Below are 56,343 nucleotides of genomic sequence, written 5' to 3' on the forward strand. Positions count from 1 at the left end.
CCTGTAGTTGAAACGCCTGTAGTTGAAACGCCTCTAGTTGAAACGCCTCTAGTTGAAACGCCTGTAGTTGAAACGCCTGTAGTTGAAACGCCTGTAGTTGAAACATCTGTAGTTGAGACGCCTGTTGTTGAAACGCCTGTAGTTGAGACACCTGTAGTTGAAGCTCCTGTAGTTGAGACGCCTGTTGTTGAAGCTCCTGTAGTTGAAACACCTGTAGTTGAGACGCCTGCAGTTGAAGCTAAATCGAAAGAACAGGCTCCAACGCTTTCTTTTGGTCACGCAACAGCGCCAATGACTACACCAATATCAATTGAACTTGATACGTCAAGAGAATTACCAAAAGCAATGCCAGATGATTTACGTCCAGCAGTTGCAGTAAGTACTCAAGCGTGTGGTTCAATTGCCCCAGTAGGTCATGCACGTTCTGAAATGACAGTGTGTTAGACATAATAAAATTACCTCATAGTTTGCTATGAGGTATATTTAAATTCTCATAAAAAAAGCTTCAAATTAATTTGAAGCTTTTTTTTAACTACATTATTTCAATAATTAATTGTTTTCAGATAAGAACTTCTGTAGTTGATCTTTTAAGTTAGGCGGCACACCTTGGATCGTTAATGTATCAGAGTGTTCATTGTAATGGATGCGTTCGCCTAAATGTTTACGCTCAAAACTAATGCTCACACCTGCTCCCATTCCTGAGAACTTAACCATGCTAGTTACTGTCTTTTTATCTACAGGAAAGCTCTCTTCTAATTCATAGCTTTGCTCTTTATAAAAAGTATCAAAATCTACACCATCACCTTTACTGATTGTTTCTGATAAAGTATCAACTTGCGCGTCAGACCCTGTCGTAACACAGTCACTACAATAATCAAAAACCTGCTTACGTAAATCAGTTTTCTCTTGTTTATCGTACTCTTGTTCACTTAAGTAGTCTTCTACAGCTTCAAGCATGACGGCACTTTGTTGCTTAGCGTCAATACCTTCTTCACAACCTAGAAAATCTAAAAAGAAATCCGCTACTTTTCTACCTGCACGACCTTTAATAAATGAAATATACCGATTCGACTCTGGATCTGCAGACCATTGTTGTAAGTCAATTCTGGCAGCTAATTGCATTTTACTAATGTCTAAATGTCTTGAAGCTGCTAAATCTAATTCAGATGTGATTGAATAATGGTCTTTAATATTGACCATAGCAATTAACATATAATCAGTTGCAACATATTGATAATGACAAAAAATTAAATAGCCAGTTTCATTAAAAGCATATTTATTTAATTCTTCCTTTAATATTTCCGTTGCTTGCTCCGTCATATTCCAAAAATGTAAATCACCCATGCGGTAACTTTGCATAGCAGTTGCTACCGTACCATTTTTCTCACCGCTAAAGCCACAAAACCCTTTTCCAGGCTTACCGTTATAGGCGTGATGAAGTTGCTCAATAAAAATATTGACCTTATCATTCACTATCATTTCATCATTTCTTAAATGAATTTCAATTTTTTCGTCTTTTTTGTCGACATAATGAACGACTAGCTTTTGAACTTCAGTTGTCATCTTTGTTTTTTGCGCCTCAAATGTTAATATTCAGGGAATTTTTTTTATAGTAGAATTTTTAATGCCAATTCAATCAAAATACACCAATAAAGAAGTAGAAGTTATCATTGATCAACTAATCGATGTACTTTCTTCTCATAATGCACCTGTCGATCTTAGCTTAATGTGCTTAGGTAATGCTATCACGCATATCGTAAAAGAGCATGTTCCTGAGCCACAGCGTGCAGAATTAACAAAAAACTTTGCTAATGTACTAACTCAGTCTATAAAATAATAATTATATAGTTTAATTTCTCTATATTAGCTAATTATCGGTAAATAAATGAATCTATCTGCACAAAGTCCATTTTCATCTAAAGCAAGTCAATTATTAAGCTGGGGCCATTGGTTTACATTTGCCAATATTTGCTTAGCTTTAGTGATTAGCCTCGCCTATTTGTTTGCCGATACAAGCCCAGATACAACCATGGGCTCAATATATATGATACTAACTTGGTTAGGCCATGTGGGCTTTATAACCTTCTTAGGGTTTGTTTTAACCATTTTTCCCTTAAGTTTAGTTTTCCCTTATCCTAGACATATACGAGGCATGGCAGCCATACTTGCAACCTTTGGCGCATCTTTAATGGCCTTTGATGCTTATGTATTTTATAACTTAGGTTATCATTTAAGTACCTCAGCTTTACCACAGATTATTTCTTTGGTGTGGAACACAATATCGGCCTCCCCTATTATCGCAACTTTTTCAGCGGGCACTTTAGTTTTAACTGTACTTAGCTTTGAATTAATCATCAGTAATTATACTTGGAAACACTTAAATAACTTAAAGAAGCTCACTTTTGGTAAAATTTTTACCGGTATATTATTAACAAGTTTTGCTTTAAGTCATACAATACATATTTGGGCAGATGCTAATTTTAAATTTGATATAACAAAGCAAGATAATGTTTTACCTTTATCTTATCCCACTACGGCAAAAAGCTTGTTAGCTAAAAATAATTTGCTTGATTTAGAGCTCTATAAACAAGTTAAAACTAAGCAACTTGCAACAACCAATGCTGCATATTTACTACCAACAAATGTAAAACAATGCCCAGAAAAGTTATTGCCACTTACTGATATTTTAATATTTAAAAACGATGCGCAGCTAGCGCGCTTTTTGCAAACTCAAACCAAACCACTTTCAAAAGTTAATTTATTCTTGCAGCCAACATCACATGCGGATTCGGTATTTAACTTAATCTATGGCTTGCCTGCATTTTATAAAAAACCGATTCTATCTCAAGAGACAGTGCCCGCCTGGCTGACAAAGCAAGGAATTAATGTATCAGGATTTGAAGACTATGAGTTCATCCCTAAAGATGTAAATGCCGCTATGCGGATCATTGCAGCTAATTCAGATACAAATGTCCGAAATGAAGCGAAACATATTATTGCTTTTGCATTAGCTTCAGAACAAAAAATTCCTGTTACTGTTAGTTCTGTTTATATCAATGATGCATCACTTGCAGATAATGCTGATTTATTACAGCCAATGGATTTACTTGCGACGGTTTTAGGTCAATACTGGTCATGCGAAACCTTAATAAAACAAACGCTCATAGGTAGAAATATTTATCAAAATCATGACGATTCAGGCATAAATTATACTCAAGGGGTATTTGTTGCTTATAAAAAAGATAAAATAACCTTGATTGAAGCCGACGGATCGTATAAAAATATATCTGCAGCACAAGGTTTTTTACTAGATAATAACTTTGACGTACCATTTTTAGTTGAAAGCATAAAAGAGTTGAAACGCTTTATAGGTAATTAATACAAATAGGAGTGCTTATGAAACAAGTAAAGTTAAGATATAGACATTTTAGTTTTTCTTTTATTGTTTTATTTGCCTCCCACGCTCTTATTGCAGACACAACCTCTACTAATTTTTATCAGTGTGAGACAGCAAAAGGCGTTGTTTTTAGTCAATTCCCTTGCTCTAAAGAAGCCAAACTTAAAACAATCTCTACATTTACACCAAGAGAAATACGCGATACAAGCATAGATGTAAAAACCTTAAATAAACTGCAATACCAGCAACATATCGACCTAGTAGAGTCAAAACTTTCTGCAAGCCAAAATAAAGTGCGCATTTTAAAAAGAACACAAGCAAAAAAACAAATTATTGAGGAACAAAAACTAGAGCGCATGATGTCTGAACAAGACAAAATAAACACAAAAAGGCAAGTTGCCAAAGAATTAAAAAATATAAATCACAAATATAATAAACTTGTAAAAGCAGAGGAGCTTAAATTAAGCCGTTTGACTAAACAGCTAAAAACCTTAAAAAAATAACAAATAAATTCAGTGACACTCCAATTTATATTGCCTTAATATTCTTACAATTTAGAATATAAGCACTTAGCCATCATTTTAAGCATCATTTTTTAATGTATTTATTTATCAACAAGTCAAAAACGTTAATATTTATTTTTTTATTATGTAATAGTTTCAACCTTCACGCATTGTCTTTTACGGAGCAAAAACTAGAATTAACTTATCCAATCAATACCGATATTTCTAAGTTATGCAAAGTAGCCAGCTCAACAAAAGACTATTTAGAAAAAGGTAATGCTTACGACCCCAAAGTCATTCATAGTAATGTTTTAGCTGATATAGGTATTACTGCAGAAAAGATCAAAGCATCATTATCCTTTTTATGTAAAATTCATAAAGAAGATATAAAAGCAAACCGCCCTTCTAGATTATTAAATACAAACTTTATTAATAACAACTTTAAATTTATTAATTGGCAACCCGATACATTACATGCAAAAAAATTATCTAAAAATAAAAAACTCCTAATAAATTTACCTGAAGATCAAATATTGATGACTAAATACTATATTCATCAAGCCAAAGCCCAGTTAAAAAAATCAAGCTCATACCCATATGCTTTATATCAGTTACCGTTTGATGAAAGTCATTTAACTTTAGAGCAAGCTACAAAAATAGATGGACTTACGCGTCTAAAATATACTAAACAAGACATTTTAAAAGGTGTCTTAGATAAACCTAAGCAAGCTGAACCTTTAATTTTTTTATCTCGAAAAGATCTAGAGTCATCTTTAATGCAAGGCACTGTTGTGGCAGATTTAAATGGTGATAAAAAAGTATTTAATGTGCATAGAAATAACGGTATTGGATACGATAGAAAAGTAAAACCCTACGAGCAAAACCGATACTGGTACTTTAAACAAGTCCAAGGCATTTTGGGATATGGTAAGGATGCCAATAATAAAGTAACCGTTATTCCAGAAGTAACCTTTGCAGGTGATATCTATAAATTAGGTTTAGGCCATTTATTACTTACTCAATTTGATTATAAAGGCCACAGTGAATATAAAATGGCTATTTTAGCGGATACAGGTGGTGCATTTGAAGATAACCTATATCAATTAGATTATTTATCAGGTAGTTATGGTGGTTTTAAAGAATATGCTGATGCTAATCGTCATTTACCTGATTATATTTCAGTATGGTTTATGTTATTAAAATAAGTTTATTCAGTGATTTAACACTAAAATGAAGATAATAAACTCGTTATCAAAACCCTTTTAGCGTTAATTCAAGGTTTACCAGATAAACAACAATTTACATCAGTATAATACTAGTAGTTTGTTTTATTAATCGTTAGTATCATTCATATAATTAATTTAATTTAACTTGGATAATCATTTAGTGAATATTAATAAGATAGATCTTAATTTATTAGTATATCTTGATACTTTATTGCGTGAGTGTAATGTTACTCGAGCAGCCAATCAGTTAAGTATTACACAGCCGGCAATGAGCAACGGATTAAAGCGATTAAGAAACTTACTTAATGATCCCATTTTAGTCCGAACAAGCGATGGTATGGTGCCAACTGAACGTGCTAAAGAGCTACAACCTGTGATCAGAGGTGTATTACTTACACTTGAAGAAACGCTTCAGCCTAATCGTGATTTCGAACCAAGCAAAAGTAAACGCGTATTTCGTATTATGGCAAGTGATTATGCGGCAAGTACCCTAGCGCCTAAATTACTTAACAAACTTCAATTACATGCACCTGATACCACATTAGATATAGTAACGCCTAGTGATGTTACTTTTCATGATGTAGAAAATGGTAAAGTTGATATGGCGATCAATCGCTTTGACAATTTACCGCAATCTTTTCATCAAAAAAGAATATGGAAAGACAGTTTTTCATGTTTAGTAAATGCCAATAATCCTGTTATTGAAAACTTCAGCTTAGACTCTTATTTAAAAGCCAGACATATCTGGGTAAGTAAAACAGGGTTTGGTGTCGGTGTAGGTATGGATCCTGCTGATGTGCAAAAACTAGGCTGGGTTGATGAAGCTTTAGCTAAATTTGGTAAACAACGTAATATTGCCTCATTCACCCGTAATTATCATGTAGCAATCCATCTAGCAAAAGAGCAAAACCTCATCGCTACTTTGCCATCAAAGGTTGCTAACATTTATAAAAATAACTCTGATGTTATGATTTTAGACGCGCCATTCCCTATCGCTCCATTTGAGCTTGATATGATTTGGAGCCCATTATTACATAGAGATGCCAGCCATATTTGGCTAAGACAACAGATTTCAGAAGTCGCACAAGAATTACAAAAATAAGAAATAAACAATGAAGGGGCCGGAGTTAATAAAACTTATACTATTAACTCTGTTTCAACTCTTTCATTCCTTTAGAAATAATACGCAATAAAATCAGTACGCTAATTATTTATATAATTTATCAATTAAAGATAAACATCCTCTGTTTGATTAATTGACTCCGACCCCTTTTTATATGTTTTTTCGTAATAAAAAAGGCCAGCATATGTTGGCCTTTGTAACTTCTGGATAAAGCTATTAATAAGTTACTAGTTAATGAATTTTGCGAGTGTTGCTACTTGGTCTAACATACGGTTTGAGAAACCCCATTCGTTATCATACCAAGCCATAACTTTAACTAATTTACCATCAACTTTTGTTTGTGTAGCATCAAATATTGAAGATGCAGGATTATGATTAAAATCAATTGAAACAAGTGGTAATTCGTTATATTCAAGTACGCCTTTCATTGCGCCTTGTGATGCTGCTTTAACAGTTTCATTTACTTCTTCAAGTGTCGTTTCACGAGATACGATTAAAGTTAAATCAACTACTGAAACGTTAATTGTAGGAACACGAACTGCCATACCATCTAATTTACCAGCAAGTTCAGGTAACACTAGACCTACAGCTTTTGCAGCGCCAGTCTTAGTTGGGATCATAGACTGTGTTGCACTACGCGCACGGTATAAATCTGGGTGATATACATCTGATAAACTTTGATCGTTTGTATATGCATGGATAGTAGTCATGCTACCTTGCTCGATACCAATTTTATCATTTAATGCTTTAGCAACAGGTGCTAAACAGTTAGTTGTACAAGATGCATTTGAGATAATAATGCTATCAGATGTTAATACATCACTATTTACACCATGAACAACAGTTGCATCTAGATCTGAACCTGGTGCAGAGATGATCACACGCTTTGCGCCTGCTTCAATATGTTTTGCTGCGGCATCACGGCTAGTGAATAAACCAGTACACTCTAATACGATATCAACTTCAAGCTCTTTCCAAGGAAGACTTGCTGGATCACGTTCTTGCGTTAAAGTGATTTTATCTTCACCAACAACTAAAGTCGTACCATCAAGTTCAACTTTTTGATTAAAACGGCCATGTACTGAATCAAACTGTGTTAAATGTGCATTTACGTTAGCAGGTGCTAAATCGTTGATTGCAACAATTTTAATTTCTTCACTTCGATCTGATTCGTAAAGTGCACGTAGTACATTGCGGCCAATTCGACCATAACCATTAATTGCGATTTTAATCATTTTTTATTCCCCTTAAAAACTATAGTTGACTTGCTTGGCGCGCTAATTCTTCAATCGCAGCCCAGTTTTTATCTTTAATTAATTGTTTATCTAACATCCAAGTGCCACCAACACATACAACATTATCTAATGCTAAGAAATCTGGTGCGCTTGCTAAGTTAATGCCACCTGTAGGGCAGAACTTTACTTGTGGTAGCGGTCCTGCAATAGATTTCAGCATAGGTACGCCGCCAGCTGCTACTGCTGGAAAAAACTTAAGATATTTAAATCCGTGAGAAGCTAAGTTCATCACTTCACTCGGTGTTGCGGCACCAGCTAAGAATGGAATATCTGTTTCTTTAGCTAATTCTAATAATTCAGCATTTACACCAGGGCTCACCATGAAATCAGCACCCGCTTCTACTGATGCATTAAATGTTTCTTTATTGATAACAGTACCAGTACCAACAAAAGCATCAGGAACAGCTTGTTTCATTAGTTTTACGGCTTCTGCAGCTACTGAAGTTCTTAATGTGATCTCTAATGTTTTAAGACCGCCATTGTAAAGCGCTTGTGCTAATGGCACTGCGTCTTCTAAATTTTCAATTACAACTACCGGAACTACGGGTGCTGCAGTTAATATCTTTTCAATAGTCATTCTTGTTATTTTCCTGTTTGTGGGTAAATAGAGCCAAATGCACTGGCACCTAAATCTGCACTACTTACTGTTTGGCGAATGCCTTCAAATAATTCTCTACCAGTTCCAAATGTTAACATTTGCTCAGATATTTCAATTTCTCTTGCAGCTAATTCTTCATCAGAAACATGTAATATCAATTCACCTTTAGGTGCATTTAATGAGATCATGTCACCTTCGCGGATTTTAGCAATCATGCCACCTTCTATCGCCTCTGGAGCTAAATGAATCGCAGCTGGCACTTTACCTGAAGCACCTGACATACGACCATCTGTTACAATGGCAACTTTAAAACCTTTATCTTGTTGAGATGCCATAATTGGCGTTAATTTATGCAGTTCAGGCATACCTTTCGCTTTAGGGCCTTGCTCTTTTATAACCGCAATGAAATCTGTTTCTAACTCACCATTTGCAAATGCTTGTTGTAAACCAACTTGAGAATTAAATACTTTTGCAGGTGCAGTAACCACTTGATGCTCAGCTGCTACTGCAGATACTTTAATTACGGAGTCGCCTAAGTTACCTTTTAATAACTGTAATCCACCTTGTGGGCTAAACGCATCTGTATAAGGTCTAAGAACTTCTTCATCTAATGATTTTTCTGCACAATCTACCCAATTGACTTTCACTGGTCCCGTTGAGTCTGTCATGATCACGTTTGCATTATTTGCTATACGAGGCTCTTTGGCATAGTCATTCAAAGTATCACCAACAATGGTTTTAACATCTTCATGTAACATGCCTGCGCTTAATAATTCTCTAATTAAAAAGCCCATACCGCCTGCTGCTTGGAAATGATTTACATCCGCATGACCATTTGGATAAATACGTGTTAATAAAGGCACAACTTCTGACAAATCTGCCATATCTTTCCAAGTCAGTTCAATACCAGCCGCTTTTGCAATCGCAACTAAATGAATTGCATGATTAGTAGAGCCGCCTGTCGCTAATAAACCAACTAAACCATTAATAATTGTTTTTTCACTTACCACATCTGCTAAGCAGTTTGCGTTTTTAGTTTCAATAAGTTGTTGCAACATAGTCTCTGTTGCATTGGCAGTTAAACCATCTCTTAACTCTGTATATGGATTGATAAATGAGCTACCTGGTAAATGCAGACCCATAATTTCCATTAGCATTTGATTACTGTTAGCTGTACCAAAGAAAGTACATGTACCCGCACTATGGTATGACGCACTTTCAGCTTCTAATAATTCTTCACGACCAATTTTACCTTGAGCAAACTGCTGACGAACACGTGCTTTTTCTTTATTTGCTAGACCTGAAGCCATTGGCCCTGCTGGCATAAAGGTCACTGGTAAATGTCCAAACGATAATGCACCAATTAATAAACCAGGTACGATTTTGTCACATACACCTAAACAAAATACGCCATCAAATACATCGTGTGATAATGAAATTGCAGTAGACATCGCGATCACATCACGAGAAAAAAGAGATAACTCCATGCCATCACGGCCTTGAGTTACGCCATCACACATTGCAGGCACACCACCAGCAACTTGTACTGTTGCATTATATTTTTGGGCAACTGTTTTAATTAAATCTGGATAATCTTTATAAGGCACATGCGCTGAAAGCATGTCATTGTAGGAATTGATTATTGCTAAATTTGGTTGTTCGTCTGCTTTTAATAAATCTTTTTCGCTTGGGCTACAAGCTGCCATTACGTGCGCTAGGTTGCCACATCCAAGGCCTGTTCTTACTCTTGTTTGAGTTTTTGCATGCGCCATACGTTCAAGGTATGCAGCTCTAGAATCTTTACTTGCGTTAATTACGCGATCTGTAACTTCTTTAATTCGACGGTGAAGCATATATTTACTCTTTAAAAATTCGGTTCTCTTCTCTTTGGTTATTAAAGTTTCGAGAAAAATAGTGAGAAATTTAAGAGAAAAGGCTCAGTATCAAATCATACGACTCCACGTACAAAACTGATACTGAGCACAGTAATTACCCGTTCAAAGGTACGGTATAAATTATGTCTCTCACAATCACAATCTGACACCGGTGTCATTATTAACTCACGTTTATGACACCGGTGTCAACCGTATCATTTAAATTTAGTTGAATTTTTTCAATTTAGCTAATAATTTAATTTTAGATTTAATATAAACATCATGATTTATTTAAATGTCATTTATATTAAAATGGCGCTATAACATATGATAAATAAAGGAAAAAGATGGAACAAACATTAGACATAGCTTGGTTGGATCTTATCTTTTTTATGTTGATTTTAATTTTTCCTTTTTTAATAAATAAAAAATTAAATTTAAGATTAGAAAAAGAAATACTCGTTTCAGTTTTTAGAATGACACTACAGTTGATATTGGTTGGTCTTTATCTTGAGTTTTTATTTGATTTAAATAGTTTAATGTTTAATATAGTTTGGCTGATCATAATGATATTAGTGGGTGCTAGTGCAATTATTAGCGGCGCTAATCTACCAAAACAACATTTGTTTCTACCTGTTTTGATAGGGTTAGTTATATCTTCACTGCCCTTATTATTTATTCTGTTATATTTTTTAATTCAGCCATCACCGATTTTCCACGCTCAATACTTGATTCCACTAGCCGGCATGCTACTAGGAAATAGTTTGAGTGGTAATATCGTTGCTTTAAAAAGTTTATTTACTGCATTTAATGATAATAAGCGCGAATACGAAACAGCTTTATCTTTAGGCGCACAGCCTGCGCAAGCAGCGCACCCTTTTGTGCAATCAGCCATAAAAAATGCATTAGCGCCTATAATAGCGTCAATGACAACAACCGGGATTGTGACTTTACCTGGCATGATGACAGGACAAATATTAGGTGGCATAGAGCCAATAACCGCTGTGAAATATCAGCTTATTATATTAGTGTCTATTTTTGTGATGTTATGTGTATCAGTCAATACTAGTCTTTATTTCACCATAAAATCCGTGATCACCCCTTCTGGATTAATACGAATAAAAAGCCGTGAATAATTTTATTCACGGCTTTACTTTTTATATCATGATTCTCAAAGTTTTAATAACGTAAATCAATTCCTAAAGAGTAAGTTGATTCACCTTGATATGCCCAAGCTGGGTAACCACCTCGCAGCTCTGGTTTTACACTATCTGTGCCAGGTGCGGCCATGCCAATTTGGATACTGTCTTCTTTTAGTAGGTTAGTGCCAGCAAATCTCACTGTCATATTATCGTTAACGGCATAAGTTGCGGTTAAATCTAAAGTGCCATAATCTTGATGCATTCTATTGCCATAAAAACCAGACTCTCTGATCATATATTCTGAGCGCCAGTTATATGCTAATCGCGTAGAGAAATCTTCATTCTCGTAAAAACCTACTAGATTAAGTGTATGCTCTGAACTATCAGTAAAAACACCAATTTCATCTGCGAAATTATCTGGATCAGCATCTGAGTCCGCATAGGTATAGTTTACAATCGTACCAAAACCATTATCTAAAGCATGTTGTAATTGCAGTTCAAAACCTAAAATTTCTCCGCCATCACCATCAACCTTGTTATTTATAGTCCAACTATCACATCCACAAACAGGATCAACTATGCCTATCTCTTGCTCTCTTAATGTTTCTGTTGTGGTAAAGTTACTCACATCTTTAACAAAAGTAGCAAAAGATATTAAGTTAGAGTCTCCGTAGTAATATTCAATTGAAATATCAGCTTGGCTTGCTTTAAAAGGCTTTAAGTCTGGCATACCAGTTGTAATTGCCTGGTTACTTAATTGCGTATCATTGTAACCTGACATTGATTGGTTACTGAACATATCTTCATAATTTGCACGTGAGATTACTTGTGCTGCAGATGCACGTACAATCACATTTTCTGATACATCAAAAGCGATATTCATACTTGGTAATACATCAGAGTAGTTAGCTTCTTCAGTACCAATTGTTTCACTTAAGTTGTTATTCCCTACTACATTGTCCGGATCGACATACCCTGGCTTTGGTAAATAATAATCAGATGAGGCATCTGTTGAGATATAACGTAAACCAAAGTTACCTCTTATGCCTTCTGCTTCAAAATTCGCCATGATATAAGCTGCAAAATTTTTCTCCTCCACAGTACCATAGGCTGAACGGTCTTCTTTCCATCCTGTAGATTGTGCTAAAGCATCTGCTTGCATTGCATCGACATCAGGGTATGGAATATATATATCCTGCATACCTGAATCTACTGTGCCATTCCAAAAATGAGTAGGATCACTTGCTGATGTCAGCCATTCTCCATTGTCATCAAAAGCATATAAGGCTTTTTCAGATCTTTGTTCTACTTTATGGTCGGTAAATCTCACACCTGTTTTAATTGATGTAATCGCACCTAAATCAGTATAAAACTTAAAATCAGATTGAAAGTATAACTCTTCATCTGTATTGGGTTGTCGCTCTGTCGCCCAACCAGCTGGCGCAACATCGCTTGTAAAGTCATCGACTGTCCAGCCAGGATTAGCTAAATCAAATTTGGTATAATCACCAGAGGCATCAATAGTACCGTAAATATCCTCTGGTGTGCCAATGTAACCACCATGATTGGTTGTTAGATCAGTACCACCATCCGCTTGTGTTTTTCCTAATCGTGATACCCAAACAAAACTATCACCTTCATATTCAAACTCAAGATCAATTGTTTGAGAATTCATAGAACCGTTACGGGCAAAAGTTTGCATATAAGGTGCTGTTGCAGGTGCATTTTCTGCATTAGATTCACGAATTACACAAGTACCATCTGCATTGGTTTTTTGGCAGTTATCAGTATTTGAAAATATGAATAAGCTATTATTATGATTATCAGCTTTTAAATCTAAGTTCATGTAATGCAGAGTAAATGATGTATTATCCGTTGGGGTATATTGTGCAGTTACATCAAACGCAGTACGCTCTCGAGCCTGTTCAAAATAGTTAATTGATTCAGCACCGTTCCATTCATATGAAGACTCATTACCACTTCTAGCATATAGTGAGTCCTCCCAGGCTAAGGCAACTAAAACAGCAAAGTCTTCATCTTCATTCTTAAAATTATATAAGCCAGATACACCCGGGCCCGCTTCTTCGGTGGCAGTTGAATAATCACCTTCAACTGAAAAGAAAGTCGTTCCAGAATCCATATCAAACGGTTTGCGTGTTTTCACATTAACCGTGCCACCCACACCACCTTCAACCAAATCAGCTTGCGATGATTTATGAACTTCAATTGCTGAAATCATCTGTGGTGGTAATAATGAATAATTGAATGTACGGTCAATTGCTTGCTGATCATACCAGCCCGTTGAAGATACATTTTGACCATTTAAAGTCGTTAGAGTTAACTGATTTGACGCACCACGAATTGATACTTGCTGACCTTGACCGAATTGGCGATTTACTGCAACACCAGGAATACGTCCTAATGCTTCACCAACATCACTATCAGGAAACTTACCAATGTCTTCTGCACTTACAGCATCAACAACACCATCAGCAAAACGTTTACTATTGACTGACTCAGCTAAAGAGCGACGGATCCCTCTAACCTCTATGACTTCTAAATCTTCTTTTACTTGTGTTTGTTCAGCATAACTTACATTACTTATACCAGCGCTAAGTGTTATTGCGATGTTAATCGTCAATAAATTTAATTTAAAGTTTTTAGTTAGCACAATTTATCCTTGTATTTCTTATAAATGATTACATAAAGATAGACATAAAAAACAAATAACAACGCTGTCATTTGAAATAGTGACCACAACCGGTCATTCACCTAAAAATCATACACTTATAATTATTTCAAAGTAGAAGGGTTTTGTTATTGTTGTAATCAAACTGATAACATGAACATTTAATAATGAAGAAAATTGAATTAACAAGGATAGTAAATTTTTACATTACTATCCTTTATTTGTTAATAATATTCGGTTTGAGTGCTAAATAATAGAATAATGTTAATCCGTTTTAAATTGTGAAACTAAGTTCGATAATCTTATTTTTTGATTTTCTAACTCCGAAAGTATTAACTTTGAATTTTGAGAAAGATCAGCTACTTGTGTCGACATATCAGCAATAGATGTGACATTAACATTCAATTCACCTATGACACTTGATTGCTCATTAGTCGCTGTAGCAACAGAGGTATTCATGTTAGTGATCTCATTGATTTCAGACACTACTGAGCTTAACTCATCACTGGCAATGTTAGTTTTATCTAAACCATCTTTTACTAAATCACTATTTTTAGACATAGCAATCACGGTTTCTTTTGCTTGTTGTTGAAGTTTTTCAATCACTTCATTAATTTCAGCGGTAGAATTTTTTGTACGACCTGCAAGAGAACGTACCTCATCAGCGACAACTGCAAAACCTCGGCCCTGCTCTCCCGCTCTTGCAGCTTCAATTGCTGCATTTAAGGCTAATAAATTTGTCTGTTCTGAAATACTACTAATAGTATCAACAACAGAACTGATCGTTTGTGTTTGTTCTGCAAGCGCTTTTATTTTTTCTTGTGTTGCATTATTACTCATATCAAGTTGCTGCATCACGTTATTAGTTTCTAGCACTTGCCGATTAGTGTTCTCTATTTGCTGCTGGGTATGCTCTGTTTTTGTTGATGTTGTACTAGCTAGTGCACTTACTTCCTGAATACTTTGATGCATTTGTGTGGTAGCTGCAGCAACAGAGTCTGACTCATGCTGCTGAGATTTAGCGCATTCATCAACTGAATCAGCCATCGCATTTAAATTAACAAATGAAGACGCCATTACTTGCTCAGTTTGTTTAATATCAACCATGATATTACGTACTTTTTCTATAATGGCATTAAACCCACCTGCTAATAAACCTAATTCATCTGAACGACTATCATCCAGTTTTTGTGTTAAATCGCCGCCATGATTTGCCATTTCAAGTAATCTGTCGCCAATATCAATAATGGGCTTAGTGATTCTATTTGCTAACATCACCATTAATAAAATAAATACAACAGCTAATACTGTATTCATAATAGCTGTTTTTGTTAACGCAACCCGAACCAGTGACATGGGTTCTGATACTGGCAACATGGCGATTATTTTCCAATTTAGTTCGCTGATCCCAACACTGGCAACATAATAATCAATGCCATCTTTTTCTACTTTATCAAATACATACCCATCATCATTTTGCAATAATTTACCAGATATATTTTCAAAGCCATCAAACTGCTTTAATTGTTTGGTTTTTAGTGATGATAATTGTGGATGAATAATTACTTTACCTTGTTTGTCAGTTACAAATACATAACCTGATTCACCCACTTTATTTGATAAAATATCAGCACTAATTTGATCAACACTGTAACCAAGCCCTGCAACTGCTAGTTTTTTCCCCTGAGCTTGCACTTTATAATTAACAAATGCTGTTAATTTAGCTGTACTTTCTTCATAATCAAATACGATTTCATAAGGCTTATCACTATTTAGAAAATCATAAAACCAAGCATCATTTTCTGTACTAATTTGTTTTAAAATACCATTATTATTAAAATAATTTTTAGATACATCTGATACCCAAAAAACCACAAAAGCATCATTTTCACTTTTCATATAAGATAAATAATCTATTACTTTATCTTGCTGTGCTTGAGGCTCACCTGCTAGTGCCCAATCTATTAAGAATTTATTTTGTGTAATGGATTTCGATAAAATTAAAGGAGTGCTCAGCTGATGCATTATTCTTGCTTCAACTTTAGCAAGTTGGTTTGGTAATAAGTCAGACTCTATACTGTTTTCTGATACTTTAGTAAAAGTGCTATGACCTAACAGGATGCTAGTAAAGGTTAATGTAAGTAAAGATAGTGCGATAATGGTAATAAGCGCTTGCCGTATTGTTATTTTTTTTAGCCATTTTTCCATAGTATCAATTCAACCTATTAGCCTGAACTACACCTAGCAAAATCACACTATGGAGTAGTTTAGTCATATAAAAACAAAAAGTTAAATTGATTATAGGTCAATAAAATAAATAAAAAAACCTAACACCTAAACTTACTTGACAGAAGTGACAAATTAGACGCCAGACCAGTTTGTTCTCGCCCAGCAGCTGCGATTTGTGAGCCACTTGTCGCGTTTTGAGTTGATAAGTCACTAATAGTGTTTATATTAGCAGCCATTTCGCTCGCTACCGCCACTTGCTCTTCAGTCGCTGTTGCTATTTGTGTACTCATATCTGTTATTGAGGTCGCAGCATTTTTAATATCATTAAGTTTATTTGCCATTTTTGTGGTTTGCTCAACAGCTAAAGCAACTTCATTTGAACACTTTGAAATAGAACTTGAAACACTGCCTGCATCTTGTTGAAATTGACCTACTATGTTTTCGATCTCAGAAGTTGATTCTTGTGTACGTTGCGCTAAAGTACGTACTTCATCTGCAACTACAGCAAACCCTCTGCCTTGCTCCCCCGCTCTTGCTGCCTCAATAGCAGCATTTAGCGCTAAAAGATTGGTTTGTTCAGCAACACTTTTAATAACTTCAACTACTGAGTTAATATTACTGCTGCTTTTTTGTAGTTGTGAAATTAGCGCATTAGCTTGTGCCATTTCATTAGAGAGCTTTTCCATTTCTTGACGTGTATGAGTAATATCAACAACACTCTCATCAACCGACTTATCAACATTAACAACCAAGTTCGCCGTTTGTGAAGTATTACTGGCGACCTCTTGTACTGATGCGGACATTTCTTCAATTGCGGTTGCAACTAATTGTGTTTCACCCTGCTGTCTTTCTAAGTTATGCATATTTTGTTCTGTTGTTGTTGATGTCTCTTCAGAACTTGCTGCTAATAAAGTGCTACTTTGCTCTATATCTTTAACTGCATTTTGGAATTTTTCTAACATTTTATTGATATTAACTGCTGCCGAACCTAATTCATCAGAACTTGTTATATTAATTTTAAGTGTTAAATCATTATTTTTTTCAACTTCAGTTATTGTTTTTGAAATTGACATAACTTGAACTGTAATAATGCGACCAATCAATATCGCTAGAACAACAATCAACAAAAGTAATATGGCTATGGCGCATGATGTAATTAATAAAGAGGTAAAAGTTGATTGTGATAGCTTATTTGTCACTTCAATTAAATTATTCGCGATTGCATCTTCAATATGCTTTAATTGATTAATGCGTCCTGTTGCTTTTTTGAACCACTCTTGACTATCAACTGCAAAGTTACCTTCACTTATTTTTTCTAAAACTAACGATCTCTTTTGCGCTACATATTTCACAGAGCCATGATTTAAGGCATTTTTGTAAATATTTAATATATGTTTATCTGCTATCTTCTCAAAAGTTGAAAAATATGAATCTTGCTTTGCTTTTAACGATAAGAATTTAGTCAAACTCTGGTTATTAAATTTATCATGTGTAAAAACATTACTCATGATGGCACGTTCAATACCCGCTCTTTCTTTTCCTTCTAGGAAAATATAATAAGCATTTAACTGATTTGCGACATAGCCATTAGTCGATTTTTTCGCTATAGAAGCAGTTATGCCAATTAGTTTTTCGTGGATTTGTGTGTAATATTTTATCGCCTGTGCTGGCGCGATTGAAAATCTATCTACCTGTGAACGTATATGAGATAATTGAGTCAGCTCATTTTCAATTTGGCTTTGTGTATTTAGTATTTCTGAATCGTTAATATGATCATTATTTATTTTTAAATATTGGTCACGTTCATATTTTATCTGATCAGTTAGCCGTCTTTGATTACTTAATACATCTGAAAATCGTTTTCCTTTTGAACCTAAAAAACCCGCTGTAGCCCCTCTTTCTTTTTGCATTTCATGCACTAGCGCACTATTAAATGTACTTAAAACGGTAAGGTTGTTTATTTGTTGTGCGCTAGTATTGGTTTTAAAGTCAGAACTAACTCTTAATATTCCTAATGTTAATAACCCTATAATTGCAGGAACAATTAAAATAAGTATTTTGGCTTTAAAATGTAAACTTCTAAGATATTGCATTAATCTTCCTTAAATAATACACAAAACTCTATTGAGCATTATTTACTTTAGGAGCAAAATCGGGATTATAAAGCGCGTTTACATTTTAGCAGCCTAATTTAAGTATAATTAAAGAAGATGTTGATCTACATCAAATTTAACAGCTACAAAGCTGATAGAGGGGTTAAAATTTCTTCAGGTATTGGCTGTAAGCGTTTGTCCTTGTCTAAACATACCATTTCGATATCACCTATCACGGCTGGCTTTTTAGCGCCCGGTCGCCATACTTCTTGACGCCATAATGTTTTGTATTTACCTTCAAATTCAAAACTGGTTCTAATATCACATACTTCAGCAAACTCAACACCATCTTGAAAGATCATATTTGCTTTATATACAGCAAATCCAAGCCCTTTTTCATTCCACAGTTTTGCTAACTTATCACTATCTATTACATGTTCTCTTGCTCGCTCAAAATACTTTAAAAAGTTTGGGTGATATACCACACCTGAGTGATCTGTATCTTCATAATAAATTTGTACTGGGTGATGAAAGATTTCGCTCATTTGAATAATAACTCTTGTAATTTTAGAGGTTAAATGGGGTTAACTATGTTTTTCTAATGACTTTTTAAGACGCAACATACCTTCATCTATTGATATTAAAGGGCTGTAGCCTAAGTCATTTTTAATTGAATTTATATTAAAGTAATGACTTGTTGATAACTGTCTAGCAACAAAACGCGTCATGATAGGTTCATTTTTTTTACCAAGTAATAAATAGGTTTTTTCAAGCACTGTACCAACACAATAGGCAACTGAAGAAGGTACACGTTTGGTCACATGGGGTAAACTGACACATGATAATATTTTATTGAGCATGCTCGCCATTGTAATAGGCTGATCATTGCTAACAAAATAAGCCTTACCTAAACATACTTTATTGTCATCTAACATATTTACAGCTGCTAAAATATGGGCGTAAGCGGCATTATCGACATAAACCGTATCTACTAACTTATCTTGTTTCCCTACTAGCTTTAATCGTCCTGCTGTAGCACGCTCAATGACTCTTGGCACCAAATGTGGATCGTTAGGTCCCCAAATCAGATGTGGTCTAATGGCGATTGTTTTTAGTTGCTCACTATTCGCTTTAATAATCAATTGCTCGGCAATCGCTTTAGATTCACCGTAATAGTTTAAAAACTTTTTTGCATACGGATAGCTTTCATCAATACCTGCTTCATCCTCTCCAGAAAAAGTGACACTGGGCGTACTGGTATACACTAAATTTTGAATATTTAATTGTGAACAGGCATCAATAATATTTTTTACCCCCTCAACATTAGGATTAAAGTAATCTGACTTACTGCCCCAAACACCTGCTTTTGAAGCAACATGAAAAACTAAATCACAGCCTTTCATCGCATCAAGCAATTGTGCTTTAGATGCGATATCGCCTTTGATCATAGTAACGCCCAATTTCTGTAAATTAGGGTAATCTGAGCGTGCAAAGCCTGTCACTTTTATGCCTGCAGAGCATAAAAACCTACAAATTACTTCACCTAAAAACCCACCAGCTCCCGTCACAAAAATGTGAGAAACTTTGCCTTTTAATGCGTTTAGCGCTGTTACTAATTTTTCATCTTGCGGATATATGTGCTCATTTATCATTATTTAGTTCTTTTTATTTTGTGCCCATACAGCCAGTTTTTCTCTGAATATTTTCGCATTATGGCGAATATCTACTGGGAAATCTGGATGTATTAAAAAGTTAGATATATTCTGGGTTTGGTCAAATTTAGCACCTATTTCTTTTAACTCATCAAATAAAACGCTTTTAGATATTTTATATCCTTTATTCAGCTCTATACATAAAACAGGTTTTATGACGCTATTATTTGAAACTCCAACTAAGGCTGTGCGTTTTACGGCTTTATGAGTATTAAATATTCGCTCACACGGTATAGAAAATAAAACTTCTGCATCTGTTTCGACTCTATGCGCTTTACGACCACACATCCAAAGTAAACCTTGATTATCTAAATAGCCTAAATCACCCATTCTGTGGCGAACAATTTTGTCATCTTGAATTTTAGCTGATTTAGTTGCGCATTCACGCTCATAATATGCCGAACTTACCATAGGGCCTTTTACAACAATTTCACCTATCTGATTTGCTTGTAGTAATAAATCAGTATTAACTACTGTGCCCCAATCTTGAATATTGTCTTCTGTAATTTTAATTATATCTACGACAACACCTTCTACGGGTTTACCAACACAAATACCACCGCCATTGTCGGTAACCTTTGTAGTTTTGAGTAAAGCTTCACTGCCAATTTTAGTTAAGGGCAAAGATTCTGTCGCGCCATAGGAATTAAGCACTTCAACATTGTTATTAAGCATTTTACTAAACGTTTTAATTGACGCTAAAGTTGCAGGTGCACCCGCTGATATAACCCGTTTTAGGCTTGTTAATTTATGATTATTTTGCTCGCCAGCCTGACCTAATAAGTCAATCAATGCGGGATTGGCAAATAAATTACTACATTGATATTTTTCAATCGCAGAAAATATATATTTTGGATTTGCGCTAATTGGTTTACTTGCATCCATGTCTGGCACAATTGATGCCATGCCTAAAGCAGGACCAAACAATGAAAATAATGGAAAAGTTGCTAAATCTCGCTCACCCGGTTTTATTTTATAATCATTTTTAAGCGCGGTGATCTGAGCTTCAAACATTTTATGACTATAAACCACACCTTTTGGCACTCCTGTACTGCCGCTAGTAAATAAAATAGCTGACATATCATCATCAGCCAAAGTCACCATTGGATATTCGTTATTAGATGGATACTTTATAACTAAGCGATTTAACGTCATTTGACCTGCTAGTCCAGATAACAGTTCATTTCCACCTACAGTTAAAACATATTTAACTGTACTTTTACCCCAAGAGAATAATTTCCGGGCGATATGTGCTTTGGGTATGCCAATAAATGCATCAGGTTTTGATTCAATAAAACATTGTTTAAGGTTTTTTACGCCCATGCCTGGATCTACCAGTATCGGAACAATTCCCGCTTTAAATAATGCAAAAGTAAGTGCAAAAAAATCTATGCTAGGCGTGACCATCAAAACGGCTTTCATACCTTGTTTTATGCCATAACCATTTAAAGCATGTGCAATAGCGTCACTTTTTTCATTTAAGGTTTTAAAGTCTATCTCATCATAGGTTAGCTTTGATAAATGACTTTTTTGAACAGCAACAGCTAAATTTGAAGGTGTTTGAATTGCGGCACTTTTTAAGTGCCGACAAAGGTTTGCTTTGTTTAAATCTGGCTCTTTAAACATATTCATTAATTTTATTTTTCGTTTATAAAGTTTGTCACTAGCGGCACGACTTCACTACTGGCATCTTCTAGAATATAATGGCCACAGTCTGTAAACTCATGTACTTTTGCATTAGGTAACTCTTGCTTCCATTGTGCTAAGAAGTGTTTATCAAAAACAAAGTCTTGTGAGCCCCAACAAATCATACTTGGTAACGCTTTAAAGTTATCTAGAGCAGCAGTGATTTGTGAAACCAATTCGTAATTTCTATCACCAGGTTTTAAAGGAATATCTTGAACAAACCTTAAAGTCGAAATTCGGTTTTTCCAAGAATTAAAAGGCGCAACATAGGCCTCTCTGATCTCTTTTGCCATAGGCTGACGTTTTACGCCAACGTATGATGCGATAGATGAAAACGCATTAAAACCACGTACAAGCGCAGTGCCTAATAAGGTATTTCGGCAGATCCACAATGCCCACGGGAAAGGTTTAGCTTCAGGTAAATGAAATGCACCTGTATTTAAGATCACTAATTTTTTAATCCGTTCAGGATATCGCGCCGCATAACCCATGCCTATCATGCCACCCCAATCATGTACAACTAAGGTGATATTGGCATTAACATCTAAATGTTCAAGTAGCGCTTCTAAATCATCGATACGTTGTTTTAGGGTGTAATCGTAATCTTTATCACCTGGTTTATCAGATAAACCACAACCAATATGATCAGGCACGATACATTGATGGCTTGCGCTTAACGATGATACTAAATTACGATAATAAAAAGACCAACTTGGATTACCATGAACCATAACTACTGGCTCGCCCTGACCTTCATTTACATAATGGTACTTTTGGCCATTACGATCTAAATAATTTGTTTTAAAAGGAGAAAGTGATTCCATTACCATTTCAGACCTAACATCATACAATTTAATCCACTACCTATACCTAAAAAGCTGACATTATCGCCTTTTTTCAAAAAGCCATCATCGTGTGCCATTGCAGCAGTAACAGGTAAAGAAACAGTTCCCATATTACCGAGCAACTTAAAAGTCGGAAATTCTTTTTCTGGGGGAATATTTAAAGCGGTTAATACTTGCTTTTGGTTTGCTGCACCTACCTGATGACAAATCACCTTATCAACTTGTTCTATCATCCAATCTCGTTGCTGTAAAAAATGCGACCAAGTATCTTTCGCTAAAGAAACACCTTCTTTTAATAAGGTAACAGCATCAGTGCGCATAAATTCGCGGTATAATTGTGGCCCGACTTCTTTTAAGCCCCATTGACATAAATTATTATGCTCTGGCGCTGATAAGTGACTCGCACCTAATAACTGATGGTTTCGATCTGTTTTTAAATCAAATGAACCATCTGTAATAAGCACAGCCACAGCACCTGAACCACCGGTTAAAGTCGCTAATGATTGTGCGTAATTTTGCATTGTAGGCTCTGACAACATATCTTCTATTGTGACATCAACGATGTGGCGAGCAGATTCACACGATACAACTAAACCAGCTTTAATTTGGCCCAGTTCAATGCGATTTGCAATATCTAAAATACCAGATAAAACACCTAAACACGCATTGCTAATATCATAAATAGCAGTGTCTTTAGAGACACCTAATTTTGCCGCAATACGACATGCTGTAGCAGGCTCATGTTGGTCGCGACACACACCGGTGTAAACAACTGCGCCTAAATCGTCAACAGATATGTCAGTTTCAGCGATTGCTTTTTCTGCAGCTGTAATTGCACCATCTGATAACTGATGCCCTTTTGGCCACCAACGACGCTCTTCTATACCGGTTAATGCAGCAAGTTGCCCCATAGGAATACGATATTTTTGATATAAAGGAGCTAAACGAGATTCAAGTACAGAGCTTGATACCACATGTGGTGCTAGCTCATAGGCTAAACTATTAATAAAGACGCGGGTATATTTCATGAAACGGTATATTTTTCTCTTATTCTTTATAAAAAGCGCGGTATATTATAAACCAAAAAACTGCTTTTATTTTTTTAGACCGCCATTTGACCAAGAAAAGCGTCATGATTCAACTAAAACCTTTTTTATTGTACACAAAATACCCTCTTTGATTGTTTGATAGGCTATTCTAAAATATATAGATAAAAATCTAGATTTATACATGAAACTTCTTTTGTGTTTGCTGTTGTTGCTATTATCAATGACTACTTTTTCTGATGAAAGCATCAGAGTAATTACCGAGCACCTACCACCCTATCAAATTGTTGAAAACCACACACTAGTAGGCGGAACTTCTTTAGAGATAATGTATCATGTATTACAGCGTGCGGGTTATCCAAAATCTATTGAAGTATTACCTTGGGCAAGGGCTTATCATATCGCTTTAAATGAAAAGAATGTTGTGATTTTTTCTATGACACGTAGTTCTGACAGAGAAAGCTTATTTCAATGGATTGGCTCACTCAGGCAATTAAACTATTATTTTTATTCTTTAAAAACCAATACGCATATTCAATTAACTGCCACTAACGAAGCTTTAAAATATAAAGCCGTTGCAGTTAGAAATAGCTTTGAAGCCCAAACACTTATAAAACAGGGGTTCATTCCTGATAAAAATTTAATTTTAACATCAAATTACTTGAATGCTTGGAATATATTATTAAAAGGGCGTGCTGATATTACTTTTGCTAATGCTTTAATAGGAGACGGTGTATATAAAATAATTTCGATGTCCACTAACCCTTTTGTAAAACAAGATTTTGTGGCTGAAAAAACAGAACTTTTTGTAGCCGCAAGCAAAAATACTTCTAAAGCAATTATCTTAAAATTACAAACAGCACTTGAATCAATCAAACAAGACGGTACTTTTGACCATGTATTATCAAATAAAACACAATCGTTTTAATTTATCGTGCACCTTTTGATTTCAAATATTTAATCATTTTTGTTTGATTATGTGTTGTGGCTAACCTTAATGGCGTTGAATCTTTATTTGTGACTGGGTTAACTTTAGCACCATGTTTGATAAGCACTTTTGCGACATCAACATGACCTTTAAACGCAGCCCAATGTAATGGCGTTGCACCTTGTTTATTTTTACTATTTACATCTATGCCTTGCTTTATGAGTGCTTTAACTTGTTTTAAATCACCAATTTTAGCAGCATTATGTAATGGCGGCTCATCCCAAGGTTTTGGACCGCAAGAACAAATAGAAATTATCGATAAAAACAAGCATATTTTAAATAGTGCTTTTTTAAATCTAAATTGATTTATCACTGACTTCTCCTTTTTCTATTTATTTAAAAGGTTAGTCATATTCTTATTTAATACCAATTATCAAATTAAAACGGGCTAAACATTTATGTTTAACCCGTTTTTCTATCGTTAACTTGATATAGTAATTTTATACCAATCTTTGATATAAACCTGAGCTACGAGATACAGTCTTTTTCATGGCATCAAGTAGCATAGGACGCTGCACTATCATATCTAACTTGTTTTTTGCACGTGTAATGCCTGTATATACTAACTGTCTATTAATACCCGCACTGGCATCTTGTAATGGCGGTAATACCAAAGCTGTATGTGAAAACTCAGAGCCTTGCGATTTATGTATGGTCATTACATATACTTTTTCATGCGCGGGTAACCTTGCTGGGAAAAAGTCACGGATTTGACCATCATCGCTGATAAACATGGCTTTTAAAACGTGTTTATCATCTAACATCAAAATACCTATATCACCGTTAAATAAGCCAAGTTGATAATCATTTTGGCTGATCATAATAGGTAAACCAACATAGTGGCGACTTTGACTCATAGTGATATTGATCAAACGTCTTTTTGATAAGGTTTGTTCTATTTTGTCATTGAGTTCATTAACACCGTATGGGCCTTTTCTAACCGCTGCTAATAATTGATATTGGGAAAAAGCATGATGCACCTGCCCCACAGATGCGCCATTTTTTATCAAAGTTAAATATTCACTATAAGCGTCAGCGGCTCGGTTGATCATCGCTTGTCTATATTGCGGCTCATAAAAAGTGATATCGTCAAATAAGCCTTGAGTTTTTTGATAATCTATTTTTGCTAATAAGTTAGGGTTATTTTCATTAACTGCTTTAGCTAATTGTCCCACACCACTGTTTTCATTAAACCTGTGACTTTTTTGCAAGAAAGCTAAGCTATCGGTTAAAGCAAAACGCCCTTGGCTATTTGGTTGTTGGTCGCCTAAGCCCAAAGATAACAATCTGCTTTGTGAATAATTAGGTGTCACACCTAAAGCTAAATCTTGGCATAAATCAGATAAAATATTGCCCGTATCAACAGATGTTAATTGGTCTTTATCACCTAGTAAAATCAGCCTAGCATGTTTAGGCAGTGCCTCTATCAATTTAACCATTAATGCTAAATCGACCATTGATGCTTCATCAACAATTAATAAATCAAGGTGTAATAAATTATCTTTATGATGTCTAAACTTATTAGATTGTGGGATCACACCTAATAATCTATGTATTGTTTGTGCTTTTTCTGGGATCAGCGCTTTTAATCCATCAGATATATCCGTAATTTTATTTTTTGCACCTGAAATTGATTCAGTTAAACGCGCGGCGGCTTTGCCTGTTGGTGCAACTAACTTAATTGTTAATGGTGCACTTTGATATAAAGATTGTAATACAGCTAATAATTTAGTGACCGTTGTTGTTTTACCAGTACCGGGTCCACCGGTAATAATACAAAAGGCACTTTGCAAAGCCACTGAACAGGCTACTTTTTGCCAATCAACTTGTGCATTTTGTGATGGGAAAAATGTATCTAATAAAGTTTGAAGTTTATCGTTATCAAGATTAATTTTTTTTTCTGTCAAGGCTAACAATCTATTAGCTAATATTGTTTCGTATTCATCATAACGAGCAAAATAAAGTTTATCGCCAATTAATCTTAAAGGTTCATTATCGCCAACACTCATATGGTTTTGAATAGTCAATGCCAAAGTATTGAGATCATTAAAAGGTGTCAGCGATTCACTTTCAATAGCAGATAACGGCTGTGGTGCATCAGATATAAGCCTGTTCTTTAAGCCAAAAGGATTTGTCCAATTAACTGTATTTAAATCTAAACAAGTATGTTGTCTACTATTGGCTATGCTTAGCAATAAAATGAGATAAAACATTTCGCTTACTTGACAATCTTCATCTAAATTTACTTGTTCGTTTGTGAGCAGTTTTGCTAATTCAATATCTAATTGAGATATTTTTTCGTTCTCTATTAATCGTTTTAGCATGTTGTATGACCTTCAAACTGTAATTTATCGCTATTTAAATTAAACATGGCATCTAATTCTAAAATGATATCTGTTGTAATTTTTTTATAGAAAATGCCCTTTCCTGATGGCATGCCACGTAAAAATACATAATAGATACCGCCTAAATGTGTATTAATATCGTAATTAGGCAACCTTTGCTTTAACAATCTGTGTAACGCCACGCTATATAATAAATACTGCAAATGATAATGATGAGATGCCATCACTTGTTGCATATTTTCATCACTGTAATCATCTGCGTTTTCACCTAAATGATTTGATTTATAATCTAAAATGAAATACCGACCATTATGTTCAAATATTAAATCTATAAAACCTTTTAACATGCCCTGAATTTTACCAAAGCTTATTGGGTGATATTCTTGCTCACTTACCGCTAACAATGCTTTATTTACGCCTTGCGCTGTTAATTTACCTAAAGGTAAATAAAACTCCATTTCAATTAAACATTGCTCAGGCGTTAATGAGCCTAAAGCAAGCCCTTGTGTCGATTCATTTTGTTCCAGTGAACATTCAAGCACCTGTTCTACCCAATTAACAGTCACATCATGCCAAGTATCATCATCAATACCATATTTGGTTAATTGTTCAGTAACCACATTTGAAAGGTTTTTATCGCTATCTGTTGGGTGCTCATTTGGTGATTGAAAATCTATTTCTTCAAAAATTCCATGTAAACAGCTACCTGGTTTTGCGCCTTTTGGAAAACTAAATACATCAAGCGCGGGTTCTTCTTCAATGGTATTCCAATCAAGCTCATGACTTTCATCTTCAAATCCTGGGGTAATATCATCTTCTATATGATTATCGCTTTGATGAGATTGATTGTAAGTTAAACCACTAAAACTGGTAATGCGCCAATCGCGCTCTATGTAGCCGTTAAAGACTTTTACAGCTTGCTCGCAAGTATCTGTTTGAATTTCAGGCTCAGCATTATTCGCATAATTAACTCCGACCCCTTTTTCATCTTCATCAAGTTCTATAAAGTTCATCGACATATCAGAATTATTTTCAACAAATTGCGCAAGTACTTGATGCCAATCATCAGCGGTTTCTATTTGGCTATTGGCAAATAATAAATAGCCTAATGCGGTATGTTGAATGCCAGATTTTGAACGGCTTTTACCTTCAGCTAAGTTATATAAACCTAAACAGCAGTAATGAACCGCACGCGTTAATGCAACATACAATAAACGTAAGTCTTCTGCTAAGCGCTCTTTTTCTGCGACAACTAAGTTGTCTTCATTTGATTCTAAATCATAAATCAGATTATTTTTATCATCGTGAAATACCGCTTCACTCGCTGCGCGATAACTAGCTGCAAATGGTATATAAACTAACGGATATTCTAAACCTTTAGATGCATGCATAGTGACAATTTTAACTAATGTGGCATCACTTTCTAATCTCAGCTGTGTGCTGTCAGTATCATGTTGGCTCACTTTTTCGTTAAACCAACGGATCAGACGCATGTTGCCCTCAAGCTCTAGCTGCTTTTGCTGCAAGAGTTCTGATAAATGCCTAAAGTCGGTTAACCAACGCTCCACAGGATAGCCTAGAGCTTGCCATAAACCCGCTAAGTTATTCGTTTTAAGTAATAACTCCAGCATGGCCATAGCACCTTTGTTTTGCCAAGTTTCTAGCAATAATGCAAATAGCTCTAAAAAATCTTGCCAGCTCTTAGCTGTACTATGTGTATTTGCATCATCATTAATGTGAGCTGCTTGTTGGTTTTGCGTTAACTCAAAAATTTGCTGATAGTTAAGACCAAAAAGCGGACCTGCTAATACACCACGATATAAAGCTTCATCATATCCACCATGTAACGCAGTTAAAAAATTCAACAAATGTTCACTCAGTTGTGAACTAAAGATACTGTCTCTTGCTAAATAAACACTAGAGATGTCACGCTTTGACAGTGCCGTTTTAATGGCATGCGCTTCTCTGCGGTCTCTCACTAACACACTGATATCAGCAGCTTCAATAGGTTTATCACCAATGCGCGCTTTGCCTTGTGCCGATAAATTTAAAAGATGAGATATTTTATCTGCAAAAGCACTCGCCAATGCTTTTTGACCATTGGCTTTGCTTGTTACTTTTTCATCAGATTTGAAAATGCTAAATTCAAATGGGCTAAAATCTTCATCTTCGATGATCAAAGATTTATCTGCTGATTTTCCTTGTGCTGCCACTTCAACAAATGGAATGCTTTTATTATAAATAAAGCTATTGGCATTATTACTAAATAAAGTATTGATATTGTCTACAATGGAAGTCGCTGAACGGTAATTCTTTTTAAGGGTAAATTGTCGAGGCTCATCAACCGCATTTTTAGCGCCTATATAGGTAAATATATCAGCGCCTCTAAAACCATAAATTGCTTGTTTCGGATCGCCTATCATTGTCAATGCCGAAGTATCGTTACCGTCATTTAAGGTACTAGGCTGAGAAAATATGGTATTAAAAATACCGTATTGGATTGGATCGGTATCTTGAAACTCATCTATCATAGCCACGGGGTAACAGCCTGCTATTTTTTTAGCTAACGCCTCACCTGATTGTGAAGTCAGTGCTTTATGTAAATAAATGAGTAAATCATCTGGACTTATAATGCCTTGGTCTTGTTTTTTGGTTATAAGTGCCTGCTTTATCCAATTAGCCGCCTTAGTCGCGATTGCAATGGGTAAGCCCTGCTTAATTTGTTTTTCTAGCTCAGCGAGCTTTGTAAATAAAGGCAATAATGCATGATCAAAAACTGCTGCTCCTTTTTTATAAATTTTAGGATCTGACAATCGTTCTTGCGTCCAAAGTTCAAAACCTTGTTTTTTACTGCCTATTGCGAGATTTGTTTGATCGGACATACAAAAGTCACATAAAACATTTAAACTATTTTCTTTAACCGCTATATTGGTTTTTTTTATACCCGAAGCAAGAATATCAGTGGCAAAACTACTGGCTAAAAATGCCTTTTTAAAGTCTATCAATTGGCTGCCGTATTGCTCTTTTAGTTGCCATAACTGCTCAAGCTGATATTGCGGAATGATTTGTGCTGATTGCTTGCTTAAAATGCTATACACTTTTTTATAAAGCGATTCTGGTACGGGATAAATATCAAGCACAGCTTGAGTTTTTTCCATATTAAGTGGATATACAAAACCACGCCAAAAGTCTTTTAATGCTTCATTTAATAGCTCAGTTTGATCTAATACAAAGTCTAAATTAAATGCCACACCAGATTCAAAAGCATGTTGCTTTAACATACGCTGACAAAAACCATGAATCGTAAATATTGCAGCATCATCCATAGACTTTGCACCTGCATCTAATAATACAAACGCTTGTTTTCGCTGCGCTTCATCCATAGGTTCAATAATGGCATTAACAGCTTCATCATCACATTCTTCACCTAACAATGCATCACGAGCGACAATTAAACGATTTCGAACCCTATCTTTGATTTCTGAAGTTGCCGCTTCAGTAAATGTTACAACTAAGATTTGCTCTAAAGTAAGGGGCTCAGATTTAATACCCTCAATTTGTAAACCTAATAAATAACGCAGGTATAGTGCTGTTATTGTATAAGTTTTACCTGTACCAGCACTGGCTTCAATCAGGTTATGACCATCTAATGGCATCGTTATTGGATTTAATTCTTGCATTGCCATTAGTTTATTTCCTCTAATTGTTGGATCAGGGGTATTAATAAATCATCACTCAATTGTATAAATTCCTGCTGTACGTCATCTAAGTTTTTAAAGTTTAAACGAATATAAGGGTCTTCTGATTCACCTCTGCCGATATATTGACCACCAGAAAACTTTAACTTTGCTTTACCTATATCTTGTGTTTTTGCATATTCCAATGCACTTTGAGGAAAAAATGCCACTGGCTGTGTTAAAGATTTTGCATATAATGTAAACCAGCTTTTTAATAATTCATTAGCAGCATCAATACTCAAATGTGTAAATTGATATTGCTCATCTAAACCAATTATCAAGGTATCTAACTTATGGCCACTGGCATGGGCAGTTAAATGATAAAGCCAAGCTTTGATCAAATCTTTTGCTTTTACTGATGCTGGGCGATAAAACAGCTGTTTTGCAATTTGAGTATCTGAATTTACTTGGCTGACATTTTGAAGCCAACCAACTATAGTGCTTTGATTGGTACTGTGAATATCGCTGTGTGCTGTAGGCTGATACTCAGTTTCTAAAGTGCTAATAATCACATTAATATCTAAAGGATCATCACTTAATGTACAGTCATGACTTTGAATATTCAGCAACATTTGCGAAATACGCCCTTCAATTTTATCTAAGGTTAATTCACCTACATTGGCTAAAGGTAAATTACCCCTTTGTAAAATTTGATTTTGACTGGTATTTTCACCTTTAAGCGCTTTTGTTAAAAACTCATCTAAATAAAAATAACGTTCTAAATGATCTAAGCTAAAGGGTTCTTCATCTTTATTTATATCATCACCTTGAGGCAGCTTTAAAGCGAGGCTAGATTGATAAAAACGTTTTTGTGGTTGGCATAATGCGCTGATAAATGACTCTAATTCTATTTCACTCTCTGGCACAATATCTAAAGGTTTTGCATCACTGGCAAGTTGATAATCGTTTATCATCCAAGTGGGGTTATAACTTTGCTCGCTATTATGCTCATCCGCAGTTTTCAAATAATAGGCCTTATTAAAAGGCTGTAAATGATGTTGTTGTATTAGGTTATTTGGAAAGTCGCTATTTACTTGTTCACTATCAACCTCTAATTGATAAAAGCCTCGGTTGATATATTCAAGTAATTCACTAACTAACGTAGAGGGTACACGCTCGGTATTATCAAAACATGAACGACCAATATAGCTGATATATAAATGCTCCCTTGCGCTTAATAAAGCTTCTAAAAATAGATAACGATCATCTAATTTACGGGATCTGTCGCCTTTTTGACGACGGCTTTGCGGTAATAAATCAAACCCCATAGGTTGTAAACTGCGAGGATAATCCGCATCATTGAGACCTAACATGCAAACAACTTTAAAAGGCACTGAACGCATAGGCATTAAAGTACAGAAATTAATTTTGCCAATTAAAAACCTTTGCCCCACACCTTTTTCTTTTAAGCCTTGTTTAACAAGATAACACATGACTTTTTGAGAGATATCACCTTGATAATCTTTATTCTCAAAGTGGCTTTTGATGCTGGTCATCAGGTTTTCTAATACCATTAAATCCCAACTTTGATCTGATTGGGTGTCGTAAAACTCAACTATCATTTGCTCTAAAATAAGCGTTTTATCAAATAAGCTGCCATCTATCATAAGGAGATTTTTATACTTTATTAACTTATCAAAGAAGGTGAGCAATTTTCCTAAGGTATTGGCAGCCATGCCTTCAACATGATCAGCAGCATAAATATCATTAAATGGCGTACTTTCATCTCGTTGTACAACACCTAATAGCAGTTTATTTAACCCTTGAACCCAAGTATTAAGCTCGATTGCACCTTGTTCAAACTCTGTTTTGTGATCGCCATTTAAGCCCCACTTGACACCAACCTTATCTAGCCAGTTACGTATTTGATCTAATTCACTTTCTTCAATCTTAAAATTATCTGCAATATGGCTTACTTGCAATAAATCTAAAATATCAGATACGCCAAAACGACTAAAAGGTAAATTTACTAATTGGTTAAAGCTGCTCAGTATTGGCTTTTCTTGCTCTATTGCTAAATCAGCTAGTCCATAAGGTATAAAGCGCTCATTAATAGCAGAGCCAAATACAGCTTCAATATAAGGGCTGTAACTAGCCACATCAGGCATCATCACTATGATATCTTTTGGTGATAGTGTTTTATCTTGTTCAAATAAATTTAATAGGTGGTCGTGTAATACTTCGACTTCACGAAGGGGTGTATGACAATCATTTAAATGTATGCTGTTATCTGTGCTATCTACATTTAGTTTGCCCTCGTCAGAGATAAACCAGTTTTTATCACTCGATAATGATTCGCCTTTAAAAGCCAGTTGATATATTTCTTGTTGGATCTGACTTAATAAGCTCGGACTAAAATCCTCTATAAAATAATCGTGCCAATTAGCTTCTAACTGCAAAAGTTGCTCTAAATAATCACGGCCTAATTTACCCCAAGATGACAGTAAAGGATTACCTACAAAGTAATAATCTTTACCTTGTGCTGCTAACGCAGGTTTCACACTATATTTCACTTCGATTTTTGCTAATGTTTTTTCATCAACTAAATCTCCCCAATAATGTTCACTTGGATTAAAGAAATATAAAAACACATCAATTTTAGCAGCCAGTGCGGCAAATACTTCAAGCTGTGCATTAGGTAGTGCAGAGATACCAAATATTGTTAATCGCTCTGGTAATAAAATTTTTAATTGCGCTTGGCTGGTATTTTCGAGCGCAGCCAATAAGGCTTCATGCATATTGCCACGGTGATAAGCACTTTGCTCTAAAGTTTCAATCGTATGGTTTACTAATCTACGCCAAAGTTCTGGTTGCCAAAGTACATTGCTTGTATCAACATCATCTAAAACATCTTCACCTTGTTGCCAAGTTTCTAACCAATTTGGGCGGTACATTAAATATTGATCGTAAACATCGGCTATTTTTTCGCACAACATAAATAACTTTTGCTGCTCAAAAGTTAATGTTTCATTATGAACTTGGCTTTCCAACTGGGCATCATTGGCTAAATAGCTTTTGAGAGATTCAAATAACGGCTCATTCAAATAGCTAGGTAAAATATCAAAGATTTTCCACGCCATATTATTTTTATTAAATGCGGACTCTGCAGGTACATCTGGCAGTAACTTTTGATACAAACGCCATATAAAACTTGATGGCAATGGAAAATCAACTTGTGCAACTATGCCTAACTCTTGTGCTAATCCTATTTTGATCCATTGAGACATACCAGGAGATTGCACTAGAATCGCTTCTTGAGAAAAAGGACTCGATAAAGGGTTTTCTTTAATCAAAGAATTAAGCTGAAATTGCAGGGCTTCTAATCGATTCGATTGAATTATGTGCAGCATGAAGTTGATGTTCCGTAAGCATTTTTATCTTATAAGCAGTGTAAGGCATATTTAATTCAAAGCTAATGTTTTTTGTTAAATATTGTCACTCAAGACCTGATAAAGGATAAATAAAATATTCTTAGATTTACCCTTTATAAATGGAACTCATAAATTATTTTATTCTTTACCTTTTTTCATTTTATTTAAAGCCATTACTTTCTTTTTGACACTTAATAATTGTTGAAAGTTTTCATTATCTCTTGGTACTTTTTCTAGCTGTAATAACAATTTACTAGCGCGAGTTAAATAGTTAATTTGTGTTTCATTTTCTTGGTAGGCTTTTATTAATGCTTCTATCAATGTGAGCTTAATACTTACGTGGTTGGGATAAATATTCAAAATAGCGGATAGATCTGTGATTGCGTCTTGGTAGTTATGATTATTGTAATAATTTACGCCTAATTGCTTCGCATCTTCAGTTACTTGCTTACCGTGCTTACTAAGTGGTTCTATTACAAATTGGTCTACTTGGAGCATTACGCAAGCCTGCTCTTCAAACCTTTCTACTATAGATAAAAGTAACAAATTTGACTTTTCTTCCATGTTTAGATGCGAGTAAGCTTTTGCTAATTCTAATTCAATTTCACCCGTCAAATTATCACCTAAGCTTTTACACAATGACTGAGCCACTTCTAGCTGTTTAGATGCGTTTAATTTATCTTTATTAGTATATGATAAACATGCTGACGCCAAAGACGTTAGTATATTGTTTTCAGTACTCTTAAAATCCCTATCAATATTTGATAACTCTCTCATCGCACTTTTTGTATGATTGTCTAAAGTAATCGTATCTTTGGGGTCTGAGTAATCAAAAACGGCTCTTACATATTCAAGCCCTTTATCTGGTGTATGATGTACGGAGTTTTTAGATAAACTTAATGATTTTTTAAAAGCATTTATTGCCTTGTCATAATCTGTATTTTGTTCACAAATATAGGCATACTCCTGCATTAAACTCAAAGATCGTGGCGAAGTTTCTATTGCTTTCTCTAAAGTGATTTTGGCCAATTCAAAATCACCTTGTGCCTTATAGTTTTTTGCCAACCATTCAAAACCGGGAATATATAAAGGGTTATCAGCTAATAATTTTTTAAATACATTCGTTGCTTTATCGAAGCATCGATATTGCATATAAACTTTACCTAAACCAATTGCTGCCCAAAAACAATTTTCAACATTGATATATTGCACACAAATTTCTTCTGTCGCAGCAAATTCCCCTAGTTCAAATAATTGTTTTGATTTTATCGCTAAACAATCATGTAAATATCGATTTTTTTCTTTAATTTTTGCATCACATAAAGTTAAGACTAACTCAGCGGATTGATGATCTAACGCTAAATATATTTGAGCCAGCTCTGCTTTTTTATCCATGGTTTGTAGTAATCTTCTGAGCAACTCTTTCGTTGTAAATGGCTTAGTTAAATAAGTATCAGGCTTATGCTCCATGGCACATAAAACCATTTCTTGGCTCGATTCAGCAGTGATCATCAAAACTGTACAAGTGCGTTTAATTAAACCATTAACCCTAAGCTCTTCAAGGGTTTGTTGACCATTCTTTTTGCCTTCACCTAAGTCATAACCTAAATAAATAATGTCATAATCATGTTCTTTACAGTTTTTAATCGCATCATAGCTATTTCTAACACTATCAACTTGACCTATGCCTAATGAAGCCGTCGCATTTTTAATTAAATCACGGAATACTTTGTAGCTTTCAATAATTAAAGCTTTTTTTGTTGCAAAACTTGTTTCTAACATCTTTGATTATTTACCATAGAATTCAAGCCATATAATAGATATTAAGTAATCTACTATGCTGTACTTTATTGTGTTTTAAAATCAGTTTTAGCCTAAACGCCATTATATTAAGAAGCAAGTTTTACCCATTTTATCTTTTAAATCCACTAACATTATTTACCTAAATATATTGTTAAGTCTAAAGATTATGTTTAGTGTGAGGTAACATAAATTTATTTCATTATAATATGGCAATTTTATATATCACTGGCGCCGGTGTAAGCGCACAAAGTGGCATCCCCACTTTTAGAGGCGAAGATGGCTTTTGGACCATAGGCAGTGAAAACTATACACCACAGCAAATGGCCACTCGTGCCATGTATCAGCATAATCCGCAAGAGTTTTTGAAATGGTATTATCATAGATTTGTTACATACAGACATCATGGTCCTAATGAAGTACATCACTGGTTAAGTGATAAGCAACTCATTACTCAAAATATTGATGGGCTAGATAGTAAAGCAGGTAATACTCATTATATTTCAATTCATGGTCGAATTAATGAAATGACACTATTTCATGAGCAAGGAGAACCCGTAAATCGTATTATCGCACCTTGGGATCAAGTAGATGAAACACAACTCACCAAATCATTATTAGACTTATTTAAAATAGGTAAACACGGTCCTAAATTGAATGAGTCTTTAAAACCTTATGTAATATTATTTGATGAATTTTATACTAAACTATATCAAATAAATAAAGCACAACAGCAAATGTTACAAGCTGAAAAAATCGTGTTTATCGGCACATCTTTTAGTGTCAATATCACGCAAATAGCCATTGAGACAGCAAGGCAGTACGATATTCCGATTGAAGTTGTTGACCCTGAACCTTGCCATATTTTACATTCAAATGTGACTTATCACAAAATGACAGCGAGTGAATATATCACTCATTAGCCTTATTTCTGTTTCGATATGCTTTTTTTGCTTTTCGCCCTTTTTTATATAAAATCGGGCGTAAAATACGTCTTAATCGCGGAAATAAGTAAGAAACTGTAGTTAAGTAACCACTAGATTTAGGTAGAGATACCTCTACAGCCTCACCGCTTGCTACGTTTATAATAGCGTCAGTTACTTGTTGAGCTGTACTCATAGGTTGTGAAAAAACGATATCCTCCACTTTATCAATTTCATCCATAATAAAACCTGTATCAATTGGACCTGGAGATACGAGTCCTATATTAATATTTGTTTCCTGAACTTCATCAGATAACGCATAAGTAAATGCACGTAGCCCAGCTTTTGTTGCGGAGTATGTCGCAGCCCCTTGTAATGGCGTACGCCCAGCAAGTGATCCAACATTAACTATAGCGCCACTATTCTTTTGTTTCATATAAGGCAAAACCAAACTAGATAAATATATAGGTGCAGTTAAGTTCACTTCAACCATGTTTGCCAAATCATCTGGCTTATTGGCAATAACGTTACCCCTAGCATGAAAACCAGCATTATTGATTAGTACATCTATAGAACCAAATTTGTTAATTACCTCATTAATCGCTTTATCACACTTATTAGAGTCAGTCACATTCATTGGAATTACTAAAACTTGTGTTGCTTTCTCTAATTCTGAAGCAATTTTATTTAACGCTTCTATATTTCTTGCAATCAAAACAAGGTTGGCACCTAATTTTGCAAAACTTCTGGCTGTTTGTGCACCCACACCTGCCGACGCACCGGTTATTAAAACTGTTTTATTACGAAATTGATTCATTGGTTAATTCTGTATGTAGGTCTTAAAGTTTAAACTAACATGAAGGTAATACTTAAATCATCTTAAAATCACAACAAAAAGAATTAGTTTCATCAACTGGGTTATTTCATTTACTATGGTGGCGATTATATTATCTGCTGTTGGCTATAAATATCATCAGTTAAAACAAGGCGGCGCTGTCATAGCCACACAATTAGGCGCTGAACTTGTGCCGCCAAATACATACCACCCTTTAGAAAAACAACTTATAAATATTGTAGAAGAAATCGCAATTGCAGCCCATACAACCGTACCACACGTTTATTTGCTTAAGCATCACTCTAATATTAATGCATTTGCAGCAGGTAACAATAGCAAAGATGCCATAATAGGTATCACGCGAGGCGCTTTAGAGAAATTAACACGAGATGAATTACAAGCTGTGGTTGCACATGAGTTTAGCCATATCGTAAATGGCGATATCCGGTTAAATAACAGGTTAACAGCCTGTATCTTTGGAATTAGTTTTATCGGTTTGATTGGTGAAGGTTTAATTAATCATGCTTTACATAACTCAAAAGGGCTTACTAGTAAAAATAATCCATTTGGTTTTACTGTTTTAATTGGTTTATTTTTAGTGATTTATGGTTTAATTGGCACCCTATTAGCCGATATGATTAAAGCTACCATTTGCAGACAACGTGAGTATTTAGCAGATGCAACTGCAACACAATTTAATCGTAACCCTCATGCCTTAGCCAGTGCTTTACAAGTAATAGCAGGATTAAAAACCAATAAAATAAAGCGACACTATCAACATCAATATAGTCATTTGTTTTTTACGTCAACCTCTCTACTTGGTTTAATTGGTTTTCCACTCACCCACCTTTATTAAGCAGAATAAAAAAATTAAACCCTAGATTTAATAATAAAATAGCTAAAAGAGAAAGGAGTAATTTTTATAATTATCAGGCTATGATGTTATCTGCTTCACGTGCACAATATGAACAAACTAAAGAGCAAATAATTGAAAGTAAAAATGTCACAATCAAGCCACTTATAAATGATGTGTCTAACGAGTTAATTGATATTGCACACGACCCAAAGCAAGTTATTGTATTGACTAATTTATTAATTTTAAGTGATGACTTTGAGCAAAGCACCAAACAACTCAAGTTGATTTCGAAAAGTGAATTAATTGATTTAAATACTTTGGATAAATGTGAAAATTGATTAGCGAGTGTCAGTCTAACAAATAAGTTTAAGTTGATTGAAATCGCAATCAGTGCCCTTCACTGTTTAAATAAAAATATGCAAAAGCAAACAACAGCGCTTTTACTTCAAGTTATAAATCTAGGAGATAAAAATCAAATTTCAGCTTGGGCTTTTTATGAATTATTAACTTATCAATTAGTAAAACCGAATAAAGTAAACTTTTTGAAATCACAAAAACAGTTATTAACCAGTTGGCGATATTTAATCAGTATTATGGCGCATTTTGGATCAGATAGCCTTGAACAGGCACAACTTGCTTATTCAAATACAGCATCAGCTTTTAAGGTAAAGCAACAATCCATTTTAAGTCTAAACGCATTAAATTTAAGTGAGGCTAAAATGCATTTAGATTACCTAGCTAAATTGCCAATCAAAAATAAAAATGCGTTATTACACGCTTTAGAGTTTTGTATAAAACATGATAAAACAATAACTGAAAACGAGACGATTCTTTTATATGTATTAAGTACACGGCTCGAACTTCCCAGCCTTATTATTGAATAATACTTCACCTTTTAATATCTCATTCACTATACTTACAGATGTATTATATTGTTAGGTGGATTCAATTTTGGAAGCTATCGTTGGCATAATTGCTTTATGCATTTTTACAGTTATCATGTATTTTTCAATGAAGATTTGGTCTCGATTTTTTAAAAAGCAACTACATCATTAATTGCTATAATTAACATTATTTTGAGGCCTAATTAGCGCACACCATGCATCGCGCGTTTTAATATAGGTGATAACAATAATAATAAAACACCTGAACCAATACCTACCCACATTAAAAATTCAAATAATTGGGTATAGGTTTTTGCGGCTTCAAAAACATTAACCTCAGCCCCATTAGTGTCTATCGCAGCAAGTTTGCCTAATCGCATCGCAACGACTTCAGACAGTGCCGTAGCCAAAAACCACACTCCCATAGATAATCCCACTACTCTATGTATTGCCAGTTTAGTCACAGCAGATAAACCAACTGGTGATAAACACAATTCTCCTGTTGTATGTATAAGATAAGCTAATACTAACCACCATAAGCTAATTTGACCTGCTTCATTTGGAAATTGAGCTCCTAATACTAAAACACCAAATCCAAGTCCTGCTTGAATGATCCCTAAAGCAAATTTAACAGGAATATTTGGGTTCAAATTATATTTATCAAGCTTCACCCACAAGGCCGCGAATGGCAGTGCTAATAAAATGATAAATCCAGCATTTAATGAGCCAAACTGACCTGCAGCAATTTCAATTCCTCCTAAGTTACGGTCGACAACGCGATCAGCAAATAAAGTCATAGAACCTGCAGCTTGTTCAAATAAAGCCCAAAACACAATAGTTGAACCTATTAATACCATAAGCACTATCATTTGCTGCATTTCTTCTTTAGTACCTTTTAGCACTGCGTAAGCAACGAGCCCTACACCAGAAACCAATAACAATAATTGCTGCGCCGCAAATACCATAGGTTCATGTTGTATTACCAACCAAAATACACTCAGACTCAAGATAGATACAATATAAATTAAATGCTCAGTAGTTATAAAACCAAAAAGCTTTTTATATAACACATCTGGATATTCAGGCTCTGCCAAGCCTTTTAAATATTTGCCACCTTTTATAAAAGTAAGTAAACCTATCAACATGCCAATTCCTGCTGCACCAAAGCCATAACCCCAACCATAAGCTTCACCTAAATACACACAAATAATTGTTGCAGCAAATGAACCTAAATTTATGCCCATATAAAAAATCGTAAAACCCGACTCTCTTCGAGGATCATCTTGTTCATATAATTGGCCAACTATGGTTGATATATTTGGTTTTAAAAAACCGACACCTACAACAATAAACGCTAAAGCAAGATAAAAAACATTGAGTGCTGCAAAGTCTTGTATTTTAATTGTTTGTGTTAAAATGGTACCTGCTAACATGATTGAGCCATCATTTAAGGTAATATCAGATTGTAATACAGTTCCTGCAGCATACTGCACAGCTTGATGCCCCTCTACAGCCATTAGCAAATGCCCTAAACATAATAATATCCCTCCAAACAATACCGCTTTGCGCATTCCTAAGTAACGATCAGCTAACATGCCGCCAATCACAGGTAATGCATAAACTAATCCTGCATATGCTCCTAAAATCTCTAAACCTTCACCATCCGAAAATAAATGATATTTAGTTACATATAAAAGCAATAGATACTTCATGCCATAAAATGAAAATCTTTCCCACAACTCAGTGGCAAAACAAACATATAGCCCCTTTGGGTGACCAAATAATTCATCTTCAGAGCTATTTGAAGTCGTTTCTGTTTCTGCCATAAATACTCCATGTACTTATATTTTAACAAATATAAATCTAGTATAGATATAACTATCCTCATTACACCAAGTAAGCTGATGTATAAATTGTAAATTATATAAAAACTACCTATCCACAAATTTGTTGCTATATTTTGTAATGACAGGCAGTGAACTTGGAAGTTAACATGTTAGTGTTAAAAAATTATTTATTAAAAAACTTTGAACAACTTTTCATCTTGATCATATTAGTAAGTGTTTCATCTATAGTTTATTTTTTCCCGCATAAACTCGCATTTTTAAGTTTTTTCTTTATCCCTGTACTGATGGGTGCCTCTTATTTAGGCACAAAACAAGCGATCCTAGGCGCTGTTTTTTCTATCATTATGGTGTCTGTGTATGCCTTTTATTTCCCAGCTAAGTTTTATGTAGATAATGACAGCTTATCTTTACTTGCCAGCATTTCTGTATGGGGCGGTTTCTTAATTTTAAGCGGTTCTGTTGTTGGTTACTTAAACCAACAATTAAAACAAAAGCTACTCGAAGCCAGTAAAATGAGTAGTGAGCTTGACGACAACGCAGAGCTTTTAAACAAAACAACAACTGAATTAATAGAATTTGCTAATAAATTTGACCAAAAAGTTGCTGAACGTACTTCTACTTTAGAAAAATCAAAACAAGAAATTGAAACACACAAACATAAAATTGAAGATGCACTTTATTCAACCATGGATGCCGCAGTTGTAAAGTTAATGATTGAAAAACGTTTAAGAACAGAAAAAAGACGGATCAGCATTTTGTTTTGTGATTTAGTGAGTTTTACACTTTACTCAGAACAAAGACGTGCTGAAGTTGTAATAACCGACCTAAATAACTATCTAGCCTCAATGGAGTCAGTATTATTGCTTTATAAAGCACATATAGATAAATATGTAGGTGATGGCATAATGGCGGAATTTGGTGCACCAATCGATTATGAGTGTCATGCATTGATGTCAGTTATGTCAGCTTTAAAAATGCAAGAGCAACTCAAACATGATGACTTTCCTTGGCAGATGCGTATTGGTATTGCAACAGGAGAACCTATTATTGGTTTAATTGGGCATAAACGACAGTCATATACTGCATTAGGAGATGTTGTTAATTTGGCATCTAGAATAGAAAGTTTATGTAAACCAGGTGAAGTTACTATAGACCTTGATACCTATGAGGAAGTTAAACAATACTTTGAGATTGAGTCTATTTATATTTCAGAAAAACGCTTAGAAATGTCTAGTGATTTAGCTGATAAAATTAATAGAGAACTCGTAATTTGGCATAAAAGAGAAACAGCCCCGCAAGCATGTATTCTAGCGATACTTTATGAAGAAGGCGGAGATTTTGATAAAGCAAAAAAATTCTATAAAAATGCGATGGATCTCGACCCTGAAAATTCTGAAATTAAAATAAAATTTGCTGAATTATCATTGGAGTCTGATGTTGTAAAAGACGTGCCAATTAAAGGTCGAAAAAAACCAAGTCACTTATATCGTGTTATCTCAATAAAAAACCCTTTATACGATACTGAGATTATTCCTAAATTGCTATTAGATATGTATATTTCTGAGGTTGAACGCCTAGTTAAATATCCTGAAGATATTTTATTACCCGTTGAATGCCTAGATGGCTCTATCGGTTACTCACGTGTAGTGGGATTTTTAGCTTACATCATAGCTGATAAATTAAACTTACCTGATAAAGAAAAAAAGGATATTTTAGAAGCGGGTTATTTATCCGATATCGGAAAGTCAATTATCCCTCACCATTTGCTAAATCGACGAGGAGGTTTAAATAAAGTTGAATTTTCTGAAGTTATTAAACACCCAATAGAAGGATTAAGAAAACTCAAAAGTATGGGTTATCAAAATCATACTATGTTAAACCTTATCGCTTGCCATCATGAATACTTTGATGGCAGTGGTTATCCAAATAGTTTAACGGGTGCAGATATTCCTCTTGGGGCGAGGATCATTGCGATTTCAGAGGCATATACCTCTTTAACTTCTTGGAGGCCTTATCGTGAAAAATGGGAATGCAATGCTGCGTTTTCTGAATTACAAAAACATGCCGACAATGGCAAGTTTGACCCTGAATTGATGCAAATATTTGGACATATATTATTTGAGAATAAATCAGATATTGAAATCACCCATTTAACCGAAAAAGTCATTCACTAACAATTTATTTTATATTTAGCATAAAAAAGAAAAAGCCAATATCTTAGTACTGACTTTCAATGATAGTTAATCTCTTTATAGCATTTAAGTTACTTAACTGGACTTAAAGATCAGCATAACCAAATTTTTGTTTTAATGCCTTTAATTCAAAACGGTATGATCTATCACTTTTCCATCCAAAGTCTTTCATACACTGTTTAGCTAAATCATCTTTTTTCATGTCAGTTCTAACCTGATGAACAGAATTGCTGTTAGATTGATTACCCCTATTACTTTGCATATTACAGTTTTGTTGTGAATTTACATTCCCAGATACGGATGCTGTCGCAGTTTTAACGATATCATTATTATTAGAGCATTGATTAGACGTCCCGCCTGTTTTATAAATGGCGTACTCTTCACACCTTTTTGTATTTGATTTAAATTTAGCAATCACTTTTTGTTTTTCAGTTAAATAGTCTTTTCTATATCTTACACAGTATTTAAATTGGTCTCTGTCGTGTTCTAAACAATAGTCTTGTGCGTTTTTCATCGGACTAGTGCTTTTACAAGCTGTAATGCTAAATAGTAAACTTAAAGTAATTAATTTAACTGAATAAATTATTAAGTATTTTTTCATCAACTTTAACCTTTTAATCGTTTATTAATACAATCGTGTTTTGGCTGTACTTTAAATTTAGACTAATTTGTTAATTAATAAACCTTTTCTCTCTTCATCTTCTTTTTTTACAAGCAATGAGGCCTGTAATAGTAAATTATTAGTTTTTTGTTCTGAAGTATCTTTTGCATAATCGGTATCTAATATACGAGATCGAGAGGCGCTGCTATTAATACTAGAGGTTTCATATGTTGATATTTGACTATTTAATCCATTTGTATCTGCACCTAATGCGGTAGCACTGGCACTCACTACTTCTAAAGCTTCATTTATCGCTAATTGTGTATTAGTAGGATCACTTACATCTAAACCAGAAATAAAACTCGACTCTCCCAATGCCTGTTCAGCCACAAGGTTAATCTCTTGTGTTAATTGGTCTAATTCACCTTGAATTGCACTATTAGAATATAATGGGTTCCCTGATTGAATAGACAATTCATTAGCTCGAAATAATGTACTGGTGATGGAGGAGAGTTGTGCTTCAGTAACATTATTTAAATTAACTTGATCTTGTGAGTTCACTGTTCGTTGATTTAACTCATTGATCTGAGATGTTAATCTGTTTGATATTTGTAAGCCTGCAGCATCATCTTTAGCCGAATTGATCTTATAACCAGATGATAGTTTTTCATTTTTTCTAGCTTCTTTTTGGCTAATAAGTCAATTTGACTGGTCGCTAATGTAGGTTTGTTGATTGAGAAAGTCATAACTAAGCCTTACATTCAAAAATTTACTTTATTCTTATAGTGTAAACCAAATTGTAAATTTCAGACTCAACTTTATAAAATACTATTTCAATTAAAAGTAAAATTTATTCCTCTAAATTCAGGTAAATAAAATAGGCACTTAACGTGCCCTTTGTATTGATTGGTATAATAATTAAACTGGAATACCAGCCCTTTTTTGCTGTAAGTAAAAAGCAAGTTTATCTTGCTTAGATATTTTAATGCCTTTCTTTTTCATCATTTCAGATGACATTTTTAAGTTTGGCATATTATCAAAGTAATACCTGTGTTTATCTATCATTTTACGTGCGGCTTTTTTCAAAGTTTCTAGTTTTTTGGCTAAATCTTCAACTTCATTTAACCATTCTTCACCGCCTATATTTTCGTTCATTACATCAATGACATCTGATGTATTTGTACATACTAAATAATAACAACCTAATAATGGACACGTATCAAATACGGTATAATCTAGTTTTTCACCGCTGGTAAGCATTTTATTAATAGCATGCTTTTCCTGGAAATCCCTACCTATTTCATGAATAAGCTGAACGATACTCGCCATCGCTGATACTCCACCTATGATAGGATCACCCACTCCGCCAGCACCGGTTGCATGTACGGCTACTTTTGCAGAAAAAGAAGCCGTTGAACGGCCAGCTTTAATTAAGTAATGCTTAGCTTGACGATCGACACAACGCTCAATCGCTGCAACTGCTTTTGCAGGGTCTCCCGCTTTGGCAACATCTTCGTACTTTGTCACTTTATGTTTAGTATAATAATTCTTTGCTGTTTTTTTCCAGTTATCGATTACGTTATAACCTGAGCGTAATACCCCCGCATAAGGCAGCATTTCAGTGATTAAATCGGCCATAAAACCTTGACCTAATTCAGCTGCTATCTCTTCCATTATCTCGCCAGCAGTACCGGTATTATTAAACAACTCACTACAGAGACTTTCCATCGCCTTTGTTAAGGCACTTTTACTATTTCCTGCAGCTTGGGCTGTGCCTTTAATCGCATCTTTAGCCGCATCTCCACCCTCTTTTATTCTTTTTAACTGATTTAATGCTGTAACTTTCTTCTTTTTACCCAAACCGAATAGCGTGCGGCTATGAAGCTTTCGTTCTCTAAATAAGTTATGTAATAATGCTTGTTGCTCTTGAAGAATAGCATCCATAGGTGACAATAATTTATCGTTTTGAGATAGCATTTTATCTAGCTCTGTTACCAAATCTCTATGGTTTCGGCTACTTTCTTCCCATTCTACACCTTTTGAAAGCTTCCATGTATTGAAGCATGTTCTAAGATAAGAAACCTGTTTTTGTGTTCTGAGTAAATCGTATTGTTCGAGAGCTAAATCAACTTGTTTTAACTTTTGACTTCGCGGTTTAGTTAAACCTAGCTTAGTACCTCTCATCCACTGGTCATAAGATACAAACATGCGATTCCTTTTTATTATTTTTCTTAGATGATACTTAACATGCTAAAGCTATTTAGGAAATTAATACAGTAAAATTATACTGATAGGAGCAGTATTAAAAATGCGCTATATTTATACTCCAAGTAGTACTAAATTTTTAACTTTATGATATTTCAGAGAAAGTGATAAGCAGTGTTTTACTTGTGTGGTGGGTAGTGACGCTGTGCGTTTAAAAATAATGGCTCTGTTGTCTTCAAAAGTTAATTCATCTGTATATAACACTTTAAATGTATCAACTAATTTAGTTTTACAATTAAAATATATTGCATAATGTTCTGGATTTTTTTGTTTCCAATCAATTCTAATAGGGCTGCCATTTTTTACATGATAGCTTGGCTCACCCCATTTTAAACTTTCAGTTACCTGCCCCAGTCCCAGCTCATTTGCAAGTTCAAAAATAAGCGCTCTAACAAGCAGCAGTTTTGTTTTAATATCTTCTGGATAAGTATCAAATTTTGATTTTACCATTTCATTCATTTTAAATTTAATTTCATCTCCACTAAAGACTTACTAAACCCTACTTTTTCATAAGCGTTCACTGCCGCTTGATTATCTTCATATACATCAAGGTAAACATCATAAATACCTTTACCCTTTGTCCATTCAATAAGCTTATCTATAATCATTTTATTTATGCCCAAACCGCGATACTCAGGATCTACATACATAAAACCTAAATAAGAATGGACCTCATGAATTAAAGAAGATGTTTTTGATGGTCTGATTTGGGCGTAACCTGAGCCAATAATTTCGCTATCATTAACAGCAACCAGTAAGCATGTATTGTCATCATTTATCATTCCCTTTAAGTCATAATAACTTGCATCAAGTGGCTTAATAGATGAGTTAAAAGGTCTCTCAGCTTCTAATACGTTTTGTTCAAATACTAATAATGTTTCTAGATCTGCAGAAATCGCTTTTCTTAATTGTATATTTTTCATTGATAATTCTTATTCTGGTGTGTTATTGCTTTTATTAATTAAACATTGCCAATAGCCAACATCTATCCATTGATCAAATTTATGCCCTATTTCTTCGAAATGCGCGACTTGTTTCATGCCTAATTTTTCATGTAACGCGATACTAGCTGGGTTGGGTAAAGAGATACCTCCAATTGCAACATGGTAACCTGTGCTTTTTAATTGCTCTAATAGTTGGGTGTATAGCTTAGTACCCCATCCCTTAGTTGTGGCTTTATGATCTAAATACACTGTTATTTCAACAGAGTGTTTATAAGCACAGCGTCCTTTCCAATTACTTGCATACGCATAACCTATTATAACATCATCATCTTGGGCGACTAACCAAGGTAAATTACTTGATTTCGTATTTTCAACTCTCAACACCATATCTTCAAACGATACTGGCTCACTCTCAAAAGTGATTGCCGTATTAATTACATAATAATTATAAATACGGATTATTTCGCTTATATCTAAATCAGTTACAGCTCTGATCACATTAGCACCCTTTATTTTTCTTTTTGATAGGAAATAAATTAAACCAGAATGCCATTTCAAACAAAAAACCTAATATCATGAAAATAAAAGACCCAGTTTGATTGCCTAAACTATATAAGCTTAGTGCAGCAATAATAAATAATACCGCCATTAATAACCTTATTATTGTTTTCATTGAGTTCCTAAAATGTAAAATGATTGAATAAATTTAAAGTGCGAGCTTTTTTCCTTTAATGGAGTAGATCAAAGGTATTTTTTGTTCTTTAAATCTCATTTGATAGCCATGACCTGCTACTAATTCTAACCCTTCAAAACAATCATATGGGCTATATACATGCTCTTTAAAACTTTCAATGGTAATACCTGCTGTTATAAGGGCCTGTATCACATCACTCATTGTATGTGGCCAAGTGACAACGGTGGATTTCTCACCCGTGCAATTTTCGGTATAGGTACCTTCATATTCAATATCGGGCTGTTGATTATTAAAATATGAATAGCCACCTAAAAGATCGTTAAATGGATGAAACTCAACTAAATTAACTTGACCACCTACCTTTAACGAATCAAATACGGTTTTAGCCCAAAGATCTAAATCATTTAACCAACACAATACCCCATAAGAAGTATAAACAACATCGAACTCTTGCTGGTTTTTTATACCAAAAGCATAAACATCCTGATTAATGAATTCTGCTTTAAGCCCCGTTTGTATTGTTAATTTTTTTGCATACTCAATTGCCTTCGATGATAAATCAACGCCAGTAACACTTGCCCCTAATCGTGCCCACGATAATGTATCTTGTCCAAAATGACATTGAAGATGCAGTAGTGACTTCCCTTTAACATTACCCACTTCTATTAATTCTATTGGGTTTAAAGAGCACGCTCCTTTTAGAAATTTTTCAACATCATAAAATTTAGAGTCAACATGAACTTCAGTTCTTTTGTTCCATGCTTGCCTATTAATTTCAATATAATCCAAAGTCAGGCCTTATTATTAGTTTTCTTTATAATGACATATATAATTTTTAGAATTAATTACTAAGCGAAAATAAATGAAACAATATGTAAATACCTTACAATCTTAATTATTGAAATTTATTACAAACAGATAAACTTAATGTAATTCCCATACGTATTGGTAAGTAATATAAAATTACAGGTTTAAATTATGTTTTCTTTTTTTAAAAAAGACCCAATCAAAAAATTAGATAAGTTATATAAAGACAAACTTGAGCAAGCAATGCATGCACAGAGAAATGGTGATATTAGATCTTATTCAATGATCACAGCTGAAGCTGAAAAAATTAACGATCAAATTACTCAGCTAGAAAATGAAGCTAAAACGTGAGTATGCTTAAATAAGCTATTGTTTAAATTTTTTATGGAATTCTTTAGCTATAATCCGCTGTTCTTGTGGGTTGAAAAATGCTTTTTTATGAGAATCAATAATATGCTGCTGGATATTTTCTTGGCTCATGATTTCATTAATTTCATTGATAATGCTCAACCCAAGTTTACTTTTAGAACATGCGATATAGCCAAAAATGCTTGCTTGAGTATTTTCAATTTCTAGAAACTCGAGTTCTTGTCCTACTTTCTCTGCAGAAAATTGATTAATAAATACAGTACTATATTCAATCACCCCATCTAAACGTCCTTTCATTAGCATTTTTCTTTGGCGATCTGCACTTGTTTGTCCTTCGCCTTTTATAAATAAAGCACTATTAGCTTTTATAAAATCATCGATATATTTTCCGTAGGCTCTACCAATAGTAATTCCTATCTTTAATTGTCGATCAATAATGGCCTCTTTTAATGGCTCTGACGAGTGTATTTCTGATTTTTTACTTTTAAGAATCGTTAGTCGATTAGCTGGAAATGTTGCGATAGGATATTTAGAAAATTGCGCTATCGCCTCGCGTTTTTGGGTTTTAACTTTATTATAAAGACACACATTATCACTATCAGTTAGCTGTCTCCACTCTCGCTTTCTACTACCTTCTATTAAATTAAGCTTAAATTGGGATGGCAGTCTCTCGCCTATATGAACCATTAATCCTGTAATCAAATCTAATTCGCTTTTTGGATCAGATACAGCAATATCTGTTACGACATCAATTGTAATAATCTCAGATGCATAAGATAAAACACTAAAGTGTATCATTAAACATACAACAATAATTCGCATAAGGTATCTTTAAAATAAAATATGCTATAAGTATAGTTGATGAAATTGCTAAATAATTTGAATCTGACTCACATTGTTAAAAAGCAAATCAAACCCTTAAGTCTAGGGTTACTTTTTCAATTCGTGCGGTGCTAATATCACATCATCAAAAACATAAAAAGAATCACTTTTTGCTTGTTGCCACCAAGTGGACCAGTTATCAAGCATATCATCCTTAAGCAATTGCCCATTCTTTAAAGGGGGAATTAAGCTTCCGACAGACATTTGCAAACCATATGGCGTTCGTCGTTTTATCATTTGCGGTAATAGTTTATTAGGGTCATCTATTCCCATACTGCCAACTAGTTCGTAAAAAGCAGCTAAAGTATTAACTTGAAAATTTTTAACTCGCTCACTTTTAACTGTTACATCAATGGCTTTGCTCCTTGCAGGGTCTTGAGTAGCAATGCCAGTTGGGCATAAATTAGTATTACAATGACGAGATTGAATACACCCTAAAGCTAGCATCATAGTACGTGCTGCGTTAACTGTATTTGCACCGACTGCCAGCTTACTTAACAAATCAAAAGCGGATGCTGTTTTACCTGATGCGATAATTCTAATTTTATCCCTAATTCCTAAGCCAATTAATGCATTATGCACTAAATAAACAGATTCTAAACAGGTCATCCCCAGTCGATTAGAAAACTCCACGGGTGCTGCCCCAGTGCCGCCTTCAGCACCATCTATCGTTATAAAGTCTGGATAGATATTCATTTCTATCATTGCTTTACAAATAGATAAAAATTCAGCGGGATTACCAATACACAATTTAAAACCGATTGGTTTTCCTTCACTGAGTTTACGAAGCCTAGATACGAATTGAATTAATCCTTTAGGGGAGTGACATTCTGGATGAGAAGCGGGTGAAATGCAGTCTTTATCTTGATCAATTAAACGAATTCTAGCGATTTCTTCGGTAATTTTAGCTTTAGGTAATACACCGCCATGACCAGGTTTAGCACCTTGAGATAACTTAATTTCAATCATTTTTACTTGCGGTAAATGGGCATTTTTTTTAAAAGCAGCTTCATCAAACTGACCAGCTAAATTACGACAGCCAAATAACCCTGAGCCAATTTGCCAAACAATATCGCCACCATGCTTTAAATGGTATGGACTCAAGCCACCTTCACCAGTGTTATGACTAAACTGACCTTTTTTTGCGCCTAAATTAAGTGCTTCTATCGCATTATTACTTAATGACCCAAAGCTCATTGCTGAAATATTTAATCTTGATGCACTATAAGGTTGCAAACAATCAGGGCCACCTATTAATATTCTTCTTTTCTCTTCTAATACAGTTTTAGGTGCCAATGAATGCCAAAGGCTTAAATAATTTTCAGACAGTAAATCTTGTTGGCTACCAAAAGCGATGGTGTCTCGGGTGTTTTTAGCTCGTTGATAAACCAAAGAACGCTGCTCTCTGTTAAAAGGCTTTTCTTCAGTATCATTAGCAATAAAGTATTGCTGAATTTCTACACGAAAAGACTCTAAACCATAACGCATATATGCCACAACGGGATAAAGACGGTTTAGACTATGCTTGGAAAAGTAAATATCGTAGAAACCCACAACACTATATAGCACACTCATCATCAAAATAATAAATGTCATATCATCAGAATGATATTGCCACAAAGCAAAACTTGATGCGTTACCTAATGTTAAAACAAGCCAATAACACTTTTGCATAATTGTCATTAACATTTCCTTTATTAATTTATCTAACTTTCATAAACAAAGCATTATTTAATAAATTACACTAGTACTCAGAATCTTTTTTAGAAAAAGTAAAAAACACCGATTAATACATTAACGCTGATTAATCATATAGTAAAAAGTTAAAAAATATATAGTCATGAATAAAGTTTAAGCTTAGTACTGCCACGTTTATCCAAATTAAAAATATGAGTGTATATTCATATATTAGAACAATTAAATCATAATGATTCCAACGTAGTGTTAGCTTCATTTTTGTAGCTTAGCTTAAATTTAAATGGAGCCATAATTAGTGTGTTAAATGATTAAGTATAAGAGACTCTAAAACATACTATTTATTAACTTAGATAGCCTCTGAATAAAGGACTAAATAAAGCCAAAAATTATAGACAAGCATTGCTATCTTGCCGGCTATATAAGTAATACTTTGAATTAAACCCTTCAAAAATCACGATAAATATATCTAAACAATATAATTAAAGTTTTACTGAATTGTGAACATTCGCAGTATTAACATAATATTTCCGGCCGCTTATCCCTTTACACTTTAAAATAACATTAAATTAAGTCAACGTACCTATTTTAGAGTTAATGTTTTAACAAGGATAGAAAATGCATTACTTAATATTATTGTGTCTTTTTTTTATATCAGCTTGCGGGGGTGGCGGTTCAGATAAATCTATCACTATAAAACCGGCAAGTAATCAAGCGCCTATTATTGATGTTCCAACAAGTTATTCTGGGCAAAGTGGGAGTTTACTTACGATTGAGCATAGTGTGATAGATCCAGAAAATGATCCAATTACATTGGTATGGTCAAAAAACGAAGCACCGATTTCAATTACACATTCCACATTAAATAAAACAAGTTTTCAATTACCTGATGTAAGCGATGAGCAAGAATTCTCTCTCACCCTAACTGCTACAGATAGTAAAAGTGCCAACACATATCAAGATATTACGATTCGTATTTTGCCAAAATCAGAGCAAACCAACATCGATTTAGCACAAAACTATACTGGTATTGAAAATACCTATCTGGAAATAAATGCCTTAATAGACTCTGCATATACAATTTCTGAAATAAACTGGCAATTAGACCAACAATTAATGGGGGATTTATTCAAAAAAAATAACTTAAACGGTAATACAGCCGAATCTCAATTAAGAATATTACTGCCTTTTGTTAATCAAACCACAACCTTTAACGGCATTATTAGTGTTGAATCAGGTGGAAAAATGACTCAAAAGCCAGTAAACATAACAGTAAAGCCGCAAAATAGTGAGTTTTTAGCGATAACTGTGCCCAATAGCTATAGTGTAAATGAAGGTGAATTGGGTGAAGTTACCGTAAATATCAATAGTAGCGATGAACAACCTGAAATATCGTGGCGTTGGCAGGCACATTCAACCGTTCTAAATAATGATAAATCAACTACCGTTTCTTTTACTACACCTGAAGTAGATACAGATCAAAACCATATTTTAGAAGTAACGGTTTCAGCTGCAAATCAAACTTTAATCAAAACTATCCCTGTTACATTTAAAGATATTGTTGAATACTCAGAGATTTCATTGAAAGCGAATAGAACCCTTGCAGTAAAAGGACATGAAGTATTCATTGATATCATTACTGACAACCCACAACAGATATCAGATATTCAATGGCATGTTGATAATTTATCATCTGATGCTTATCACACTGAAAATCATCAAATTAGCTTAACAATTCCAGCAGTAAATACTGGACTTTATATAGATATAAAAATTGAAGCCATTGTTACCTTACAAGACAATTCTCAAACTACTCTATCAGAACAAATTAGAGTATTTAGTGAAGAGGCACTTATAGGAGAAATGGATTTACAATTAGAAACCGATAAGCTAATTAAAGTTTACAATGGTGAAAAGAAATTGTTCGACATTGTAATGACTGGCAGTTATGAATTAATTGATTCTGTTTCAATTGATATGCCTTTTACACTAATTAATTTTGACGTAAAACAAGCAACTCTCAATAACAATCTTATCAATATAGAATTACTGAGTTATTTAATAACACAAGAAAAAGACATGACGTTAAGTTTAACCGCTTACATTGGTGATTACAAAATATATAAATACTTTAAATTCAGAGCCCTACCATCACATTTTAGTATTTACCCAGGTTATACAGAAAGCTTCTTCAGCGGCTCGACAGTAAAGATTTTTAGTCAACTTTATCATGACGGTGTGTTGGTAGAGCACAATCTTAATTGGGATGTAAAAACTGGAACAGGTGAAATACACAATATTGCACCTCTCGAAGCGGAATTTATAAGTTCATCTTATCATTATGGTGATGTGATTTTATCAAGCTCTTACGCAACACAAGGTAGCAGCACAACAACAGACATGTCATTAAACATGTTCAGAGTTTATGAAAATAGCAACGAAGATATTTACTGTTCTTTAAAATATAATAAGCTTTATTGTACTTACAATGATCAAATCATAGATTTTGAGGTAGAAACCAACAAACCTAAACAAATAAAGCTTTCAGATAATGCAGTGTGTATTGTTACACAAAGTGACACATTGAGCTGTAAAGGAGATGTTGCAAACCCTATAGTTTATGACATTATTCAACCACACAGTGCAATCGCTAGACTTAATTTAGTTGGTAATGAAAATGCGTGTATACAATATGAAAATGGTCAGTGGCAATGCTGGGGGACCGATGCCAATTTTAACCAATCACTGATAGAAAAATTTACACGAGCATACAAAATTATTAAACATAAAGAAAATACCTGTGTAGTAGGTGATGGTTTCTTACATTGTTATGATGCAGACAAAAATGAAATATTTAAAGACCGCGACGGCACAGTTAGAAATATTGAAATTAAGTATAACAGCTTATGTTATGACTATACCCATGCTTCTAATGAAGCAGCTTCGATATGTCCTGAGGATTTAAAGTAATCGCAATTTAACGATAAGTGTTAGTTAACATTTATCGTTATCTTATTAAGCTTATGATTTAGTGATTAATAAACTAAAAATCACCTTTCAAGAAACTCTAATAAAGCCTTAAATAGCCACTTTACTTTAAAGCGGCTATTACTTTATACCAATCACTTCTTTAACTAAAATTGACAACCAGATATCAAAAGCTGGTATGTATCCGTATCTTGGTATAAAAATAAGTGCATTTTAATACACTCAAATCAAAGAACCTATTTACCTAGTAATATACATGAGAATCACAGTGACACTGTGGATCATCATGTAATTCTTTCACACTTACGTTTAGCCGACTGTTATTTTGATTGTCCCAAATCACAGCACGCTCATTTTGAGTATCAATCTCAACTATAGAAACAGGATGTTGTTTATACTCAACCCACTCGCCAATATTCAATTCTTTCGCATTCATGATCAATTCTCCTACTAAAAGCTTACAGTTATATACGAAAGAGAAATCAAAAAAGATTAAAATTTAAACTAAAAATAATAATACAAGCCTAAACCATAGTTTAAAAAGACTAATAGATGAGGCTAAAAAATAAAATTATTACCAAATAGCGAACCACTGAGATAGTTCTTAGTCAATAACTTTCATTAACAACATAGACACTAAAAAACGGTAAAAAATGAACTCATCAGCGCAGATAATATATAGTAGATCCCACTAAACTAAGGTGTTTTAATTATCTAGTGGTTATATTGATGGTCTAAATTTTACGCCATTAACCTTTCATATTGCTTGTAATCATCCTGCCGTTTAATATCTAGGTTTACACAATAATTATCAAACTTTTGAAGTCGCCCTACTGCCCCTTGTATACTTTGGTCGATTTCGAAGTGAGTTGAAACCAGTTTTCTGGGGCTATATTGAGTCTACCCACACTCAAAATAGAAGTGCACCAATAAACCGTAAAAGTGGAAGGTTTAAAGGAATGCGAAAAATCCAGGGAGGTAGGCACCAAATTCGCACAGTTATATACATGGCTATGATGTCAGCTATACAATCAAACCCAGTATTTAAATCACATTATAAAAAGTTAGTTGCCGCTGGTAAACCCAAAAAAGTGGCACTGATTGCATGTGTCAGAAAGATGATTGTGATCTTAAATTCAATGCTTAGCGATGGAGTTTTATAGGAAGCGCCAAAAGAGTAAAATTAACTATTGACGCCATAGTCTCTTGTTAGATTTTGTTTGCATCGTAGTCTGCAATTAACTTGTCTATCGGACCACGTTGAACCAGCCTTTGCTGCCAACTAATAGGTGTAGTCTCTGTTATAAGCGCCTCAAAGTTTTTAGGTGCACTTACGATCTTCAATGACCTCAACCCCTTACTTTTATGCTTACTTGGTATATTATTTTTGAGGCAATGTATTAAATGAGAAAATTCATTTTTGTCAAAGACATAAGAATAGAGTCCCATGGGTGGAAATGATAATTTTCGATGAAAGCCAATCTCGTAATATTCTGAGTTATGGCTACGAACAGTTATTCCTTGAAGAAAAGAGCCTTCGTAAGCAATCCATTCACTATCTGTTGTACAAAATTTTCTCCCCTCATTCATTTTTAGGCAAAGAAGAAAAATAACTCCAAAAATTAATAGCTCAATCATGACTCATACTTAAATAGAAATCTAACGAATGATATGAACTCCCCATCCAATTGGCATTTGTGCCATATTGAAAGTGCAAACAGTCAAATAATGGAGAGCCCATATGTCTTTAATTAAAGTTGTTGGCATTGATTTAGCCAAATTAGTTTTTAGTATCCACGGTGTTGATAAGCATGACAAGTGTAAATTACGAAAAACTATCAAAAGAAACAAACTATTAGAGG

45 protein-coding genes and 3 pseudogenes are annotated in these 56,343 nt (G+C 34.4%); 17 read left to right on the forward strand and 31 right to left on the reverse strand.

Annotated features, from left to right (window positions below; translation table 11 throughout):
• Positions 1 to 444 (forward strand): annotated as a pseudogene (locus tag KO527_RS12565) (ribonuclease E); the annotation flags it as partial.
• Positions 445 to 549: 105 nt separating this feature from the next.
• Here the strand turns inward: KO527_RS12565 and yejK are convergent.
• Positions 550 to 1,563 (reverse strand): nucleoid-associated protein YejK, encoded by a 1,014-nt coding sequence (gene yejK, locus KO527_RS12570; RefSeq protein ID WP_042143934.1) that lies wholly within the window; start codon positions 1,561 to 1,563, stop codon positions 550 to 552.
• Between the two features lie 61 nt (positions 1,564 to 1,624).
• Between yejK and KO527_RS12575 the strand changes: the two genes are divergently transcribed.
• From KO527_RS12575 to KO527_RS12595, 5 genes are all read left to right on the forward strand, one after another.
• A complete protein-coding gene (locus KO527_RS12575; RefSeq protein ID WP_216040647.1) occupies positions 1,625 to 1,837 on the forward strand; it encodes a DUF1414 domain-containing protein in 213 nt (70 codons plus the stop codon).
• 48 nt (positions 1,838 to 1,885) lie between these two features.
• Complete coding sequence (locus KO527_RS12580) at positions 1,886 to 3,379, forward strand: DUF3413 domain-containing protein (RefSeq protein WP_216040648.1); 1,494 nt, start codon at positions 1,886 to 1,888, stop codon at positions 3,377 to 3,379.
• A 17-nt stretch (positions 3,380 to 3,396) separates the two neighbouring features.
• Positions 3,397 to 3,900, forward strand: coding sequence for a hypothetical protein (locus tag KO527_RS12585; protein ID WP_216040649.1), 504 nt, complete (start codon positions 3,397 to 3,399; stop codon positions 3,898 to 3,900).
• A 95-nt stretch (positions 3,901 to 3,995) separates the two neighbouring features.
• Positions 3,996 to 5,105, forward strand: coding sequence for a hypothetical protein (locus tag KO527_RS12590; protein WP_216040650.1), 1,110 nt, complete (start codon positions 3,996 to 3,998; stop codon positions 5,103 to 5,105).
• A gap of 181 nt (positions 5,106 to 5,286) precedes the next feature.
• Positions 5,287 to 6,228, forward strand: coding sequence for a LysR family transcriptional regulator (locus tag KO527_RS12595; protein ID WP_216040651.1), 942 nt, complete (start codon positions 5,287 to 5,289; stop codon positions 6,226 to 6,228).
• 248 nt (positions 6,229 to 6,476) lie between these two features.
• On the opposite strand, the gene gap is transcribed toward KO527_RS12595, so the two are convergent.
• The 3 genes from gap to edd are packed head-to-tail and all read right to left on the reverse strand — an operon-like array spanning position 6,477 to position 9,995.
• Entirely contained in the window at positions 6,477 to 7,484 is a 1,008-nt protein-coding gene (gene gap, locus KO527_RS12600) for a type I glyceraldehyde-3-phosphate dehydrogenase (RefSeq protein ID WP_216040652.1), read from the reverse strand.
• Positions 7,485 to 7,503: 19 nt separating this feature from the next.
• On the reverse strand, positions 7,504 to 8,121 hold the full coding sequence (gene eda / locus KO527_RS12605; RefSeq protein ID WP_042143922.1) for a bifunctional 4-hydroxy-2-oxoglutarate aldolase/2-dehydro-3-deoxy-phosphogluconate aldolase: 618 nt from the start codon (positions 8,119 to 8,121) through the stop codon (positions 7,504 to 7,506).
• A gap of 5 nt (positions 8,122 to 8,126) precedes the next feature.
• A complete protein-coding gene (gene edd, locus KO527_RS12610; RefSeq protein ID WP_216040653.1) occupies positions 8,127 to 9,995 on the reverse strand; it encodes a phosphogluconate dehydratase in 1,869 nt (622 codons plus the stop codon).
• 368 nt (positions 9,996 to 10,363) lie between these two features.
• Here edd and KO527_RS12615 point away from each other — a divergent pair, with 368 nt between their 5' ends.
• Positions 10,364 to 11,152 carry an ABC transporter permease gene (locus KO527_RS12615; RefSeq protein ID WP_216040654.1) on the forward strand — a complete coding sequence of 263 codons (789 nt, stop codon included), beginning with the start codon at positions 10,364 to 10,366 and terminating at the stop codon, positions 11,150 to 11,152.
• 43 nt (positions 11,153 to 11,195) lie between these two features.
• Here KO527_RS12615 and KO527_RS12620 read toward each other — a convergent pair whose 3' ends face one another.
• From KO527_RS12620 to KO527_RS12655, 8 genes are all read right to left on the reverse strand, one after another.
• Positions 11,196 to 13,829: a TonB-dependent receptor gene (locus KO527_RS12620; protein WP_216040655.1), complete on the reverse strand. Its 2,634-nt coding sequence runs from the start codon at positions 13,827 to 13,829 to the stop codon at positions 11,196 to 11,198.
• A gap of 282 nt (positions 13,830 to 14,111) precedes the next feature.
• Entirely contained in the window at positions 14,112 to 16,055 is a 1,944-nt protein-coding gene (locus tag KO527_RS12625; protein ID WP_216040656.1) for a methyl-accepting chemotaxis protein, read from the reverse strand.
• 119 nt (positions 16,056 to 16,174) lie between these two features.
• Positions 16,175 to 18,169 carry a methyl-accepting chemotaxis protein gene (locus KO527_RS12630; protein WP_216040657.1) on the reverse strand — a complete coding sequence of 665 codons (1,995 nt, stop codon included), beginning with the start codon at positions 18,167 to 18,169 and terminating at the stop codon, positions 16,175 to 16,177.
• Positions 18,170 to 18,312: 143 nt separating this feature from the next.
• Entirely contained in the window at positions 18,313 to 18,714 is a 402-nt protein-coding gene (locus tag KO527_RS12635) for a thioesterase family protein (RefSeq protein WP_042143911.1), read from the reverse strand.
• A gap of 39 nt (positions 18,715 to 18,753) precedes the next feature.
• A complete protein-coding gene (oleD, locus tag KO527_RS12640) occupies positions 18,754 to 19,821 on the reverse strand; it encodes a 2-alkyl-3-oxoalkanoate reductase (protein WP_216040658.1) in 1,068 nt (355 codons plus the stop codon).
• Positions 19,822 to 19,824: 3 nt separating this feature from the next.
• Positions 19,825 to 21,513 carry an olefin beta-lactone synthetase gene (gene oleC, locus KO527_RS12645; RefSeq protein ID WP_252733683.1) on the reverse strand — a complete coding sequence of 563 codons (1,689 nt, stop codon included), beginning with the start codon at positions 21,511 to 21,513 and terminating at the stop codon, positions 19,825 to 19,827.
• Positions 21,514 to 21,518: 5 nt separating this feature from the next.
• On the reverse strand, positions 21,519 to 22,397 hold the full coding sequence (locus KO527_RS12650) for an alpha/beta fold hydrolase (protein ID WP_216040659.1): 879 nt from the start codon (positions 22,395 to 22,397) through the stop codon (positions 21,519 to 21,521).
• Complete coding sequence (locus KO527_RS12655; protein ID WP_216040660.1) at positions 22,391 to 23,440, reverse strand: 3-oxoacyl-ACP synthase III; 1,050 nt, start codon at positions 23,438 to 23,440, stop codon at positions 22,391 to 22,393. The genes KO527_RS12650 and KO527_RS12655 overlap by 7 nt, the downstream gene beginning before the upstream one ends.
• 241 nt (positions 23,441 to 23,681) lie before the next feature.
• On the opposite strand from KO527_RS12655, the gene KO527_RS12660 reads away from it, so the two are divergent.
• On the forward strand, positions 23,682 to 24,386 hold the full coding sequence (locus KO527_RS12660; protein ID WP_216040661.1) for a transporter substrate-binding domain-containing protein: 705 nt from the start codon (positions 23,682 to 23,684) through the stop codon (positions 24,384 to 24,386).
• 1 nt (position 24,387) lies between these two features.
• Here the strand turns inward: KO527_RS12660 and KO527_RS12665 are convergent, their stop codons facing one another.
• The 5 genes from KO527_RS12665 to KO527_RS12685 form a co-directional block, all read right to left on the reverse strand.
• On the reverse strand, positions 24,388 to 24,759 hold the full coding sequence (locus KO527_RS12665) for an ankyrin repeat domain-containing protein (protein ID WP_216040662.1): 372 nt from the start codon (positions 24,757 to 24,759) through the stop codon (positions 24,388 to 24,390).
• Positions 24,760 to 24,886: 127 nt separating this feature from the next.
• Positions 24,887 to 26,770 (reverse strand): exodeoxyribonuclease V subunit alpha, encoded by a 1,884-nt coding sequence (gene recD / locus KO527_RS12670; RefSeq protein WP_216040663.1) that lies wholly within the window; start codon positions 26,768 to 26,770, stop codon positions 24,887 to 24,889.
• Positions 26,764 to 30,471 (reverse strand): exodeoxyribonuclease V subunit beta, encoded by a 3,708-nt coding sequence (gene recB / locus KO527_RS12675; protein WP_216040686.1) that lies wholly within the window; start codon positions 30,469 to 30,471, stop codon positions 26,764 to 26,766. Before recB ends, recD begins: the two co-directional genes overlap by 7 nt.
• A 5-nt stretch (positions 30,472 to 30,476) precedes the next feature.
• On the reverse strand, positions 30,477 to 33,878 hold the full coding sequence (gene recC, locus KO527_RS12680) for an exodeoxyribonuclease V subunit gamma (protein WP_216040664.1): 3,402 nt from the start codon (positions 33,876 to 33,878) through the stop codon (positions 30,477 to 30,479).
• Between the two features lie 159 nt (positions 33,879 to 34,037).
• Positions 34,038 to 35,681 (reverse strand): response regulator, encoded by a 1,644-nt coding sequence (locus tag KO527_RS12685; protein WP_216040665.1) that lies wholly within the window; start codon positions 35,679 to 35,681, stop codon positions 34,038 to 34,040.
• A 227-nt stretch (positions 35,682 to 35,908) separates the two neighbouring features.
• On the opposite strand from KO527_RS12685, the gene KO527_RS12690 reads away from it, so the two are divergent.
• Positions 35,909 to 36,622: a Sir2 family NAD-dependent protein deacetylase gene (locus KO527_RS12690; protein WP_216040666.1), complete on the forward strand. Its 714-nt coding sequence runs from the start codon at positions 35,909 to 35,911 to the stop codon at positions 36,620 to 36,622.
• On the opposite strand, the gene KO527_RS12695 is transcribed toward KO527_RS12690, so the two are convergent.
• Positions 36,612 to 37,439, reverse strand: coding sequence for an SDR family NAD(P)-dependent oxidoreductase (locus tag KO527_RS12695; protein ID WP_216040667.1), 828 nt, complete (start codon positions 37,437 to 37,439; stop codon positions 36,612 to 36,614). The two genes, KO527_RS12690 and KO527_RS12695, sit on opposite strands and share 11 nt — an antisense overlap.
• A 115-nt stretch (positions 37,440 to 37,554) precedes the next feature.
• Here KO527_RS12695 and KO527_RS12700 point away from each other — a divergent pair, with 115 nt between their 5' ends.
• The 3 genes from KO527_RS12700 to KO527_RS12710 all read left to right on the forward strand — a co-directional run bounded on the left by KO527_RS12700 (position 37,555) and on the right by KO527_RS12710 (position 39,197).
• Positions 37,555 to 38,313 (forward strand): M48 family metalloprotease, encoded by a 759-nt coding sequence (locus KO527_RS12700; RefSeq protein ID WP_216040668.1) that lies wholly within the window; start codon positions 37,555 to 37,557, stop codon positions 38,311 to 38,313.
• 83 nt (positions 38,314 to 38,396) lie between these two features.
• Positions 38,397 to 38,651: a hypothetical protein gene (locus KO527_RS12705; protein WP_216040669.1), complete on the forward strand. Its 255-nt coding sequence runs from the start codon at positions 38,397 to 38,399 to the stop codon at positions 38,649 to 38,651.
• 78 nt (positions 38,652 to 38,729) lie between these two features.
• A complete protein-coding gene (locus KO527_RS12710) occupies positions 38,730 to 39,197 on the forward strand; it encodes a hypothetical protein (RefSeq protein ID WP_216040670.1) in 468 nt (155 codons plus the stop codon).
• Positions 39,198 to 39,400: 203 nt separating this feature from the next.
• Here KO527_RS12710 and KO527_RS12715 read toward each other — a convergent pair whose 3' ends face one another.
• A complete protein-coding gene (locus KO527_RS12715; RefSeq protein WP_216040671.1) occupies positions 39,401 to 41,023 on the reverse strand; it encodes a peptide MFS transporter in 1,623 nt (540 codons plus the stop codon).
• A 167-nt stretch (positions 41,024 to 41,190) separates the two neighbouring features.
• Here KO527_RS12715 and KO527_RS12720 point away from each other — a divergent pair, with 167 nt between their 5' ends.
• Entirely contained in the window at positions 41,191 to 43,218 is a 2,028-nt protein-coding gene (locus KO527_RS12720) for an HD domain-containing phosphohydrolase (RefSeq protein ID WP_216040672.1), read from the forward strand.
• A gap of 103 nt (positions 43,219 to 43,321) precedes the next feature.
• Here KO527_RS12720 and KO527_RS12725 read toward each other — a convergent pair whose 3' ends face one another.
• The 8 genes from KO527_RS12725 to KO527_RS12760 form a co-directional block, all read right to left on the reverse strand.
• Positions 43,322 to 43,837, reverse strand: coding sequence for a hypothetical protein (locus tag KO527_RS12725; protein ID WP_216040673.1), 516 nt, complete (start codon positions 43,835 to 43,837; stop codon positions 43,322 to 43,324).
• Positions 43,838 to 43,894: 57 nt separating this feature from the next.
• Positions 43,895 to 44,533: a flagellin gene (locus KO527_RS26400; protein ID WP_216040687.1), complete on the reverse strand. Its 639-nt coding sequence runs from the start codon at positions 44,531 to 44,533 to the stop codon at positions 43,895 to 43,897.
• A gap of 222 nt (positions 44,534 to 44,755) precedes the next feature.
• On the reverse strand, positions 44,756 to 46,045 hold the full coding sequence (locus tag KO527_RS12735; protein ID WP_216040674.1) for a hypothetical protein: 1,290 nt from the start codon (positions 46,043 to 46,045) through the stop codon (positions 44,756 to 44,758).
• A 111-nt stretch (positions 46,046 to 46,156) separates the two neighbouring features.
• The gene (locus tag KO527_RS12740) at positions 46,157 to 46,561 is read right to left on the reverse strand and encodes a DUF1801 domain-containing protein (protein ID WP_216040675.1); all 405 of its coding nucleotides are present in this window, start codon (positions 46,559 to 46,561) and stop codon (positions 46,157 to 46,159) included.
• Positions 46,558 to 47,025 carry a GNAT family N-acetyltransferase gene (locus KO527_RS12745; RefSeq protein ID WP_216040676.1) on the reverse strand — a complete coding sequence of 156 codons (468 nt, stop codon included), beginning with the start codon at positions 47,023 to 47,025 and terminating at the stop codon, positions 46,558 to 46,560. Before KO527_RS12745 ends, KO527_RS12740 begins: the two co-directional genes overlap by 4 nt.
• Positions 47,026 to 47,034: 9 nt before the next feature.
• Positions 47,035 to 47,544, reverse strand: a complete 510-nt coding sequence (locus tag KO527_RS12750; protein ID WP_216040677.1) for an arsinothricin resistance N-acetyltransferase ArsN1 family B — start codon at positions 47,542 to 47,544, stop codon at positions 47,035 to 47,037.
• A gap of 1 nt (position 47,545) precedes the next feature.
• A complete protein-coding gene (locus KO527_RS12755) occupies positions 47,546 to 47,719 on the reverse strand; it encodes a hypothetical protein (RefSeq protein ID WP_216040678.1) in 174 nt (57 codons plus the stop codon).
• 33 nt (positions 47,720 to 47,752) lie between these two features.
• A complete protein-coding gene (locus KO527_RS12760; protein ID WP_216040679.1) occupies positions 47,753 to 48,529 on the reverse strand; it encodes a class I SAM-dependent methyltransferase in 777 nt (258 codons plus the stop codon).
• A gap of 189 nt (positions 48,530 to 48,718) precedes the next feature.
• Between KO527_RS12760 and KO527_RS12765 the strand changes: the two genes are divergently transcribed.
• Positions 48,719 to 48,898 carry a DUF6435 family protein gene (locus tag KO527_RS12765; RefSeq protein ID WP_216040680.1) on the forward strand — a complete coding sequence of 60 codons (180 nt, stop codon included), beginning with the start codon at positions 48,719 to 48,721 and terminating at the stop codon, positions 48,896 to 48,898.
• A 15-nt stretch (positions 48,899 to 48,913) separates the two neighbouring features.
• Here KO527_RS12765 and KO527_RS12770 read toward each other — a convergent pair whose 3' ends face one another.
• Both KO527_RS12770 and KO527_RS12775 read right to left on the reverse strand, forming a co-directional pair.
• Positions 48,914 to 49,738, reverse strand: coding sequence for an ABC transporter substrate-binding protein (locus KO527_RS12770; protein WP_216040681.1), 825 nt, complete (start codon positions 49,736 to 49,738; stop codon positions 48,914 to 48,916).
• Positions 49,739 to 49,846: 108 nt separating this feature from the next.
• Positions 49,847 to 51,481, reverse strand: coding sequence for an FMN-binding glutamate synthase family protein (locus KO527_RS12775; RefSeq protein ID WP_216040682.1), 1,635 nt, complete (start codon positions 51,479 to 51,481; stop codon positions 49,847 to 49,849).
• A gap of 630 nt (positions 51,482 to 52,111) precedes the next feature.
• Between KO527_RS12775 and KO527_RS12780 the strand changes: the two genes are divergently transcribed.
• Positions 52,112 to 54,463: a hypothetical protein gene (locus tag KO527_RS12780; RefSeq protein WP_216040683.1), complete on the forward strand. Its 2,352-nt coding sequence runs from the start codon at positions 52,112 to 52,114 to the stop codon at positions 54,461 to 54,463.
• Positions 54,464 to 54,725: 262 nt separating this feature from the next.
• Here the strand turns inward: KO527_RS12780 and KO527_RS12785 are convergent, their stop codons facing one another.
• Entirely contained in the window at positions 54,726 to 54,917 is a 192-nt protein-coding gene (locus tag KO527_RS12785) for a hypothetical protein (RefSeq protein ID WP_216040684.1), read from the reverse strand.
• Positions 54,918 to 55,404: 487 nt separating this feature from the next.
• Here KO527_RS12785 and KO527_RS12790 point away from each other — a divergent pair.
• Positions 55,405 to 55,644, forward strand: a pseudogene (locus KO527_RS12790) (transposase); the annotation flags it as partial.
• 46 nt (positions 55,645 to 55,690) lie between these two features.
• On the opposite strand, the gene KO527_RS26290 reads toward KO527_RS12790, so the two are convergent.
• Entirely contained in the window at positions 55,691 to 55,825 is a 135-nt protein-coding gene (locus tag KO527_RS26290; RefSeq protein WP_289847696.1) for a hypothetical protein, read from the reverse strand.
• Between the two features lie 397 nt (positions 55,826 to 56,222).
• Between KO527_RS26290 and KO527_RS12795 the strand changes: the two are divergent.
• Positions 56,223 to 56,343, forward strand: a pseudogene (locus tag KO527_RS12795) (IS110 family transposase); the annotation flags it as partial.

The organism is Pseudoalteromonas sp. C2R02 (assembly GCF_018860845.1).
Lineage (GTDB): Bacteria > Pseudomonadota > Gammaproteobacteria > Enterobacterales > Alteromonadaceae > Pseudoalteromonas.

What these genes read in the sequence shown, in the direction of transcription:
- yejK (WP_042143934.1), bottom strand. Translation starts at nt 1,563, where the DNA reads ATGACAACTGAAGTTCAAAAGCTAGTCGTTCATTATGTCGACAAAAAA.
- KO527_RS12575 (WP_216040647.1), top strand. Translation starts at nt 1,625, where the DNA reads ATGCCAATTCAATCAAAATACACCAATAAAGAAGTAGAAGTTATCATT.
- KO527_RS12580 (WP_216040648.1), top strand. Translation starts at nt 1,886, where the DNA reads ATGAATCTATCTGCACAAAGTCCATTTTCATCTAAAGCAAGTCAATTA.
- KO527_RS12585 (WP_216040649.1), top strand. Translation starts at nt 3,397, where the DNA reads ATGAAACAAGTAAAGTTAAGATATAGACATTTTAGTTTTTCTTTTATT.
- KO527_RS12590 (WP_216040650.1), top strand. Translation starts at nt 3,996, where the DNA reads ATGTATTTATTTATCAACAAGTCAAAAACGTTAATATTTATTTTTTTA.
- gap (WP_216040652.1), bottom strand. Translation starts at nt 7,484, where the DNA reads ATGATTAAAATCGCAATTAATGGTTATGGTCGAATTGGCCGCAATGTA.
- eda (WP_042143922.1), bottom strand. Translation starts at nt 8,121, where the DNA reads ATGACTATTGAAAAGATATTAACTGCAGCACCCGTAGTTCCGGTAGTT.
- edd (WP_216040653.1), bottom strand. Translation starts at nt 9,995, where the DNA reads ATGCTTCACCGTCGAATTAAAGAAGTTACAGATCGCGTAATTAACGCA.
- KO527_RS12615 (WP_216040654.1), top strand. Translation starts at nt 10,364, where the DNA reads ATGGAACAAACATTAGACATAGCTTGGTTGGATCTTATCTTTTTTATG.
- KO527_RS12625 (WP_216040656.1), bottom strand. Translation starts at nt 16,055, where the DNA reads ATGGAAAAATGGCTAAAAAAAATAACAATACGGCAAGCGCTTATTACC.
- KO527_RS12630 (WP_216040657.1), bottom strand. Translation starts at nt 18,169, where the DNA reads ATGCAATATCTTAGAAGTTTACATTTTAAAGCCAAAATACTTATTTTA.
- KO527_RS12635 (WP_042143911.1), bottom strand. Translation starts at nt 18,714, where the DNA reads ATGAGCGAAATCTTTCATCACCCAGTACAAATTTATTATGAAGATACA.
- oleD (WP_216040658.1), bottom strand. Translation starts at nt 19,821, where the DNA reads ATGATAAATGAGCACATATATCCGCAAGATGAAAAATTAGTAACAGCG.
- oleC (WP_252733683.1), bottom strand. Translation starts at nt 21,513, where the DNA reads ATGAATATGTTTAAAGAGCCAGATTTAAACAAAGCAAACCTTTGTCGG.
- KO527_RS12650 (WP_216040659.1), bottom strand. Translation starts at nt 22,397, where the DNA reads ATGGTAATGGAATCACTTTCTCCTTTTAAAACAAATTATTTAGATCGT.
- KO527_RS12655 (WP_216040660.1), bottom strand. Translation starts at nt 23,440, where the DNA reads ATGAAATATACCCGCGTCTTTATTAATAGTTTAGCCTATGAGCTAGCA.
- KO527_RS12660 (WP_216040661.1), top strand. Translation starts at nt 23,682, where the DNA reads ATGACTACTTTTTCTGATGAAAGCATCAGAGTAATTACCGAGCACCTA.
- recD (WP_216040663.1), bottom strand. Translation starts at nt 26,770, where the DNA reads ATGCTAAAACGATTAATAGAGAACGAAAAAATATCTCAATTAGATATT.
- recB (WP_216040686.1), bottom strand. Translation starts at nt 30,471, where the DNA reads ATGCAAGAATTAAATCCAATAACGATGCCATTAGATGGTCATAACCTG.
- recC (WP_216040664.1), bottom strand. Translation starts at nt 33,878, where the DNA reads ATGCTGCACATAATTCAATCGAATCGATTAGAAGCCCTGCAATTTCAG.
- KO527_RS12685 (WP_216040665.1), bottom strand. Translation starts at nt 35,681, where the DNA reads ATGTTAGAAACAAGTTTTGCAACAAAAAAAGCTTTAATTATTGAAAGC.
- KO527_RS12690 (WP_216040666.1), top strand. Translation starts at nt 35,909, where the DNA reads ATGGCAATTTTATATATCACTGGCGCCGGTGTAAGCGCACAAAGTGGC.
- KO527_RS12695 (WP_216040667.1), bottom strand. Translation starts at nt 37,439, where the DNA reads ATGAATCAATTTCGTAATAAAACAGTTTTAATAACCGGTGCGTCGGCA.
- KO527_RS12700 (WP_216040668.1), top strand. Translation starts at nt 37,555, where the DNA reads ATGGTGGCGATTATATTATCTGCTGTTGGCTATAAATATCATCAGTTA.
- KO527_RS12705 (WP_216040669.1), top strand. Translation starts at nt 38,397, where the DNA reads ATGTTATCTGCTTCACGTGCACAATATGAACAAACTAAAGAGCAAATA.
- KO527_RS12710 (WP_216040670.1), top strand. Translation starts at nt 38,730, where the DNA reads ATGCAAAAGCAAACAACAGCGCTTTTACTTCAAGTTATAAATCTAGGA.
- KO527_RS12715 (WP_216040671.1), bottom strand. Translation starts at nt 41,023, where the DNA reads ATGGCAGAAACAGAAACGACTTCAAATAGCTCTGAAGATGAATTATTT.
- KO527_RS12720 (WP_216040672.1), top strand. Translation starts at nt 41,191, where the DNA reads ATGTTAGTGTTAAAAAATTATTTATTAAAAAACTTTGAACAACTTTTC.
- KO527_RS12725 (WP_216040673.1), bottom strand. Translation starts at nt 43,837, where the DNA reads ATGAAAAAATACTTAATAATTTATTCAGTTAAATTAATTACTTTAAGT.
- KO527_RS12735 (WP_216040674.1), bottom strand. Translation starts at nt 46,045, where the DNA reads ATGTTTGTATCTTATGACCAGTGGATGAGAGGTACTAAGCTAGGTTTA.
- KO527_RS12740 (WP_216040675.1), bottom strand. Translation starts at nt 46,561, where the DNA reads ATGAATGAAATGGTAAAATCAAAATTTGATACTTATCCAGAAGATATT.
- KO527_RS12745 (WP_216040676.1), bottom strand. Translation starts at nt 47,025, where the DNA reads ATGAAAAATATACAATTAAGAAAAGCGATTTCTGCAGATCTAGAAACA.
- KO527_RS12755 (WP_216040678.1), bottom strand. Translation starts at nt 47,719, where the DNA reads ATGAAAACAATAATAAGGTTATTAATGGCGGTATTATTTATTATTGCT.
- KO527_RS12765 (WP_216040680.1), top strand. Translation starts at nt 48,719, where the DNA reads ATGTTTTCTTTTTTTAAAAAAGACCCAATCAAAAAATTAGATAAGTTA.
- KO527_RS12770 (WP_216040681.1), bottom strand. Translation starts at nt 49,738, where the DNA reads ATGCGAATTATTGTTGTATGTTTAATGATACACTTTAGTGTTTTATCT.
- KO527_RS12775 (WP_216040682.1), bottom strand. Translation starts at nt 51,481, where the DNA reads ATGACAATTATGCAAAAGTGTTATTGGCTTGTTTTAACATTAGGTAAC.
- KO527_RS12780 (WP_216040683.1), top strand. Translation starts at nt 52,112, where the DNA reads ATGCATTACTTAATATTATTGTGTCTTTTTTTTATATCAGCTTGCGGG.
- KO527_RS12785 (WP_216040684.1), bottom strand. Translation starts at nt 54,917, where the DNA reads ATGAATGCGAAAGAATTGAATATTGGCGAGTGGGTTGAGTATAAACAA.